At 72.6% G+C, this 56,266-nt stretch carries 49 protein-coding genes and 1 pseudogene (1 of these 50 only partly in view); 25 read left to right on the plus strand and 25 right to left on the minus strand.

Annotated elements, in window-relative coordinates; genetic code table 11:
- Positions 1-36 precede the first annotated feature (36 nt).
- From C7C46_RS25940 to C7C46_RS25955, 4 genes are all read right to left on the minus strand, one after another.
- Entirely contained in the window at positions 37-639 is a 603-nt protein-coding gene (locus tag C7C46_RS25940) for a malonic semialdehyde reductase (protein WP_110672338.1), read from the minus strand.
- Positions 640-778: 139 nt separating this feature from the next.
- Positions 779-1,021 (minus strand): exodeoxyribonuclease VII small subunit, encoded by a 243-nt coding sequence (locus C7C46_RS25945; RefSeq protein ID WP_110672339.1) that lies wholly within the window; start codon positions 1,019-1,021, stop codon positions 779-781.
- A 39-nt stretch (positions 1,022-1,060) separates the two neighbouring features.
- A complete protein-coding gene (gene xseA / locus C7C46_RS25950; protein ID WP_110672340.1) occupies positions 1,061-2,284 on the minus strand; it encodes an exodeoxyribonuclease VII large subunit in 1,224 nt (407 codons plus the stop codon).
- A 10-nt stretch (positions 2,285-2,294) separates the two neighbouring features.
- Entirely contained in the window at positions 2,295-3,674 is a 1,380-nt protein-coding gene (locus tag C7C46_RS25955) for an APC family permease (protein ID WP_245984931.1), read from the minus strand.
- A gap of 97 nt (positions 3,675-3,771) precedes the next feature.
- On the opposite strand from C7C46_RS25955, the gene C7C46_RS25960 reads away from it, so the two are divergent.
- Positions 3,772-4,746, plus strand: coding sequence for a 4-hydroxy-3-methylbut-2-enyl diphosphate reductase (locus C7C46_RS25960; RefSeq protein WP_110672341.1), 975 nt, complete (start codon positions 3,772-3,774; stop codon positions 4,744-4,746).
- 149 nt (positions 4,747-4,895) lie between these two features.
- The gene (ppgK, locus tag C7C46_RS25965; protein WP_110672342.1) at positions 4,896-5,639 is read left to right on the plus strand and encodes a polyphosphate--glucose phosphotransferase; all 744 of its coding nucleotides are present in this window, start codon (positions 4,896-4,898) and stop codon (positions 5,637-5,639) included.
- Between the two features lie 41 nt (positions 5,640-5,680).
- Here ppgK and C7C46_RS25970 read toward each other — a convergent pair whose 3' ends face one another.
- Positions 5,681-6,268, minus strand: coding sequence for a DUF6542 domain-containing protein (locus C7C46_RS25970; protein WP_110672343.1), 588 nt, complete (start codon positions 6,266-6,268; stop codon positions 5,681-5,683).
- A 238-nt stretch (positions 6,269-6,506) separates the two neighbouring features.
- Between C7C46_RS25970 and C7C46_RS25980 the strand changes: the two genes are divergently transcribed.
- From C7C46_RS25980 to C7C46_RS36780, 3 genes and pseudogenes are all read left to right on the plus strand, one after another.
- Positions 6,507-8,138, plus strand: coding sequence for a DUF4153 domain-containing protein (locus C7C46_RS25980; RefSeq protein ID WP_181442521.1), 1,632 nt, complete (start codon positions 6,507-6,509; stop codon positions 8,136-8,138).
- A gap of 74 nt (positions 8,139-8,212) precedes the next feature.
- Positions 8,213-9,286 carry a redox-regulated ATPase YchF gene (ychF, locus tag C7C46_RS25985; protein ID WP_110672345.1) on the plus strand — a complete coding sequence of 358 codons (1,074 nt, stop codon included), beginning with the start codon at positions 8,213-8,215 and terminating at the stop codon, positions 9,284-9,286.
- Between the two features lie 198 nt (positions 9,287-9,484).
- Positions 9,485-9,642 (plus strand): annotated as a pseudogene (locus C7C46_RS36780) (Txe/YoeB family addiction module toxin); the annotation flags it as partial.
- 43 nt (positions 9,643-9,685) lie between these two features.
- Here C7C46_RS36780 and C7C46_RS25995 read toward each other — a convergent pair.
- The 5 genes from C7C46_RS25995 to C7C46_RS26015 are packed head-to-tail and all read right to left on the minus strand — an operon-like array spanning position 9,686 to position 12,474.
- Entirely contained in the window at positions 9,686-10,045 is a 360-nt protein-coding gene (locus tag C7C46_RS25995; RefSeq protein WP_110672346.1) for a DUF488 domain-containing protein, read from the minus strand.
- Positions 10,046-10,060: 15 nt separating this feature from the next.
- Entirely contained in the window at positions 10,061-10,714 is a 654-nt protein-coding gene (locus C7C46_RS26000; RefSeq protein ID WP_110672347.1) for an HAD-IA family hydrolase, read from the minus strand.
- A gap of 35 nt (positions 10,715-10,749) precedes the next feature.
- Positions 10,750-11,205 (minus strand): cytidine/deoxycytidylate deaminase family protein, encoded by a 456-nt coding sequence (locus tag C7C46_RS37585; protein ID WP_110672348.1) that lies wholly within the window; start codon positions 11,203-11,205, stop codon positions 10,750-10,752.
- Positions 11,202-11,882, minus strand: coding sequence for a RibD family protein (locus tag C7C46_RS37590; RefSeq protein WP_110672349.1), 681 nt, complete (start codon positions 11,880-11,882; stop codon positions 11,202-11,204). The genes C7C46_RS37585 and C7C46_RS37590 overlap by 4 nt, the downstream gene beginning before the upstream one ends.
- Before the next feature lie 10 nt (positions 11,883-11,892).
- Positions 11,893-12,474 (minus strand): pyridoxamine 5'-phosphate oxidase family protein, encoded by a 582-nt coding sequence (locus tag C7C46_RS26015; RefSeq protein WP_110672350.1) that lies wholly within the window; start codon positions 12,472-12,474, stop codon positions 11,893-11,895.
- A 74-nt stretch (positions 12,475-12,548) separates the two neighbouring features.
- On the opposite strand from C7C46_RS26015, the gene C7C46_RS26020 reads away from it, so the two are divergent.
- From C7C46_RS26020 to C7C46_RS26045, 6 genes are all read left to right on the plus strand, one after another.
- Positions 12,549-13,370, plus strand: a complete 822-nt coding sequence (locus C7C46_RS26020; protein ID WP_110672351.1) for a class I SAM-dependent methyltransferase — start codon at positions 12,549-12,551, stop codon at positions 13,368-13,370.
- A gap of 108 nt (positions 13,371-13,478) precedes the next feature.
- Entirely contained in the window at positions 13,479-14,750 is a 1,272-nt protein-coding gene (locus tag C7C46_RS26025) for a DUF4190 domain-containing protein (protein ID WP_110672352.1), read from the plus strand.
- Between the two features lie 455 nt (positions 14,751-15,205).
- Positions 15,206-15,403 (plus strand): hypothetical protein, encoded by a 198-nt coding sequence (locus C7C46_RS26030; protein ID WP_110672353.1) that lies wholly within the window; start codon positions 15,206-15,208, stop codon positions 15,401-15,403.
- Between the two features lie 23 nt (positions 15,404-15,426).
- Positions 15,427-15,831: a (deoxy)nucleoside triphosphate pyrophosphohydrolase gene (locus tag C7C46_RS26035; protein WP_110672354.1), complete on the plus strand. Its 405-nt coding sequence runs from the start codon at positions 15,427-15,429 to the stop codon at positions 15,829-15,831.
- 132 nt (positions 15,832-15,963) lie between these two features.
- Positions 15,964-18,648, plus strand: coding sequence for a SpoIIE family protein phosphatase (locus tag C7C46_RS26040; protein WP_245984933.1), 2,685 nt, complete (start codon positions 15,964-15,966; stop codon positions 18,646-18,648).
- Between the two features lie 270 nt (positions 18,649-18,918).
- Complete coding sequence (locus tag C7C46_RS26045) at positions 18,919-21,522, plus strand: SpoIIE family protein phosphatase (RefSeq protein WP_110672355.1); 2,604 nt, start codon at positions 18,919-18,921, stop codon at positions 21,520-21,522.
- 29 nt (positions 21,523-21,551) lie between these two features.
- Here the strand turns inward: C7C46_RS26045 and C7C46_RS26050 are convergent, their stop codons facing one another.
- The 3 genes from C7C46_RS26050 to C7C46_RS26060 are packed head-to-tail and all read right to left on the minus strand — an operon-like array spanning position 21,552 to position 25,003.
- Positions 21,552-22,331: a succinate dehydrogenase/fumarate reductase iron-sulfur subunit gene (locus C7C46_RS26050; RefSeq protein ID WP_110672356.1), complete on the minus strand. Its 780-nt coding sequence runs from the start codon at positions 22,329-22,331 to the stop codon at positions 21,552-21,554.
- Entirely contained in the window at positions 22,315-24,201 is a 1,887-nt protein-coding gene (locus C7C46_RS26055) for a fumarate reductase/succinate dehydrogenase flavoprotein subunit (RefSeq protein WP_110672357.1), read from the minus strand. Before C7C46_RS26055 ends, C7C46_RS26050 begins: the two co-directional genes overlap by 17 nt.
- Before the next feature lie 16 nt (positions 24,202-24,217).
- Positions 24,218-25,003, minus strand: a complete 786-nt coding sequence (locus tag C7C46_RS26060) for a hypothetical protein (protein WP_110672358.1) — start codon at positions 25,001-25,003, stop codon at positions 24,218-24,220.
- A 124-nt stretch (positions 25,004-25,127) separates the two neighbouring features.
- Between C7C46_RS26060 and C7C46_RS26065 the strand changes: the two genes are divergently transcribed.
- The 7 genes from C7C46_RS26065 to C7C46_RS26095 all read left to right on the plus strand — a co-directional run bounded on the left by C7C46_RS26065 (position 25,128) and on the right by C7C46_RS26095 (position 34,866).
- A complete protein-coding gene (locus C7C46_RS26065) occupies positions 25,128-26,708 on the plus strand; it encodes an ABC transporter substrate-binding protein (protein ID WP_110672359.1) in 1,581 nt (526 codons plus the stop codon).
- A gap of 134 nt (positions 26,709-26,842) precedes the next feature.
- A complete protein-coding gene (gene typA, locus C7C46_RS26070) occupies positions 26,843-28,747 on the plus strand; it encodes a translational GTPase TypA (RefSeq protein WP_110672360.1) in 1,905 nt (634 codons plus the stop codon).
- 224 nt (positions 28,748-28,971) lie between these two features.
- Positions 28,972-30,588 (plus strand): peptide ABC transporter substrate-binding protein, encoded by a 1,617-nt coding sequence (locus C7C46_RS26075; protein WP_110672361.1) that lies wholly within the window; start codon positions 28,972-28,974, stop codon positions 30,586-30,588.
- A 91-nt stretch (positions 30,589-30,679) separates the two neighbouring features.
- Complete coding sequence (locus C7C46_RS26080) at positions 30,680-31,606, plus strand: ABC transporter permease (RefSeq protein WP_110672362.1); 927 nt, start codon at positions 30,680-30,682, stop codon at positions 31,604-31,606.
- Positions 31,607-31,682: 76 nt separating this feature from the next.
- Positions 31,683-32,597, plus strand: a complete 915-nt coding sequence (locus tag C7C46_RS26085) for an ABC transporter permease (protein ID WP_110672410.1) — start codon at positions 31,683-31,685, stop codon at positions 32,595-32,597.
- A gap of 15 nt (positions 32,598-32,612) precedes the next feature.
- Entirely contained in the window at positions 32,613-33,632 is a 1,020-nt protein-coding gene (locus C7C46_RS26090) for an ABC transporter ATP-binding protein (RefSeq protein WP_110672363.1), read from the plus strand.
- Positions 33,622-34,866 (plus strand): ABC transporter ATP-binding protein, encoded by a 1,245-nt coding sequence (locus C7C46_RS26095; protein WP_181442522.1) that lies wholly within the window; start codon positions 33,622-33,624, stop codon positions 34,864-34,866. Before C7C46_RS26090 ends, C7C46_RS26095 begins: the two co-directional genes overlap by 11 nt.
- A gap of 68 nt (positions 34,867-34,934) precedes the next feature.
- Here the strand turns inward: C7C46_RS26095 and C7C46_RS26100 are convergent, their stop codons facing one another.
- The 9 genes from C7C46_RS26100 to C7C46_RS26145 all read right to left on the minus strand — a co-directional run bounded on the left by C7C46_RS26100 (position 34,935) and on the right by C7C46_RS26145 (position 45,836).
- Positions 34,935-36,035, minus strand: coding sequence for an ABC transporter ATP-binding protein (locus tag C7C46_RS26100; protein ID WP_110672365.1), 1,101 nt, complete (start codon positions 36,033-36,035; stop codon positions 34,935-34,937).
- A gap of 28 nt (positions 36,036-36,063) precedes the next feature.
- Positions 36,064-37,134 carry an ABC transporter ATP-binding protein gene (locus tag C7C46_RS26105; RefSeq protein WP_110672366.1) on the minus strand — a complete coding sequence of 357 codons (1,071 nt, stop codon included), beginning with the start codon at positions 37,132-37,134 and terminating at the stop codon, positions 36,064-36,066.
- A 55-nt stretch (positions 37,135-37,189) separates the two neighbouring features.
- On the minus strand, positions 37,190-38,170 hold the full coding sequence (locus C7C46_RS26110) for an ABC transporter permease (RefSeq protein ID WP_110672367.1): 981 nt from the start codon (positions 38,168-38,170) through the stop codon (positions 37,190-37,192).
- Positions 38,171-38,335: 165 nt separating this feature from the next.
- Entirely contained in the window at positions 38,336-40,105 is a 1,770-nt protein-coding gene (locus C7C46_RS26115; RefSeq protein WP_110672368.1) for an ABC transporter substrate-binding protein, read from the minus strand.
- Positions 40,106-40,227: 122 nt separating this feature from the next.
- Positions 40,228-41,253: an ABC transporter permease gene (locus tag C7C46_RS26120; RefSeq protein WP_110672369.1), complete on the minus strand. Its 1,026-nt coding sequence runs from the start codon at positions 41,251-41,253 to the stop codon at positions 40,228-40,230.
- Between the two features lie 552 nt (positions 41,254-41,805).
- The gene (locus C7C46_RS26125) at positions 41,806-44,142 is read right to left on the minus strand and encodes a peptidoglycan binding domain-containing protein (RefSeq protein WP_181442523.1); all 2,337 of its coding nucleotides are present in this window, start codon (positions 44,140-44,142) and stop codon (positions 41,806-41,808) included.
- Between the two features lie 139 nt (positions 44,143-44,281).
- Positions 44,282-44,710, minus strand: a complete 429-nt coding sequence (locus tag C7C46_RS26135) for a DUF6113 family protein (protein WP_110672371.1) — start codon at positions 44,708-44,710, stop codon at positions 44,282-44,284.
- Positions 44,707-45,582, minus strand: a complete 876-nt coding sequence (gene mshB, locus C7C46_RS26140) for an N-acetyl-1-D-myo-inositol-2-amino-2-deoxy-alpha-D-glucopyranoside deacetylase (protein WP_110672372.1) — start codon at positions 45,580-45,582, stop codon at positions 44,707-44,709. The genes C7C46_RS26135 and mshB overlap by 4 nt, the downstream gene beginning before the upstream one ends.
- A 59-nt stretch (positions 45,583-45,641) precedes the next feature.
- Positions 45,642-45,836, minus strand: a complete 195-nt coding sequence (locus tag C7C46_RS26145; RefSeq protein WP_110672373.1) for a DUF2304 domain-containing protein — start codon at positions 45,834-45,836, stop codon at positions 45,642-45,644.
- Between the two features lie 257 nt (positions 45,837-46,093).
- On the opposite strand from C7C46_RS26145, the gene C7C46_RS26150 reads away from it, so the two are divergent.
- The 5 genes from C7C46_RS26150 (at position 46,094) to C7C46_RS26170 (ending at position 51,924) form a co-directional block, all read left to right on the plus strand.
- Complete coding sequence (locus C7C46_RS26150; RefSeq protein WP_110672374.1) at positions 46,094-48,226, plus strand: S9 family peptidase; 2,133 nt, start codon at positions 46,094-46,096, stop codon at positions 48,224-48,226.
- Between the two features lie 135 nt (positions 48,227-48,361).
- Positions 48,362-49,309, plus strand: coding sequence for an ABC transporter ATP-binding protein (locus C7C46_RS26155; protein WP_110672375.1), 948 nt, complete (start codon positions 48,362-48,364; stop codon positions 49,307-49,309).
- A complete protein-coding gene (locus C7C46_RS26160) occupies positions 49,306-50,022 on the plus strand; it encodes an ABC transporter permease (RefSeq protein WP_110672376.1) in 717 nt (238 codons plus the stop codon). The genes C7C46_RS26155 and C7C46_RS26160 overlap by 4 nt, the downstream gene beginning before the upstream one ends.
- A gap of 8 nt (positions 50,023-50,030) precedes the next feature.
- Positions 50,031-51,296, plus strand: coding sequence for a sensor histidine kinase (locus C7C46_RS26165; protein ID WP_245984936.1), 1,266 nt, complete (start codon positions 50,031-50,033; stop codon positions 51,294-51,296).
- 10 nt (positions 51,297-51,306) lie between these two features.
- Positions 51,307-51,924: a response regulator transcription factor gene (locus C7C46_RS26170; RefSeq protein ID WP_110672377.1), complete on the plus strand. Its 618-nt coding sequence runs from the start codon at positions 51,307-51,309 to the stop codon at positions 51,922-51,924.
- A 13-nt stretch (positions 51,925-51,937) separates the two neighbouring features.
- Here C7C46_RS26170 and C7C46_RS26175 read toward each other — a convergent pair whose 3' ends face one another.
- The gene (locus C7C46_RS26175; RefSeq protein ID WP_110672378.1) at positions 51,938-52,807 is read right to left on the minus strand and encodes a transglutaminase family protein; all 870 of its coding nucleotides are present in this window, start codon (positions 52,805-52,807) and stop codon (positions 51,938-51,940) included.
- Between the two features lie 59 nt (positions 52,808-52,866).
- Positions 52,867-53,901 (minus strand): GNAT family N-acetyltransferase, encoded by a 1,035-nt coding sequence (locus C7C46_RS26180; protein WP_110672379.1) that lies wholly within the window; start codon positions 53,899-53,901, stop codon positions 52,867-52,869.
- A gap of 126 nt (positions 53,902-54,027) precedes the next feature.
- On the opposite strand from C7C46_RS26180, the gene fdxA reads away from it, so the two are divergent.
- Together fdxA and dapC are read left to right on the plus strand one after the other, a co-directional pair.
- Positions 54,028-54,357: a ferredoxin gene (gene fdxA / locus C7C46_RS26185; RefSeq protein ID WP_110672380.1), complete on the plus strand. Its 330-nt coding sequence runs from the start codon at positions 54,028-54,030 to the stop codon at positions 54,355-54,357.
- Between the two features lie 85 nt (positions 54,358-54,442).
- The gene (gene dapC, locus C7C46_RS26190; protein WP_181442530.1) at positions 54,443-55,522 is read left to right on the plus strand and encodes a succinyldiaminopimelate transaminase; all 1,080 of its coding nucleotides are present in this window, start codon (positions 54,443-54,445) and stop codon (positions 55,520-55,522) included.
- Between the two features lie 102 nt (positions 55,523-55,624).
- Here dapC and C7C46_RS26195 read toward each other — a convergent pair whose 3' ends face one another.
- On the minus strand, positions 55,625-56,266 hold the 3' portion of the coding sequence (locus tag C7C46_RS26195) for a hypothetical protein (protein WP_110672382.1). 288 nt of this gene lie beyond the right edge of the window; the window shows 642 of its 930 coding nt (coding positions 289-930); its start codon lies beyond the right edge, outside the window; its stop codon occupies positions 55,625-55,627.

Raw genomic sequence — 56,266 nt, forward strand, 5'->3', positions numbered from 1 at the left:
GGGGCCGGGCCCTCACGCGTGTGCGGGCGGCGCAGGTCAGACGGTGGTGACGACCTCGTCGTAGGCCAGGCGCGGGCCGCGCGGGTACCAGGCGTCCGCGCCCGGCTTGCCGATGTTGACCACGGCCAGCACCGAGTGCTCGCCGTCGCTGAAGAACTCCTTGTTGATGCCCTCGGCGTCGAAGCCGGTCATCGGGCCGGCGGCCAGGCCGGCGGCCCGCACGCCGATCACGAAGTAGCCGACCTGGATCGCGCCGTTGAGCCGGGCCGAGCCCTCGCGGGCCGCACGCTCGCTGAAGAACACGTCCTTGGCCTGCGGGAACGCCGGGAACTGGGCCGGCAGCTCGCGGTGGAACTCGTTGTCGGCGGCCAGCACGGCCACCAGCGGGGCGGCCAGGGTCTTGGCCTTGTTGCCGTCGGCCATGTGCGCCACCAGGCGCTCGCGGGCCTCGGCGGAGCGGACCAGGACGACGCGCAGCGCCTGCTGGTTGAACGCGGTCGGGGCGTACTTGACCAGCTCGTAGATCGCCTGGATCTGCTCGTCGGTGACCGGCTCGTCGGTGAAGGTGTTGGCGGTCCGGGCCTCGCGGAAGAGCAGGTCCTGGGCGGCGGAGTCGAGCACGAGCGCGGTGTCGGTCATGGTGGGCACCTCAAGGGGAGTCGGTAGCGGTGTGCGGCCGGGCGCCGCCCACCTGATGCTCCAACTTGAGTGAAGTTTCAACCATTCCCGGGCTTGGTGTGATGATAGTCACACTTAGTGCTGCGTCGGCTGCGCGGGATCACTGCGTCGGCTCCGGGCCGCCCTCCTGCTCGGCCGCCAGCGCCGCGTCCAGCCGGGCCCGGGCGCCGTCCAGCCAGCGCTGGCAGACCTTGGCCAGCCGCTCGCCGCGCTCCCAGAGCGCCAGCGACTCCTCCAGTGAGGTGCCGCCGGTCTCCAGCTGGCGGACCACCTCCATCAGCGCGTCCCGGGCCTGCTCGTAGCCCAGCTCGGTCTCGGCGCTCGCGTTCTCCTGGTCAGCCATGCGCCCAGGGTAGGGGCTGGCCCCGACAGAACCCGGTGTTCACTCCTGCGGTCGGGCCGGCAGCCGGTCGACCCGCAACTCGAAGCCGCCGCCGGCCACCCGGGCGTGCAGCGCGGCACCCTCGGCGAGCTGCGCCGGATCGGTCACCACCTGCCCGTCGGGCTGCTGCAGCACCGCGTACCCGCGCTCCAGGGTGGCCGCCGGGGAGAGCGCCACCACCCGGGCCAGCGTGTGCCCCAGGTCCGACTCGGCCCGGTCCAGCCGGTGCCCCAGGGTGCGCCGGGCCCGGTCCCGCAGCCCGTCCAGCTCCTGCTCGCGCTCGCCCAGCAGCCGGTGCGGGGCGGCCAGCACCGGGCGGCTGCGCACCCCCGCCAGCCCCGCCTGCTCGCGCCGCACCAGGTCGGCGACCAGCCGGCGGGCCGCGTCGCGCAGCTGGCGGACCCGGGCCTGCTCCTCGCCGACCTCCGGCACCACCCGCTTGGCGGCGTCGGTCGGTGTGGCGGCCCGCAGGTCGGCCACCCAGTCCAGCAGCGGCTGGTCCGGCTCGTGGCCGATCGCGCTGACCACCGGGGTGCGGGCGGCGAAGACGGTGCGGCACAGCTCCTCGTCGGAGAACGGCAGCAGGTCCTCGACCGAGCCGCCGCCGCGGGCCACCACGATCACGTCCACCTCGGGGTGCTGGTCCAGCTCGCGCACCGCCCGGGCCACCTGGCCGGCCGCCTGCGGGCCCTGCACCAGCACGTTGCGCACCTCGAAGCGGACCTGCGGCCAGCGCCGCCGGGCCACCTCCAGCACGTCCCGCTCGGCGGCCGAGGCCCGGCCGGTGACCAGGCCCACGCAGTGCGGCAGGAACGGCAGCGGCTTCTTGTGGTCGGCGGAGAACAGCCCCTCGCCGCCGAGCCGCCGCTTGAGCTGCTCCAGCCGGGCCAGCAGCTCGCCCAGGCCCACCAACCGGATCTCGGTGGCCCGCAGCGACAGGGTGCCGCGGGCGGCGTACCACTCCGGCTTGGCGTGCACCAGCACCCGGGAGCCCTCGTGCAGGGTGTCGCCCAGCGACTCGACCACCGAGCGGAAGCAGGTGACGCCCAGTGAGACGTCCTGCTCCACGTCACGCAGCGTCAGGAACTGCATCCCGGGCCGGCGGCTGAGCTGGGTGATCTGGCCCTCCACCCAGACCGCGCCCAGCCGGTCCACCCACCCGCCGATCAGCTGGGAGACCTTGCCGACCGGGAGCGGGGCTTCGGGGGAGCTGGGATTGGCCATGGCTACGAGGCTAACGCTGCTCGCCGACACCGGTGGGCCGCTGAAGCAGCAGCACTCCGAGTCCGAGCAGCAGCCAGCAGGCACCGACCAGCTGCGCGGTGTGCGAGGCCCGGTAGACGACCGCGACGATCACCGCGATGCCCAGCAGCGGGACCAGCAGGTGCCGCACCCGGTCCCGGGAGCCGTTCCTGACGGTGTACCAGCCGATCACCGAGGCGTGCAGCAGCAGGAAGGCGGTCAGCGCGCCGATGTCCACCACCGAGGTGAGCTTGTCCAGCCCGTCGTCGCGGGTGGCCGCCCAGACCGCGGCGGCCAGCGTGACCACGGCCGACACCAGCACCGCGCGCCGCGGCACGCCGGAGTCCGGGTCGACCCGGCCGAGCCCGCGCGGCAGCCGGCCCGCGCGGCCCATCGCGTAGAGCAGCCGCCCGGCCGCCGCCTGCCCGGCCAGCGCCGCGAAGGCGGCTCCGATCGCCTTGCCGGCCGCCACCAGGGTGTGCAGCCAGTGCCCGATCCCGCTCTCCACCGTGTCGTAGAAGGCCGAGCCCTGGGCGGCCGGCTGCTCGGCCAGCTGCTCGGGGGTGAGCGGTTCGAGCAGCGCGGCCAGGTAGGTCTGGGCCATGAAGAGCGCGCCGGCCAGCAGCAGGCAGAGCAGCACCGCGCGGGCCACCGCGCGTGAGGCGCCGACCGCCTCCTCGACGAACGAGGCGATCGCGTCGAAGCCCAGGTAGGACAGGACCGCCACGCTCACCGCGCTCAGCACGGCGCCCAGATCACCCGCTCCACCCCCGCCGGCGCCGACCCCGGTCAGCGGCGAGAGCACCGGGCGGACCGCGCCGTCCCGGGCCAGCACCACCACGGCCGCGACCAGGAAGACCGCCAGCACCGCGAGCTCCAGCGCCAGCACCGCGAAGCCGACCACCGCCGCGGTGCGCACCCCGGCCAGGTTGAGCGCGGTGGTGACCAGCACCGCCAGCACCGTGAAGGACCAGCGGGAGACCTGCGGCACCAGCGCGTGCAGCGCGATGCCGGAGAACAGGTAGGCCACCGCGGGGATCAGCAGGTAGTCCAGCATCGCCATCCAGCCGGCCACGAAGCCGGCCCGCTCGCCCAGCCCGGCCCGCGCGTAGGCGAAGACCGAGCCGGTGAGCGGCACCGCGCGCACCATCTGGGCGTAGGAGAAGGCGGTGAAGCCCATCGCCACGGTGGCGGCCAGGTAGACCGCGGCCACCGCGCCGTGGCTCTTGGCGTCCAGCACCCCGAAGATCCCGACCGGGGCCATCGGGGCGATGAAGAGCAGGCCGTAGACCACCAGGTCGCGCAGGCTCAGGGTGCGGTGCAGCGCGGTGTACGGCGGGGTGGCGGGGGCCGGGGCGGGTCGATCGCTCACGGGTCAGATTTGACCATCCGGGTGCCGGTTCCCACCGGAAGTGACGCGGTTGCGGCGCGGCTGCCGACGCCGGTCGGGCCGCCCGTACGATGGGGGCATGTCGACCACCGCTCAGCGCCGCGTCCTGCTCGCCGCCCCCCGGGGCTACTGCGCGGGAGTCGACCGCGCCGTCATCGCCGTGGAGAAGGCCCTGGAGCAGTACGGGGCGCCGATCTACGTCCGCAAGGAGATCGTGCACAACAAGTACGTCGTGCAGACCCTGGAGAAGCAGGGCGCGATCTTCGTCGAGGAGACGGAGGAGGTGCCCGAGGGCTCGATCGTGGTCTTCTCGGCGCACGGCGTGGCCCCCTCGGTGCACGACGAGGCGAATGCCGGCAAGCTCGCCACCATCGACGCCACCTGCCCGCTGGTCACCAAGGTGCACAAGGAAGCGGTCCGGTTCGCGGACGAGGACTACGACATCCTGCTGGTGGGCCACGAGGGCCACGAGGAAGTGATCGGCACCATGGGCGAGGCCCCGGAGCGGATCCACCTGGTCGACGGCGCCGAGGACGTGGCCAACGTCCAGGTGCGCGACGAGTCCAAGGTCGTCTGGCTCTCCCAGACCACCCTCTCGGTGGACGAGACCATGGCCACCGTCGGCGAGCTGAAGAAGCGCTTCCCGCTGCTGGTCTCGCCGCCCAGCGACGACATCTGCTACGCCACCCAGAACCGCCAGGTGGTGGTCAAGCAGATCGCCCCCGAGGCCGATCTGCTGATCGTGGTGGGCTCGAAGAACTCGTCCAACTCGGTCCGCCTGGTCGAGGTCGGCCTGGAGTACGGCGCCAAGGCCGCGCACCTGGTGGACTTCGCCGAGGAGCTGGAGGAGGCCTGGCTGGACGGGGTCACCACGGTCGCCCTGACCAGCGGCGCCTCGGTGCCGGAGATCCTGGTCCAGGGCGTGCTGGCCTGGCTGGCCGAGCGCGGCTTCGGCGATGTCGAGGTGGTCCGCACCGCCGAGGAGACGCTCACCTTCTCGCTGCCCAAGGAGCTGCGCCGCGACCTGCGGGCCGAGGCGGCCGGCAAGGTCTGACCCGGACCCCGATCCGATCCCGGCTCCCAAGCCCTGACGAGCGCTCCCGACCTGACGTCCCGTCGGCGGCCCGACTTCTCCTCGGCGTTCGAGCTGCCCGCAGCCCGCGGCTCGCCTACGGTGGAAGCCGGGACTCGAGGAGGAGTGACGTGACCGCGGTTTTCGGCGTGGACATCGGCGGATCGGGCATCAAGGGTGCCCCGGTGGACCTGGCGGTGGGTGCGCTGGCGCAGCCCCGCCACAAGGTGCTCACCCCGCACCCCGCGGCACCGGAGGCGGTGATCGCCACGGTCCGCGAGGTGGTGGACCACTTCGACTACCGGGGGCCGGTCGGGCTGACCTACCCGGGTGTGGTGCTGGACGGGCACACCCGCACCGCCGCCAACGTGGACCAGGGCTGGCTCGGCCTGGACGCCGAGCGGCGGTTCAGCCAGGCGCTCGGGCAGCCGTGCGTGCTGCTCAACGACGCGGACGCGGCCGGGCTGGCCGAGGTCCGGTTCGGCGCCGGGCGGGACCAGGACGGGGTGGTGCTGGTGCTCACCTTCGGCACCGGGATCGGCAGCGCGCTCTTCGCGGACGGCACCCTGGTGCCCAACACCGAGCTGGGGCACCTGGAGCTGCGCGGCAAGGACGCGGAGCGGCGGGCCTCCTCCGCGGCCCGGGAGCGGCACCAGCTGACCTGGGAGGAGTGGGCCGAGCGGCTGGACGAGTACCTGGACCTGGTGGAGCGGCTGTTCTGGCCGAAGCTGGTCGTGGTCGGCGGCGGGGTCAGCCGCAAGCACGAGAAGTTCCTGCCGCTGCTCAAGGAGCGGGCGGCCAGGGTGGTGCCGGCCGAGCTGCGCAACGACGCGGGGATCGTGGGCGCGGCGATGGCGGCGGCGCTGCTGGTCTGAGGCGGGCGGGGCCGGGCCGGGACTGACGCCTGCCCACCCGCTCAGCGGGCGCGGCGGATCCGGCGCTGGGCGACGAACCGGGCCCCCACGATGGCCGCGGCCAGCGCGGTACCGGCGAACAGCCAGCCGGCCCGCAGCGCCAGCCCGCTGCACAGCGCCAGCAGGTGGCCGACCAGCCCGCCCATCGCGACCGGGCTGAGCAGCGCCAGCGCGAGCGCGAAGGAGAGCGGCCCGGCGATCGGGGCGGCCGGCAGGTCGGCCAGCCGCACCCGCACCGCCGTCTGGAAGCAGACCAGGAGGAAGCCCAGGCCGAACAGCACCCCGAGGCCGCCGAACAGCACCCGGTCCAGCAGCGCGAAGCCGAGGGTGCCGACCACCGAGACCACCCCGGTGCCCACCCCGGTCAGCCGGGTCGGCGGCCCGGAGCGCTTGGCCCCGGCCCGGCCGAGCCGCCGGCGCAGGCGGGTGGCCAGCGCGGCCGGCCCCGCGGCGGGGCGCGGGCCGGGCGGCCGGGCGGCGGTGGCGTCGCGGGGGCCGGCGGGCCCCGGTACGGCGGCCTCGCGCCCCGGGCCGCCGGCCGGCGGTCGGGGGCGGGGTCCGGGCGGCTGGGTACGGATGCTCTGCTCCACGCACTCAACGTACGGTCGGATTAACCTCACCTTGGGTAATGAAGCGTCAAGAGCTTTACGTGTCCCGGCTCCGGGTCCGGCGGTCGTCTGTCACAGCCGTGTGACAGATGGCCCCGATGGTGTTTTTGAACCTGTTCAAGATGACGCTAGGGTTCCTATCGTGTGGGCGGGCCCGCGCACCTGTGGTGCGGACGACGGCCCGTCACTTCCCTTTTCCCGCGCCGCCTGGGGGACCGCCATGCCCGAAACCACGCCGACCGACCAGGTGCCGCCCCCGGAGCCGGCCGGCCGGGCTCCGTCCCCGGTGCCCGGCCAGGTCCCGCCCTCCGTCTGGGATGCGCCCCTCAACGGGTACCGCCCGCCGCTGCACCCGGTGAAGCCGCCGCAGCCGGGCTGGGTGGTGGCGATCCGGGCCCGCCCCGCGCCCGCGCCCGGCCCCCGGGTGCTGCTCGCCGCCCTGGTGGTGGGCCTGCTCAGCGCCGTGCTGCTGAACGGCGCCGTCGCCGCCAACCTGCTGCTGGTCGCGGTGGCCGCCGCGGTGCCCGCCGCCCTCTCCGCCCGGGCCGCCGGGCGACGGGTACGGCCGTGGACGGCGCTCTGGGCGCTGGGCGCGCTGGCGCTGCTGGCGGTGCCGCTGCTCAGCGACGCCGGCTGGCCCAGCCTGCTGGCGGTGACCGCCGCGCTCGCGCTGGCCTCGCTCGGCCTGCACGGCGGGCGGACCTGGGCCGGGGTGCTGCTCGGCGGGATCGGCACCTGCTGGCAGGTGCTGCCCTCGCTGCCGGCGGCGGCTGCGGCGGTGCGCTCCGTCGCGATGCCGGACCGTGCCAGGTGGCTGCCCGCCGTCCGGGCAGTACTGGCGACCGCGATCCTGCTGGCCGTCTTCGGCTCGCTGTTCGCCGCGGCCGACCCGGCCTTCGGCGACCTGTTCGCCGGGCTCAGCCCGCAGTTGCCGTTCGGCTGGGACCTGATCGGGCGGGTGCTGGTCTTCCTCGGCGGTACGGCCGTCGCGCTCGGCGCGGCCCGTACCGCCGCCGCCCCGGTCCGCTACGACCGGCTGCCGGTCAGGCCGGCCACCCCGCGCCGGCTGCTGGAGTGGGCGGTGCCGCTGGCCGTGCTCGACCTGCTGTTCGCCACCTTCATCGGGCTGCAGCTGGCGGTGCTCTTCGGCGGCTACCGGCGGCTGATCAAGGAGACCGGGCTGACCTACGCCGAGTACGCCCGCCAGGGCTTCTGGCAGCTGCTCTGGGTCACCCTGCTGACCCTGGTGGTGGTCGCGGTGGCGCACCGCTGGGCGCCGCGGGCCACCGGGCGCGACCGGGCCGCGGTGCGGGTGCTGCTCGGGCTGCTCTGCGCGCTGTCGCTGGGCGTGGTCGGGGCGGGGCTGCTGCGGATGCGGCACTACGTGGACGCCTACGGGCTGACCCAGCTGCGGGTCTGGGTGACCGGGGTGGAACTCTGGCTGGCGCTGCTCTTCGTGCTGCTGCTGGTGGCCGTGCTGACCCGGCGGACCGGCTGGCTGCCGCGCGCGGTGGCGGCGAGCGCGGCGCTGGCCGCCCTGGTCTACGGGCTGGTCTCGCCGGACGCGCTGGTGGCCCAGCAGAACGTGGACCGCTACCGCGCGAGCGGCCGGATCGACCTCGCCTACCTGCGCACCCTCTCCGCGGACGCCGTCCCCGCCCTGGACCAGCTGCCCGAGGCGGAGCGCAACTGCGCGCTGCACCGGATCAGCGAACGGGTCGGCGAGTCCGTCCCCTGGTACGCGACCAGCCTGAGCACCGCCGAGGCCCGCCGGATCCTGGCCGCCCGCCCGCTCACCGACGACCTGACCGGCTGCCCGGCCGACGACGAGCCGGGCGACGCCGCCCCGTAGTCGCGGCCCGTAGAATCGGCAGTCGGCCCGTACGGTGCCGCTCCACGACCTCCAAGCCCACGGGATCTCGCTTCATGTCGCTCACGATCGGAATCGTCGGCCTGCCGAACGTCGGCAAGTCGACCCTGTTCAACGCCCTGACCAAGAACGACGTCCTGGCGGCCAACTACCCGTTCGCCACCATCGAGCCGAACGTCGGCGTGGTCGGCGTCCCGGACCCGCGCCTGGCGGTGCTGGCCAAGATCTTCAAGTCGGAGCGGATCCTGCCCGCCACCGTGGACTTCGTGGACATCGCCGGCATCGTCCGCGGCGCCTCGGAGGGCGAGGGCCTGGGCAACAAGTTCCTCGCCAACATCCGCGAGTCGGACGCGATCTGCCAGGTCATCCGGGCCTTCCACGACCCGGACGTGGTCCACGTGGACGGCAAGGTGTCGCCCAAGGACGACATCGAGACGATCAACACCGAGCTGATCCTGGCCGACCTGCAGACCATCGAGAAGGTCCTGCCGCGGCTGCAGAAGGAGGCCCGGCTGAAGAAGGAGTCGGAGGCCGCCCTGGTCGCGGTCGAGGCCGCGCAGAAGGTGCTGGAGTCCGGCAAGACCCTCTTCGAGACCGGCTTCGACGCGGCCCCGCTGCGCGAGCTGCACCTGCTCACCACCAAGCCGTTCCTCTACGTCTTCAACGTCGACGAGGACGAGCTGACCGACGACGCCTTCAAGGACACGCTGCGCGGGCTGGTCGCCCCGGCCGAGGCGATCTTCCTGAACGCGAAGATCGAGTCCGAGCTGATCGGCATGGACGACGACGAGGCGCTCGAACTCCTCCAGTCCATGGGCCAGGAGGAGCCCGGCATGGCCACCCTGGGCCGGGTCGGCTTCGCCACCCTGGGCCTGCAGACCTACCTCACCGCCGGTCCCAAGGAAGTCCGCGCCTGGACCATCAAGAAGGGCGCCACCGCCCCCGAGGCGGCCGGCGTCATCCACACCGACTTCCAGCGCGGCTTCATCAAGGCCGAGATCGTCTCCTACGCCGACCTGGTCGAGTGCGGCTCCATCCCCGAGGCCCGCAGCAAGGGCAAGACCCGCATCGAGGGCAAGGACTACGTCATGCAGGACGGCGACGTGGTGGAGTTCCGCTTCAACGTGTAGCCGTTCGCTTACTGCATGTTAGGCGTTGAGTCAAACGTGCGCGTCAGAAGGGGTCGGGCTCTGTCGAGCCCGACCCCTTCGTCGTCCCCGTGCCGGATGGGTGCTGGATGTTCTGACGCATGGTCAGCGGTGGTCAGGTGTCGTAAACGGTGGACCGGTGCCCCCGTTGGAGTCGGCCCCTTCGTGGTGACGGTGCTGGACGTGATGCGCGATCCGTTTACCGGGATCGGCAAGCCCGAGCCCCTGGAGTACCGCCTGCCGGGGCCTGGTCAGGGCGGATCGATGACGAGCACCGGCTCGTCCATCTGGACACCGACCGGGACGTCATCGTCCTCGCTGCCCGCTACCACTACTGATCCCCGGTCCTGCCGTCACGGTGCTGATGCCAGGTCGGGCTCGCTACCCCTCGTCCCCCGTCAGCAGCTCCGTCAGCACCGCCACGTGGTGGGCGTGCGGGTTCTTGGTGGCCGTCAGGAGGGTGAGGACGGGGTGGGTGCGCAGGGCGGTGAGGTGGGTGCGGGCCTCGGGGGTGGCGAGTTCGGCGCGGTAGCGGGCGGCGAACTCGGCGGCGTGGGCCTCGGGGTCGGCGTGCAGGAAGTGGCGCAGCTCGGTGGAGGGGGCAAGGTCCTTGGCCCACTCGCCGAGGGCGGCGTCCTCCTTGCCGAGGCCGCGCGGCCAGAGCCGGTCGACCAGGACGCGGTGGCCGTCGGCCGGCTCGGGCGGATCGTAGGCGCGGCGGGTGCGGACCAGCGGTGGCATGCGGTCCAGTGTGGGTCAGAGGGTGAGCTGCAGGGTGCCGTCCACGCCGGAGGTGATCCGGATGGCGGTCAGGTCGGCCACGTGGGCGGTGGGGGCGTGCGCGGCGGCCCGCGGGCCGACCCCGACCACCCGCATGCCGGCGGCCCGGCCCGCCGCGATGCCGGCCTCGGAGTCCTCGAAGACCAGGCAGTCGGCCGGGTCGACGCCCAGCGCGGCGGCGGCCTTGAGGAAGCCCTCCGGGTCGGGCTTGCTGGCGCCCACCTGCTCCGCGGTGACGGCCAGCGCCGGGAAGGGCAGGCCGGCCGCGTCCATTCGGACCCGGGCCAGCCGCTCGTCGGCGGAGGTGACCAGGGCGTGCGGGTGGCCGGCGAGGGCGGCCAGGAAGGCGGCCGCGCCGGGGACCTCGACGACGCCCTCGACGTCCGCGGTCTCCTCGGCCAGCATCGCCCGGTTCTCCGCCAGGTTCTGCTCCATCGGGCGGTCCGGCAGGAGCAGCGCCATCGACAGGTGGCCCTGGCGCCCGTGCACCACGCGCATCACCGCGTCGCCGTCCAGGCCTTGGCGGTCGGCCCAGCGGCGCCAGCAGCGTTCGACCACCGCGTCGGAGTTGACCAGGGTCCCGTCCATGTCGAGCAGCAGGGCGCGGGCGGGGAGCACGGTGGTGGGCATGCGGGGACTCCAGGGGTGCGGCCAGTTATGTTCCCTCAGAATACAAAAAGGTGCCGGTTGACTTCACGCGCCGCTGCCGCGAGCTCCGGCAGCTCCACCACCTCGACCCCGGCCTGCCGCAGCAGGTCGATCCCCTCGCAGCCGGTGACGAACAGGTCCGGCTCGCGCCAGGCCACCACCACCCGCGGGATCCCCGCCGCCAGCACCAGCTGCGCGCACGGGTGCGGCCGCGAGGCCCGCCGGCTGCACGGCTCCAGCGAGCTGTACAGGGTGGCGGTGCGCAGCCGCGGGTCCTCGGCCGGCAGCTTGGCCAGCGCCGACTCCTCGGCGTGCACCACCGGGTCGCCCTCCCGGCTGTAGCCCTCGGCCAGCACCGCGCCGTCCGCGCCGACCAGCACCGCGCCGACCGAGAAGGCGCCGGTGGCGGGCGGGCAGTGGGTGGAGAGCTCGATCGCGCGGGTCAGGAAGGCCAGGTCGGTTTCCCGGGTCATGCGGACTCCTTGGGGGCGTAGCGGAGCAGGACGACGTCCGCCCCGACGGTACGGGCCTCCAGCAGCCGCAGCCGCCGGGTGCTGCCGCCCGGGAAGGCGGCCGGGTTGACGAACCGGGGCGCGCCGGCCTCGCCGACCAGCAGCGGGGCCACCGCCAGCTGGAGCTCGTCGGCCAGCCCCTCGGCCAGGAACTGGGTGTGCACCGAGCCGCCGCCCTCCACCATCAGCCGCCGCACTCCGCGCCGGCCCAGGTCGTCCAGCAGCGGCCCGAGCCCGCCGCCGAGGTCCACCGCGACCACCTCGGCCAGCCCGCCGAGCGCGGCCCGCAGCCCGAGGGCGGCGGCCGCGCCGGTGTACACCAGCTTCGCCTCCCCGGTGTGCCAGAACCGCAGCTCGGGGCCGAGTTCGCCGCTCGCGCTGAGCGTCACCTTCAGCGGGTACGCCGGCCGCCCGGCGGCCTGGCGGGCGGCCCGCCGCGCCGGGTCGTTCACCAGCAGCCGCGGGTTGTCCCGGCGCAGGGTGGTGGAGCCGACCAGGATCGCGTCGCAGTCGGCCCGCAGCTCGTCCACCCGGTCGAAGTCGGCCGGGTTGGAGAGCAGCAGGCGCTCGGGCGAGGCGTCGTCCAGGTAGCCGTCGATCGACATCGCGGCACTGAGCAGCACGTGGGGGCGGGTCACCCGGTCAAGGCTACGGCCGGGGCGGAAGCGGCAGCGGCAGGGCCGGCAGGCCGTCCACGCTGGCGGCGTTGTAGGGCTTGCTCGCGCAGTACTCGGCGAACTCCGCCTCGCTCTTGCGGCCGAAGTAGTCGGCGTGCAGCGCGCGGTCCTCGCGGTAGTCCATGAACGGGACGGCGAAGCCGCAGGAGTCGCTGACCCGCTCGGCGTGCACCAGCACCACGCAGCGCAGCCCGGCCCCGTCCGCCCCGGCGGGGAAGCGGGCGACCAGCTCGGCGAACCGCGCGTCGTCGCGCAGCACCGCCTCCCCGCGCCCGTGCACCCGCACCACGGTGGGCGGACCGGTGAAGGCGCACCACATCAGCGTGATCCGGCCGTTCTCCCGCAGGTGGGCGATGGTCTCGGCGGTGCTGCCGCCGAAGTCGAGGTAGGCCAGGGTCAGTTCGTCCAGCACCACGAGGGTGCCGGCCCGGCCCTTGGGCGACACGTTCACGTGGCCGTCGCCGGCCAGCGGGGCGGAGGCGGTGAAGAAGAGCGGCTGGGCCTCGATGAACGCGCGCAGCCGGCCGTCGATCCGTTCATAGGTCTTTCCCATGCCGCCATCCTAACTATGTCTCACTGATCAAGACAGATCTTCTTGACTGGTGAGACAGTGGCTAGGCTCCCGCCATGACGAACCCTCAGCACCCCCAGGCCGTCTACACCCACGGCCACACCGCGGCCGTGCTGCGCTCGCACCGCAGCCGCACCGCCGCCAACTCCGCCGGCTACCTGCTGCCCGAGCTGACGCCTGGTCAGCGGGTACTGGACATCGGCTGCGGCCCGGGCACCATCACCGCGGACCTGGCCGAACTGGTCGGGCCGGCCGGCGCAGTGGTCGCCGTGGACAGCTCGCCCGAGGTGGTGGCGCAGGCCGAGCAGCACGCGGCCGACCGCGGGCTGACCGGCATCGAGTTCGCGGTCGGCGACGTGTACGCGCTGCCGTACGCCACCGGCGAGTTCGACGTGGTGCACGCCCACCAACTGCTGCAGCACCTGGCCGACCCGGTGGCCGCGCTGCGCGAGCTGCGCCGGGTCCTGGCACCGGGCGGCGTGCTGGCGGCCCGGGATGCCGACTACCAGGCGATGACCTGGTACCCCGAACTGCCGGAGCTGACCGACTGGCTGGCCCTGTACCGCGGCTGCGCCAGGGCCAACGGCGGCGAGCCGGACGCCGGGCGGCGGCTGGCCGCCTGGGCCCGGGCGGCCGGTTTCACCGAGGTCACCGCCTCCAGCTCCAGCTGGACCTTCGCGACCCCCGGCGAGCGCCTGTGGTGGGGCGAGTCCTGGGCCGACCGGACCACCTCCTCGGGGCTGGCCGGCACCGCGCTGGCGGCGGGGCTGGCCACCGAGGCGCAGCTGGCCGCGATCGCACAGGGCTGGCGGCGCTGGACGGTCGAGCCGGACGGCTGGTTCGCGGTGCTGCACGGCGAGGTGCTGGCCCGGGGGTAGCAGCGGCGCCGGCCGCAGGGCCGGTCAGCATCGGGGGCGCAGGCCGGGCGGGGTGTCCGGTGGGCTAGAGTCCGCGCCAGCCATCGAACTGGAGCGCGGGGGAGTCTGATGACGGCAGAGCAGGAGCGGGCGGCCGACGGACCGCAGGACGCGGTGCCCGCGGACTGCGCACCGCCGGCCCCGCAGCCGTACCCCGCCGGGCCGCCGCAGGTGCAGCCGTACCCGGTACCGCCCCAGGTGCAGCCGTACCCGGTGCCGCCGCAGGCCGCCTACCCGCCGTACCAGGGACAGGGCCCCGGCCCGTACCCGCCCGCCCCCGGCTATCCGGTCTACGGCGGCTACCCCGGCGGCTACCCCGGCTGGGGCACGCCGCCCCCGCCGCCCGGTACCAACGGCCTGGCCATCGGCGCCCTGGTCACCGCGCTCACCTGCTTCCTGTGGCCGGTGGGCCTGGGCCTGTCGATCGGCGCGCTGAACCAGATCCGCAAGCGGGGCGGCCAACGCGGCACCGGCCTGGCGGTGGCCGCCCTGATCCTCTCGGTCCTCGGCGCCTTCACCACCCTGGGCTCGCTGGCCGGCAAGAACAGCGGCCACAACGACTTCTCGCTCGGCGGTGGCTCCGGCACCGTCGCGGCCCGCGACCTGTCCACCGGCGACTGCTTCGACCGGGCCGGCAGCCTGGTGCGCAAGGTGCCGTGCAGCACCGCGCACGACGGCGAGGTGGTCGGCTCGCTGCAGCTGACCGGCAGCGGCTTCCCGGACGAGGCGGAGCGCCGCCGCCAGGCCGGGCCGGGCTGCCAGCGGTTCTCCCTGGACTACTCGATGGACGACTGGGCGTTCCCGGACGGCATGGTGGTCCACTACTTCTACCCGGAGCAGGGCAGTTGGGACACCGGCGACCGGACCGCGACCTGCTTCCTGACCGACCCGGACAAGAAGCACACCGGCACGATGCGGCTGGACGCGAGCACCGCCACCAGCGCGCAGTACCGCTACCTCAAGGCGATGGACGCGATCGACACGGTCGGCAGCCGGCGCCCGAGCGGCTCGGTGGCCGACGACCCGGCGGGCTACCGCGAGTGGGCCGCCGACATGGCCAAGGTGCTGCAGGAGCAGACGGCCGCGCTGCAGGGCGGTTGGGACCCGGCGGTGGGCCCGGCGGTGGACGCCCAGACGGCCGAGCTGAAGCTGCGGATCCCGGGACTCCAGCGGGCCGCCCGGCCCACCGGGCCGGACGACCTGGCCCGGGCGCTGGCCGAGGCGGACCAGCACCGCGGCTACGACCAGCAGAAGGCGGTGCGCAAGCTGCTCAAGCTGAGCACCGACGACTCCTGGCAGAACCAGCCCGCGGGCAGCGACGGGGCCCCGAAGAGCGTCTGACCCGCCGTCGGTCCCGGGCGCACCTGCCACAGTGCCGCCGCATCGGTGCGGAAGGACCCCGCAGGCACCTTGCGCGGCGGCGGGCGCGGGTCCACCCTTGCGGTAGTCGTCCGTGAGGTGTTCGCACCGGGAGCACCCGTTCGGTCGCGGTGCCCGGGGCGCCGTGTGCCGGGGTCCGGTGGACCGCCTCGCCCGGCGACCGTAACGGGGACGGGGGCTCGGTGTGCGCATCTTCTCAGGGGAACTCTCTCTTCCAGCTGACTCTCTTCGCCTTCGACGGGTCGTCAGGCCGCTGCTGTCGACCGGGCCGCCGCCCCGTTGACGTCTGCGAAACCTCGCCCGTACCTCCCGGTAGCGGGTCGTCCCTAGGCTCTGGGGACGGCCACACCCTGCGGACCCGACTCGACCCCCACCGAGCCGGGCCCGCAGGGCGGTCCGTGCCCTACCCTTCGGCCATGACCACCGGACCCGAGGCCACCGGACCCGACACCGCCGGAGCCGAAGCCGCCGCCTGGCGGGTGATGCGGCAGGACGACAACGGCAACCGCTTCCTGGTGGCCCGTGGCCTCGGCCGGGCCGAGGCCGCGGCCCTGGCCCAGGAGTTCGAGGCCCGCGGCCACAAGCAGCTCTACTGGACGGAGCGGGAGGCCTGAGCGGCTCCCGTAGGCTGCCCGGCATGGAGAACCGGATCGTGGTCGGCGGCGCGCTGGTCCACCAGGGGCGGGTCCTGGCCGCGCGGCGGTCGGCGCCGGCCGAGGTGGCCGGGCGGTGGGAGTTCCCGGGCGGCAAGGCCGAGCCGGGCGAGACCCCGCAGCAGGCCCTGGAGCGCGAGCTGCACGAGGAACTCGGGGTCCGCGCGCGGGCGCTGGCCCCGCTGCCCGGCGAGTGGCTGGTCCGCCCCGGGCTGGTGCTGCGGATCTGGGCCGCCGAGCTGCTGGCCGGCGAGCCGCATCCGCTCCAGGACCACGACGAGCTGCGTTGGCTCGGCCCCGCGGAGCTGGCGGAGGTGGACTGGCTGGAGCACGACCGCGAGGTGCTGCCGGCGGTCGCCGCACTGCTTGCTGACGTCCCGACGGGCTGACTCCCGGTGCGCCGGTCGGAAAAGATGACCCGAACGCCGAGATAGGTCCGGTTTGGTCTGGGTATGTCACAGTTCGACATAAACCGTCACGCTTGGTAGGTGGCGGTCGGTTGGACACGGGAGGCCCAGTCGGTGGCGAGCACGGGCAGTGGCGGCAGCGCGCGGCGCCAGGGTGTCCGCGCGGGCGGCGCCGCGGCCCGCGCGCGGCTGCGGGTCCGGGCCGCAGGGCGCCCGGCCGGCCCGTCCGCCCCCGCCCTGCCGCCGGTCGGCGCGGGTGCGGTGCGGGCAAGCGGGCGCGGCGCCCCGGCCGAGGCGTTCCCCGGCGGCGAAGGGGAGAGGGCGGCCCCGCTCGGCGAGCATGCCCAGGGCAGCCTGTTCGACGTGGTCAAGGTGGCCATCGCGATGCTCGACACGTCCGGCCGGGTGGTGCTGTGGAGCCCGGCCGCCGAGGAGCTGCTCGGCTGGCCCAGCGAGGTGCTGGTGGGCCGGCGGATCGAGGAGCTGATGGTCGATCAGCAGCGGGTGGCCGCCACCCGGGAGGCGTTCCGGACCGCGCTGCGCACCGGCGGCTGGAAGGGGCTGGCCGAGCTGCACCACCGGGACGGGCCGAGGGTTCCGGTGGAGGCCCGGATCTCGCTGCTGGTGGACGGCGACGGCATCCCGTTTCTGCTGGTCGCGCTGGCCGAGGCGCGCACCCTGCAGGCCGTCGAGCGCGACCTGGCGGTGCGCGACGCGCTCTTCGAGCAGTCCCCGCTGGGCATCGCGGTGCTGGACACCGAGCTGCGCTACACCGCCGTCAACCGGACCCTGGCCGAGATGAACGGGGTGGGCCCCGAGGAGCACGTCGGCCGCACCACCGGTGAGACCCTGCCCGACCGGGCCGCCGACGAGATCACCGTGATCCAGCGCCAGGTGCTGGCCACCGGCGAGCCGGTGATCGACGTGACCCTGGCCTCGCCGCTGACCGCGCGCTCCGGCTACCGCTCGATCTCCTACAGCCGGCTCACCGACCGGGCCGGCCGGGTGCTGGGCATCTCCGGCACCGTGATGGACGTGACCGAGCGGTACCGGGCGGTGGCCAAGGTGGAGCACGCCCGCCGCCGGCTCGCACTGCTCAACGAGTTCGGCTCCCGGATCGGCGATCTGCTGGACGCCTCCCGGATCGCCCAGGAACTGGCCAGCGCGGTGGTGCCCCGGCTCGCCGACTTCGCCGCCGCGGTGCTGCTGCAGGCGGTGGCGCACGGCGACGACCTGCCCCGGCACGCGCACGACCGGCGCACCTCGCTGCTCCAGCTGGGCGTGGCGGCGGTGCAGGACGGCGACGAGGTGGAGACGATGCTGCGCCGCGGCGCCCGGATCAGCTTCGCCGAGGACTCCTGCTACGGCCGGGTGCTCCGCAGCGGGGTTCCCGAACTGCTCTCCGGCGCAGAGGAGTTGGAGGAGGCCACCTATCCCGGCGACCCCAAGGTGCGGGCCGCGCTGGCACTCGGTGCGCACTCGATGCTGGTGGTCCCGCTGCGGGCCCGCGGGATCGTGATCGGGCTGCTGGTGCTCAGCCGGGCCGGGCAGCGGGAGGCCTTCGACCGCGACGACCTGGCCTTCTCGGTCGAGCTGGCCGACCGGGCCGGCAGCTCGCTGGACAACGCCCGGCTCTACGTGCGCGAGCGCACCGCCGCGCTCACCCTGCAGCGCACCCTGCTCCCGCAGCAGGTGCCGCAGCCCACCGGGGTCGAGGTGGCCTACCGCTACGTGCCCGGCAGCATCGGCACCGAGGTCGGCGGCGACTGGTTCGACGTGATCCCGCTGCCCGGCGACCGGACCGCGCTGGTGGTCGGCGACGTGATGGGCCACGGCCTGCGGGCGGCCGCCACGATGGGCCGGCTGCGCACCGCGGTGCGGGTACTGGCCGCCCTCGACCTGCCGCCCGGGGTGCTGCTGCGGCACGTCCACGAGCTGGCCGACGACCTGGCCCAGGGGCCGGACGAGGCGCTCTTCGCGACCTGCGTCTACGCCGTCTACGACCCGGCCACCGCCCGGCTGACGGTGGCCAAGGCGGGCCACATCCCGCCGGTCCTGGTGCACCCGCCGACCCCGGGGCCGGCCAGGACCGGCAGCGCGCTGCCCGGCGGCGAGGGCCAGGTGCTGGAGCTGCCCTCGGGGGCGCCGCTCGGGGTGGGCGGGGTGCCGTTCGAGGCGGTGGAGCTGGACATCCCGGAGGGCAGCGTGCTGGCACTGTGCACCGACGGGCTGGTGGAGTCCCGGGACAAGGACCTGGACGTGGGGCTGGGCCGGCTGCAGGCGGTGCTGGAGAAGCCGTACCTGTCCATCCAGCACGCCTGCGAGGCGGTGCTGGACACCCTGGAGCAGGGCCGCGAGCCGGACGACGTGGCGCTGCTGCTGGCCCGGCTGGGCCGGGGCGAGGAGGGTGCCCGCACGGTGGGCTGGACGCTGCCGGCCGAGCCGACCGCGGTCTCCCGGGCCCGCCGGCTGGTGCGCGGCGCGCTCGCCGAGTGGCAGCTGGAGGAGCTGAGCGACACCGCCGAGCTGCTGGTGAGCGAACTGGTGACCAACTCGGTGCGGTACGCGAGCGCCCCGATCGGGGTCCGGCTGACCCTCGGCGAGACGCTGCTGGTGGAGATCTCCGACCCGCTGCCGGACCCGCCCCGGGAGCGGCACGCGGCCGCGGCGGACGAGGGCGGCCGGGGGCTGGAGCTGGTGCGCCGACTGGCACTGCGCTGGGGGGCGCGTGCCGAGGGAATGGGCAAGGTGGTCTGGTTCGAGCAGGAATTGCCGGGGAAGGAAGCGAATCGGGAATGAACCGGGCCAAAAGATCGAGCGAGCCGTCGATTCTTTGCGCTGTGCTCACCACCGGTCATGTCTGCTCCATGACAATGCCTCGATCAGGCGCACGGGAGTGGACCAGGGGCGCGAGCGTGGCAGGCAGGTAGCGCGAGGTCGGGAACAAAAACCTTCGCTCGATTTGATGTTGTGACGTCAGGGGCGTGTGCGGGTGCCCCTGGATGATGAATACTCGGTCTTCTCGACATCCGGATGGTCGCGGGTTGGAGGGGTCGGTCCTTGAACAGCATGCCGGCGCGGGAAGCGCTGACTGGCAGCGGTCACGCCGCCGTGCCCGGGCAGCCCGGTCGGCCTGCCCCCGTGCGGGAGAGCCAGCCGCCGTCCGCCCCCGCGCCCCGGCGCGCCCGCTGGGGCGACGCCGACCCCGGCTCGATCTACGCCTTCATCCGGGTGGCCACCTTCGCCATCGGGGCGGACGGGCGGATCAGCCAGTGGAGCGACCGGGCCGCCGACTTCTTCGCGCTGCCCGCCGCCGAGGCGGTCGGCGCCGACCCGGTGACCACCTTCGTGCCGCGCGAGCACTGGCAGCGCGGCCGGGCCCGCCTGGAGCGCACACTGGCCGGCGAGGAGTGGGTGGGCACCGCCCCCTACCGCGACCGCACCGGCACCGAGGGCCTGGCCGAGGTCTACCTGATGCCCGCCACCGGCCTGGCCGACGGCGCGGGCGAGGCCGCCCCGGGCGCCCTGTGCCTGGCGGTCGACCTGGGCAAGCTGCGCCGGATCGAGACCGACCTGGCCGCCTCCGAGGCGGTGTTCGGCCAGACCCCCAGCGGCTTCTTCCTGTTCGACCCGCAGCTGCGGCTGCAGCGGGTCAACCAGGCCTTCGCCGAGGCGGTCGGCCTGCCCCAGCCCGAACTGATCGGGGCCGGCCCGGTCGACCTGTTCGCCCCCGCCGAGGCCGAGCGGCTGCAGGCCGCGCTGCGCCAGGTGCTGTCCAGCGGCGACCCGGTGGTGGACCTGCGGTTCAACAGCGCGCTGCCCGGCCGGACCGGCGAGCGCCGCTGGGCCATCTCGCTGTACCGGCTGACCGGCCCGGGCGAGCGCCCGATCGGCGTGGCCGGCCAGGTCAACGACGTGACCAGCCGGCACGTGGCCGAGCGCGAGGCGGCCGGGGTGCGCCGCAACCTCGCCCTGGTCAACGAGGCCAGCGCGCACATCGGCTCCACCCTGGACCTGGAGACCACCGCCAAGGAGCTGCTGGACGTGGTGGTCCCGCAGTTCTGCGACCTGGCGACGGTCGACCTCTACTCCGCGCTGCTCTCCGGCGAGAGCGGCCCCTCCCTGGCCGGCACCGCCTACGACGGCAGCGGCGAGCTGCGCCGGGTCGCGGTCTCCAGCGTGGTCGGCGGCGCCGCCTCGGTGCTCGGCGGCGACGGCGGGCCCGGCGAGCAGGCCTACGGCTCGCACCTGGCCGCCGCCGAGGCCGGCGGCACCCTGTGCTACCCGCCGCGCTCCCCGCACGCACGGGCGCTGCGCACCGGGCGCAGCGCGATCCCCGACCCCGGTCCGGACCCGCTGCTGCGCTCCACCCTGGTGGTGCCGCTGGTGGCCCGGGACACCGTGCTCGGCCTGGTCCAGCTCTCCCGGGCGATCGGCAGCGAGCCGTTCGACGCCCGGGACGTGGCGATCGCCGAGGAGATCGCCGCCCGGGCCGCGGTCTGCGTGGACAACGCCCGGCTCTACCGGCGCGAGCACGAGCGCGCGCTGATCCTGCAGCGCAGCCTGCTGCCCCCGGGCAACCCGGAGGCCAGCGGGCTGGAGATCGCCTGCCGGTACCGCCCGAGCAGCAACAACACCGAGGTCGGCGGCGACTGGTTCGACGTGATCCCGCTGCCCGGCCACCGCACCGCGCTGGTGATCGGCGACGTGATGGGCCGCGGCCTGCGCGCCGCGGTGGCGATGGGCCAGCTGCGCACCGCCGTGCGGACCCTGGCGATGCTGGACCTGGAGCCGGCCGAGGTGCTCGGCGCGCTGGACGACATCGCGCGCGGCCTGGGCGACCCCGGCCACGGGTCGGCCTCCGGCTACGGCTCCCGGGCCCACGCGGTGGACGAGGAGGCGGCCGAGGTCTACCTGGCCACCTGCGTCTACGCGGTCTACGACGCGGTCACCCGCCGCTGCATCTTCGCCAACGCCGGCCACCTGCCGCCGGTGCTGCTCAGCCCGGGCGAGCCCGCCCGGATGCTGGACGTGCCGCCGGGCCTGCCGCTGGGCGTGGGCGGCGAGCCGTTCGAGGAGGTCGAGCTGGCCCTGCCGGACGGTGCCCTGCTGGGCCTGTACACCGACGGCCTGGTGGAGTCCCGCAAGCACCAGTTGGACGAGGGCCTGCTGGCCTTCCGCACCGCGCTGCAGAACGGTGGTTCGGTGTTGGAGACGCTCTGCGACCAGGTGCTCAACGAGCTGGACCCGCACCACGGCGAGGACGACATCGCGCTGCTGATGGCCCGGGTGCGCGCCTTCCCGGAGGACGCGGTGGGCGACTGGCGGCTGCCCGCCGAGCCGACCTCGGTGGCCAAGGCCCGCGAGCTGGCCTGCGGCTGGCTGCTGGTCCGCGGTCTGGAGGAACTGGTGGACACCACCGAGCTGCTGGTCAGCGAGCTGGTGACGAACGCGCTGCGGCACGGCAAGGGCGAGATCCGGCTGCGCCTGCTGCGCGATACCACGGTGGTCTGCGAGGTCTGGGACGACGGGTACGCCCAGCCCCGCCAGCGGCGGGCCCAGGAGACCGACGAGGGCGGCCGCGGCCTCCAACTCGTCTCGCTGCTGGCCGAGCGCTGGGGGAGCAGGCGCACCCCGCACGGCAAGATCGTCTGGTTCGAGCTGACCGTCTAGGCGCACTGACCCGCAGGGTCGGACGCCTCCTACGGGGTGGTCTTCCCCGACCGCAGGCCGATCTTGGCGCCGAGCCAGACCAGCGGGTCGTACTTGCGGTCGGCGGCCCGCTCCTTGAGCGGGATGAGCGCGTTGTCGGTGATCCGGATGTGCTCGGGACAGACCTCGGTGCAGCACTTGGTGATGTTGCAGTAGCCCAGCCCGTGCACCTCCTGGGCGGACCGGGCCCGGTCCAGGCCGGTCTCGGCGGCCGCGTCCAGCGGGTGCAGGTCCAGCTCGGCGACCCGCATCAGGAACCTGGGCCCGGCGAAGGCGGCCAGGTTCTCCTCGTGGTCGCGGACCGCGTGACAGGTGTCCTGGCACAGGAAGCACTCGATGCACTTGCGGAACTCCTGCGAGCGCGCCACGTCCTCCTGCTGCATCCGGTACTCGCCCGGGGCCAGCCCCGGCGGCGGCACGAAGGCCGGCACCTCGCGCGCCTTGGCGTAGTTGAAGCCGACGTCGGTGACCAGGTCGCGGACCGAGGGAAAGGCCCGCAGCGGGGTCAGCACCACCGGCTGGTCGGGGGGCAGCGCGGACAGCCGGGTCATGCAGAGCAGCCGGGGCCGCCCGTTCACCTCCGCGCTGCACGAACCGCACTTGCCCGCCTTGCAGTTCCACCGCACCGCCAGGTCCGGCGCCTGGGTGGCCTGCAGCCGGTGCACCAGGTCCAGCACCACCTCGCCGTCCTCGGCCTCGACCAGGTACGAGGCGAACGCGCCCTCGCCGCCCTCGCCGCGCCAGATCCGCAGTTCACGCCGCTCCGTCATCGCCGGCCAACTCCTCGGGGGTGAAGTACTTCGCCAACTCGGTCCGGTCGAACAGGGCCAGCAGGTCGGCCCGGACCGGTTCGCCGGCCTGCCGCTGGACCGAGACCGCCGGGCCGTCCAGCGCGCAGACCAGGTTGGTCCGCCGCCAGTCCCGGTCCATGGCCGGCCAGTCCTCCCGGGTGTGCCCCCCGCGGCTCTCCCGGCGCAGCAGCGCGGCCCGGGCCACGCACTCCGAGACCAGCAGCATGTTGCGCAGGTCCAGGGCCAGGTGCCAGCCGGGGTTGAACTGGCGGTGGCCGGCCACCGCCAGGGTGTCGGCCCGGCTGCGCAGCACCGCCAGCCGGTCCAGCGCCTGCTTCATCTCGCCGGCCCGCCGGATGATGCCGACCAGGTCGTTCATGGTCTGCTGCAGCTCCTGGTGCAGCGCGTACGGGTGTTCGCCGGTGCCCGCGAAGGGGGCCAGCGCCTCGGCGGCGGCCGCGGTCTCCTGGGCCTGGTCCACCACCGGACGCGCGGTCAGGCCGGCCGCGTACTCGGCCGCGTACTGCCCGGCCCGGCGGCCGAAGACGAGCAGGTCGGAGAGCGAGTTGCCGCCCAGCCGGTTGGAGCCGTGCATGCCGCCGGCCACCTCGCCGGCCGCGAACAGGCCGGGCACCAGGGGGCAGGCGGCGGTGTCCGGGTCCACCTCGATGCCGCCCATCACGTAGTGGCAGGTCGGGCCGACCTCCATGGGCTCGCGGGTGATGTCCACGTCCGCGAGCTCCTTGAACTGGTGGTACATCGAGGGCAGCCGGCGGACGATCTGCTCGGCCGGCAGCCGGGTCGAGACGTCCAGGTGGACCCCGCCGTGCGCGGTGCCGCGGCCGGCCTTGACCTCGGCGTTGATCGCCCGGGCCACCTCGTCGCGCGGGAGCAGCTCGGGCGGGCGGCGGTTGGCCTCGGGGTCGGTGTACCAGCCGTCGGCCTCCGCCTCGGTCTCGGCGTACTGGCCGCGGAACACCTCGGGCACGTAGTCGAACATGAACCGGCGGCCCTCGCTGTTGCGCAGCACCCCGCCGTCGCCGCGCACCGACTCGGTGACCAGGATCCCCTTCACCGAGGGCGGCCAGACCATGCCGGTCGGGTGGAACTGGACGAACTCCATGTTGAGCAGCCGGGCGCCGGCCAGCAGCGCCAGCGCGTGGCCGTCGCCGGTGTACTCCCAGGAGTTGGAGGTCACCTTGAAGCTCTTGCCGATACCGCCGGTGGCCAGCACCACGGCGGGCGCGGCGATGCTGAAGAACTGGCCGGACTCGCGCACGTAGCCGAAGATTCCGGCGACGCGTTCACCCTCCTTCAATATCCGGGTCACCGTGTATTCCTGAAATATTTTCAAGCCGGACTCGTAATCGCCGGTCCGGCGGAAATCCTCCTGCTGCAGCGCCACCACCCGCTGCTGCAGGGTGCGAATCAGCTCCAGGCCGGTGCGGTCGCCCACGTGGGCCAACCGCGGGTACTGGTGGCCGCCGAAGTTGCGCTGGGAGATCCGGCCGTCCGCGGTGCGGTCGAACAGCGCCCCCCAGGACTCCAGTTCCCAGACCCGTTCCGGCGCCTCCTTGGCGTGCAGTTCCGCCATTCGCCAGTGGTTGAGGAACTTCCCGCCGCGCATGGTGTCGCGGAAGTGCACCTGCCAGTTGTCGCCGCTGTTCACATTGCCCATCGAGGCCGCGATGCCGCCCTCGGCCATCACGGTGTGCGCCTTGCCGAACAGCGACTTGCAGATCACCGCGACCCGCTGCCCGCGCTCGCGCGCCTCGATCGCGGCCCGCAGCCCGGCCCCGCCGGCGCCGACCACCACGACGTCGTACTCGTCCACGCGATCGCCTTTCATGGTGAGGTGCCTCCTGTCAGAAGAACTTCGGGTCGGCGAAGGCACCCGACGCGACCAGGTAGACGTACAGGTCGGCCAGTCCCACCGAGAGCAGCGAGGCCCAGGCCAGCTGCATGTGGCGGGCGTTCAGCCGGCCGACCAGCAGCCAGCCCCGGTAGCGCACCGGGTGCTTGGAGAAGTGCCGCAGCCGCCCGCCCAGCACGTGCCGGCAGGAGTGGCAGGACAGCGTGTAGGCCCAGATCAGCACCACGTTGGCGAGCAGCACCAGGGTGCCCAGGCCGGCGTGCCCCCAGTGCCCGGCGCCGTCGCGAAAGCCCAGCGCGGCGTCGTAGCTGAGCACCGCGGCGACCGGTACGGCCAGGTAGAAGAAGTAGCGGTGCAGGTTCTGCAGCACCAGCGGGAACCGGGTCTCACCGGTGTACCTGGCGTGCGGCTCGGCCACCGCGCAGCCGGGCGGCGAGGCCCAGAACGAGCGGTAGTAGGCCTTGCGGTAGTAGTAGCAGGTCAGCCGGAACCCGAGCGGGAAGACCAGCACCAGCAGGGCGGGCGAGAGCCGCCACCAGTCGCCGACCAGCGCCCAGTCGGCGCCGCCGCGCATCGGCACGCAGCTCGCGGCCAGGCACGGCGAGTAGAACGGCGAGACGTAGGGCGCGGCGTAGTAGTGGGCGCCCTCGAAGGCGCGCCAGGTGGAGTAGCCGATGAAGAGCAGCAGGCCGACCGCGGTGCCGAGCTGGGGCAGCCACCAGCGGTCGGTGCGCAGGGTGCGGTCGGGGATCGCAGCGCGCTTGGTCGTTGTGGCCATCCCGAAAGTGTGACGTTGATCACATCCACTGGGAAGGGTTCTGACCGGACCGCGTTGCGCCGATGGAGTGTCCGCCTGTCGTGCCGTCAGCTCTTCGGTCCGGACGCGGAGTTGAGTGGGACTCATGAAGCGACTGCTCGCCGCCGTGCTGCTGGCCTCCGCGCTCTCGGCCTGCTCCGACGGGCCGGCCCCCTCGCAGCCCAGCAGCCGGGCCGCCTCCGACCTGACCCGCGTCGACCGTGCCGCCCTGCGCGAGGGCGGCACGCTGCGCTGGGCGGTGGACCAGGTGCCGGCCGCGCTGGACGTCTACGCGGCCGACGCCACCGCGGACACCGCGCTGCTGGCGCATGCGGTGCTGCCCAGCCTGTACCGGCTGGACGAGCACGCCAGGCCGGTCGCCGACCCGGACTTCCTGGCGGGGGCCGAGGCGGCGGACCGCACGGTGACCTACCGGCTGAACCCCAAGGCGCGGTGGAGCGACGGCACCCCGCTGTCCGCGGCCGACTTCACCGCGCAGTGGAGGGCGCTGTGCGCGGTCCAGCCCGGCTACGGAGCGATCGAGTCGGTGGCCCAGGGGGCGGACCCGCAGCAGGTGAAGGTGGTGTTCCGGCAGGCGTACCCGCAGTGGCAGGAGCTGTTCTCCCCGCTCTACCCGGCCGCGGGGGCGCCGGGCCTGCTCACCGGGCTCAGCGCGGGCCCGCTGGCGGTGAAGAGCCTGGACAGCAAGGCCGGGCGGGCCTCCCTGGTGCGCAATCCGCACTGGTGGGGCGATGCACCGAAAGTCGACGGGATCGACTTCCTGACCACCCCCGACCGACTGGACGCCCTGGAGCACGGCCAGCTGGACGTGGCCGCGCTGGAGGGCACGGTGGACCACCCGCCGCTGGCCAAGTCCGCCGACGCGCTGGACTCCTCGGTCCAGACCCTCAAGCGGGCCGAGGCGCTGCCCGGCATCACCCTGCACCGGGCCGCCGCCCCCGCCTTCACCCAGCTGACCCTGAACGGCGCCCGCGGCCCGCTGGCCGACGCCGCGGTGCGCCGCGCGGTGGCCGCCGCGGTGGACCGCGGCAAGCTGGCCGCCGCCGCCCTGACCCCGCTCGGCCTGCCCGCCGCCCCGCTCGGCAACCACCTGCTGATGGCCGACCAGGACGGCTACCGGGACAACAGCGCCGCCCTCGCCGGCACCGCCCGGGAGCTGCACCTGGACCTGTCGCTGGTCTACCCGGACGACTCCGCCACCGCCCGGCGCACCGCCGAGGCGCTCACCGCCCAGCTGGCCGGGCGCGGCGTCACCGTCAAGGCGCAGGCGGTGCCGGCGGCCGGCTTCGTCCACGACCACCTGGCGGTCGGCGACTGGGACCTGGCGCTCTTCTCCTGGCCGGCCACCGCCTTCCCCGCGGTGGACGAGCGCCCGCTGTACGCCAAGCCGCGCCCGGAGGCGGACGGCAAACCGGTGGCGGGGCTCAACTACGCGGGCAGCGGGACGGACGAGATCGACCAGCTCTTCGACCGGGCCGCCGCCGAGGCTGACCCGGCCCGGCGGACCGCGCTGCTCCAGCAGGCCGACAGCCGGTTGTGGGAGCTGGGACACTCGGTGCCGCTCTTCCAGCGGCCCGATCTGGTGGCGGTGCGGACCGGCGTGGAGGGGGCCGGCGCCTACGGTTTCGGCTGGCCGCGCTACCAGGACCTGGGCTTCGAGCGCTGAGCCCGGTCAGTCCGCCGAGCGGTCCGCCCCGGCGGCCACGTACCATAGGACAAGCCGTGGCATGGTAAGCCCGGCGGGTGGACCGGGACAGGCCGGGGCGCCGCAACTCACGACTCCGGGAGACTCCGCTCCGCATGTCCACGCGCACTGACATCCGCAATGTCGCCATCGTCGCCCACGTCGACCACGGCAAGACGACCCTGGTCGACGCGATGCTCAAGCAGGCTGGTGCCTTCGCGGCTCACCAGCAGCTCGACGACCGCATGATGGACTCGAACGACCTGGAGCGCGAGAAGGGCATCACCATTCTCGCGAAGAACACCGCGGTCAAGTACCACCCCAAGGATGGTGGCGAGCCGATCACCATCAACATCATCGACACCCCCGGCCACGCCGACTTCGGTGGCGAGGTCGAGCGCGGCCTGTCCATGGTCGACGCGGTCGTGCTGCTGGTCGACGCCTCCGAGGGCCCGCTGCCGCAGACCCGCTTCGTGCTGCGCAAGGCGCTCACCGCCAAGCTCCCGGTCATCCTGTGCATCAACAAGACCGACCGCCCGGACGCCCGGATCGACGAGGTCATCAACGAGACCTACGACCTGTTCCTGGACCTGGACGCGGACGAGGACCAGATCGAGTTCCCCATCGTCTACGCGTGCGCCCGGGACGGCGTCGCCTCGCTGACCAAGCCGGAGAACGGCACCGTGCCGGCCGACAGCGAGAACCTGGAGCCGTTCTTCTCCACCATCCTGGAGCACGTCCCGGCCCCCGAGTTCGACGAGGCCGCCCCGCTGCAGGCGCACGTCACCAACCTGGACGCGGACAACTTCCTCGGCCGCATCGCGCTGCTGCGGGTCGAGCAGGGCGAGCTGCGCAAGGGCCAGACGGTGGCCTGGATCAAGCGCGACGGCTCGATCCAGAGCGTGCGGATCAGCGAGCTGCTGATGACCGAGGCGCTCACCCGCAAGCCGGCCGAGGTGGCCGGCCCGGGCGACATCTGCGCCGTCGCCGGCATCTCCGACATCATGATCGGCGAGACCCTGGCCGACCCGGAGAACCCGATCGCGCTGCCGCTGATCACGGTGGACGAGCCGGCCATCTCGATGACCATCGGCACCAACACCTCGCCGCTGGTCGGCAAGGGCGGCTCCGGCAAGGGCGCGGACGCCAAGTCCGCTGGCAAGGTGGACCGCAAGGTGACGGCCCGCCAGGTGAAGGACCGCCTGGACCGCGAGCTGGTCGGCAACGTGTCGCTGCGCGTGCTGGAAACCGAGCGCCCGGACACCTGGGAGGTGCAGGGCCGCGGTGAGCTGGCGCTGGCCATCCTGATCGAGACCATGCGCCGCGAGGGCTTCGAGCTGACCGTCGGCAAGCCGCAGGTGGTCACCAAGGAGGTCAACGGCAAGATCCACGAGCCGGTCGAGCGCCTCACGGTGGACGTGCCCGAGGAGCACATGGGCGCCGTCACCCAGCTGATGGGCGTGCGCAAGGGCCGGATGGACAACATGTCCAACCACGGTTCGGGCTGGGTCCGGATGGAGTTCGTGGTGCCGTCCCGCGGCCTGATCGGGTTCCGCACCGAGTTCCTCACCAGCACCCGCGGCACCGGCATCGCGCACTCGATCCACGAGGGCCACGAGCCGTGGTTCGGCAACCTGGTGACCCGCAACAACGGCTCGCTGGTGGCCGACCGCGCCGGTGTGGTGACCGCCTTCGCGATGACCAACCTGCAGGAGCGCGGCGTCCTGTTCACCGACCCGGGCACCGAGGTCTACGAGGGCATGATCGTCGGCGAGAACTCGCGCGCCGACGACATGGACGTCAACATCACGAAGGAGAAGAAGCTCACCAACATGCGCTCCTCCAACGCGGACGTGACCGAGTCCATCGTGCCGCCGCGCAAGCTCTCGCTGGAGCAGTCGCTGGAGTTCTGCCGCGAGGACGAGTGCATCGAGGTGACCCCGGAGACCGTGCGCATCCGCAAGGTGGTGCTGGACCAGAAGGACCGCGGCCGCACCGCCTCCCGGTCCAAGAAGGCCTGATCCGCCCCGGCGCTGTCCCACCGTCAGCCGGCTCCCCCGCAGCGGGGGAGTCGGCTGACGGCTTTTCCGCTGACGGTCCGTCGGGCGCTCGGCCGGGCAGGTGAGCGCGGCCACCCGTTCGGCGGCACCGCGTGCCCGAGTGGCCCTGCTACGGGTGCGCCGCCGTGGCAGCTCCCTTCGAATGGGGTGTGATGCGACACACACCCCCTTGAGGAGGGACCTCCATGCCTGGAGCCACTCGCGTTCGTTGGGTCCTGGTCAGCGCGACGGCAGTCGCCCTGGTGGCCAGCGGTTGCAGCAGTAGCAGCAGCGGCAGCAGCAGTTCCAACGCCAACGCGACCTTCACCTACCAGAGCGGCGAGCCGCAGAACCCGTTGCAGCCGGCCAACGCCAACGAGGTGAACGGCGGCCGGGTGATCCAGAACCTGTTCCGCGGGCTGGTCGACTACGACCCCAGCAACAGCCAGATCCGGATGCAGGTGGCCGAGAAGATCGACACCAGCGACTCGCAGACCTTCACCGTCACGCTGAAGTCCGGTTGGACCTTCCACGACGGTACCCCGGTCAAGGCCAAGAACTTCGTCGACGCCTGGAACTGGGGCGCCAACGTCAAGAACAACCAGATCAACTCCGACTGGTTCAGCGACATCCAGGGCTACGCCGACGTCCACCCGAAGTCCGGCAACCCGGCCACGGGCCAGATGTCCGGTCTGACGGTGCAGGACGACACGCACTTCACCATCAAGCTGGCCAACAAGGTCTCGTACTTCGAGTACAAGCTCGGCTACCCGGCCTTCTCGCCGCTGCCGGACGGGTTCTTCAACGACCCGGCCGGGTACGGGCAGAAGCCGATCGGCAACGGTCCCTACCAGTTCGTCAGCTGGGACCACAACTCGCAGATCGTCACCAAGGCATACCCGAACTACCAGGGCGTGGACAAGCCGAAGAACGGCGGCGTGGTCTTCAAGGCGTACACCACCTCCGAGGCCGCCTACGCCGACCTGCAGTCCAACAACCTCGACGTGATGGACCAGGTGCCGCCGTCCGCGCTGGCCAGCTACAAGACCGACCTGGGCTCGCGGGCGATCGACTCCCCGCAGGGCGCGATCCAGTCGATCGGCTTCACGCTCTACCAGCCGGACTGGTCGGGCGCGAACCTGAACAAGGTCCGCCAGGCGCTCTCGATGGCGATCGACCGCGACACCATCACCAAGACGGTGCTGCAGGGCTCGCGCAAGTCCGCCACCGCCTTCGTGGCCGAGGGCGTGGCCGGCTACAAGTCCGGCACCTGCACCGCCTGCAAGCTGGACGTGGCCCAGGCCAAGACGCTGCTCCAGGAGGGCGGCGGGGTCCCCGGCAACTCGCTGAAGATCACTTACAACGCGGACGGCGGCCACAAGGAGTGGGTCGACGCGGTCTGCAACAACATCCGGCAGAACCTCGGGGTGAACTGCGTCGGCGACCCCAAGCCGGACTTCAAGACCGCCCGGGCGGCGATCACCGGCCACCAGATCGACGGCGCGTTCCGCACCGGCTGGGTGCAGGACTACCCGCTGAACGCCAACTTCCTGGCCCAGGTCTACCGCACCGGTGCCTCCTCCAACGACACCGGCTACAGCAGCCCGCAGTTCGACCAACTCGCCAAGCAGGCGGACGAGGCGGCCACCGTCCAGGACTCGGAGACCGGCTACCAGCAGGCCGAGGGCGTGCTGGCGCAGGACATGCCGCAGATCCCGCTCTGGTACTACCGGACCAACTCGGGCTTCTCGACCAAGGTGCAGAACGTGTCCTTCGACTCGTTCGGCAACCCGGTGTGGACCGCCGTCCAGGTCAAGGGCTGAGCCCACGCCAGCCGGCCCCGCCCTCCCGAGCGGAGGGCGGGGCCCCGCCACTGGACCTCGTCCAGCCCGAACCCGTTAGGACGGAGGAGCGATGGGCACCTACGTGCTCCGGCGGATCCTGCAGATGATCCCGGTCTTCATCGGGGCCACCCTGCTGATCTTCCTGATGGTCTACACCCTGCCGGGGGACCCGATCGCCGCGCTCTTCGGCGACAAGGCCGCGGACCCGGCTCAGGTGGCCCAGCTGCGGCACCTGTACTACCTCGACCAGCCGCTGTGGAAGCAGTACCTGCACTACATGTGGAACCTGCTGCAGGGCAACTTCGGCACCAGCTTCACCGGGCGTTCGGTCGCCGCCCTGATGGGCGATGCCTTCCCGGTGACGATCCGGCTGGCCCTGGTGGCCTTCGCCTTCGAGATCTTCGTCGGGATCCCGCTCGGCCTGCTCTCCGGCCTCAAGCGGGGCAGCCTGCTGGACACCCTGGTGCTGATCGGCACCCTGATCGTGATCTCGATCCCGGTCTTCGTGCTGGCCAACGTGGCCCAGCAGGTCGTCGGCGTCAACCTGGGCTGGGTGACACCCACCGTCCAGAACTCCAACGACATCAGCCAACTGATCCTGCCGGGACTGGTGCTCGGCTCGCTCTCACTGGCCTTCGTGACCCGGCTGACCCGGACCTCGATCGGCGAGAACCGGCGCGCGGACTACATGCGCACCGCGGTCGCCAAGGGGCTGCCGCAGCGCACCGTGATCTCCCGTCACCTGCTGCGCAACTCGCTGATCCCGGTCGTCACCTTCCTCGGCACCGACCTCGGCGCCCTGATGGGCGGGGCGATCGTCACGGAGGGCATCTTCAACGTGAAGGGGGTCGGCAACTTGCTCTACCAGGCGATCCGCCACAAGGAGGGACCGACCGTGGTCGGCGTGGTCACCGTGCTGGTGATCGTCTACCTGGTCGCCTCCCTCGTCGTCGACCTGCTCTACGCGGTCCTGGACCCGAGGATCCGGTATGCCTGATCCCTTCGACCCGGAGAATCCGACCCACACCCGGTTGCCGGACACGCACGCGCTGGACTACGCCGGCAACCAGGGCATGGCGGTCGAGCAGGACCAGCTGCTGGAGACCAGGCCGGAGAAGCGGGAAGAGGCCCGCAGTCTGTGGCAGGACGCCTGGCGGGATCTGCGGCGGCGGCCGATCTTCCTCGTCTCGGCGGTGCTGATCGTGCTGCTGGTGATCATCGCGATCTTCCCCGGCCTGTTCACCGACGCCGATCCGCGCCACGCCGACCTGGTCAACAACTACCTGAAGAAGCCGAACTGGACCGACTTCTTCGGGGCGGGCTGGTTCGGCTACGACGGCCAGGGCCGCTCGATCTACGCCCGGGTGCTGTACGGGGCCCGGGCCTCCATCACCGTCGGCATCTGCGTCACGCTGGCGGTGGCGATCACCGGCGGGCTGGCCGGCATGGTGGCCGGCTACTTCGGCGGCTGGGTGGACGCGCTCATCTCCCGGCTGGTGGACATCTTCTTCGGCATCCCGCTGCTGCTGGGCGCCCTGGTGATCCTCAACGCCTTCACCCACCGCACCGTCTGGAGCGTGGTCTTCGCGCTGGCCTTCCTCGGCTGGACCCAGATCGCCCGCGTGATGCGCGGCGCGGTGCTGACGGTGAAGCAGGCCGACTACGTGACCGCGGCCAGGGCGCTGGGCGCCGGCACCCGGCGGATCATGTTCCGGCACATCCTGCCCAACGCGGTGGCACCGGTGATCGTGGTCGCCACCATCGCGCTCGGCGGGTACATCGCGGCCGAGGCCACCCTGAGCTACCTGGGCATCGGCCTGCAGGACCCGACCATCTCCTGGGGGATCGACATCTCCTCGGCCCAGAACGTGATCCGGACCGCGCCGTACGCGCTGTTCTTCCCGGCCGCCGCGCTGTCGATCACGGTGCTGGCGTTCATCATGCTCGGCGACGCGGTGCGCGACGCCCTCGATCCGAAGCTGCGCTGAGAGGGGCCGCGCGTCATGACCACCATCGTCGGCATGCCCTTGCTGGACGTCCGCGACCTGCACGTGGAGTTCGTCACCCGGGACGGGGTCGCCAAGGCCGTCAACGGGGTCAACTACCGCGTCAGCGCGGGGGAGACGCTCGCCGTCCTGGGCGAGTCCGGATCCGGCAAGTCCGTCACCGCCCAGGCGATCATGGGCATCCTGGACATGCCCCCGGCCCGGATCCCCAAGGGGCAGATCCTGTTCAAGGGTGAGGACATGCTCACCATGGGCAAGGACGCCCGCCGGAAGATCCGCGGCCAGAAGATCGCGATGATCTTCCAGGACGCGCTCTCCTCGCTCAACCCGGTGCTCAGCGTGGGCTACCAGCTGGGCGAGATGTTCCGGGCGCACCGCGGCGCCTCGCACAAGGACGCCAAGGCCAAGGCGGTCGAGCTGATGGACCGGGTGCGGATCCCGGCCGCCGCACAGCGGGTGAACGACTACCCGCACCAGTTCTCCGGCGGCATGCGCCAGCGCATCATGATCGCCATGGCGCTGGCGCTCGAGCCCGACCTGATCATCGCGGACGAGCCCACCACCGCGCTGGACGTCACCGTGCAGGCCCAGGTGATGGACCTGCTGGCGGAGCTGCAGGCCGAGTACCACATGGGCCTGATCCTGATCACCCACGACCTCGGCGTGGTGGCCGACGTGGCCGACAAGATCGCGGTGATGTACGCCGGCCAGATCGTCGAGACCGCGCCGGTGCACGACCTGTACGCGGCGCCCGCGCACCCGTACACCCGCGGCCTGCTGGACTCGATCCCGCGGCTGGACCAGAAGGGCCAGGAGCTCTTCGCGATCAAGGGGCTGCCGCCCAACCTGCTGCGGATCCCGCCGGGCTGCCCGTTCAACCCGCGCTGCCCCCGGGCGCAGGACATCTGCCGGCGGACCGACCCGCCGCTGACCCAGGTGGTCGCCGACGACGGCGAGCCGGTCCTGGGTCGGGCCAGTGCCTGCCACTTCTGGAAGGAGACGCTCCGTGACGACTGACGGCGCGACCGCGCTCGGTGCCGCTCAGCCGGAGGAGGCGGCCTTCGCCCAGCCGGTGTCCTGCGGCGAGCCGATCCTCCAGGTGCGGGACCTGGTCAAGCACTTCCCGCTGACCAGGGGCGTGCTCTTCAAGCGGCAGGTCGGCGCGGTCAAGGCGGTGGACGGGGTCTCCTTCGACCTGGTGAAGGGGGAGACCCTGGGCATCGTCGGCGAGTCGGGCTGCGGCAAGTCCACGCTGGCCAAGGTGCTGATGAACCTGGAGCCGGCCACCGCCGGCTCGGTGAAGTACAAGGGGGAGGAGATCTCCGGGCTGCGCGGCTCGGCGCTCAAGGCGGTGCGGCGCAACATCCAGATGGTCTTCCAGGACCCGTACACCTCGCTCAACCCGCGGATGACGGTCGGTGACATCATCGGCGAGCCCTACGAGATCCACCCCGAGGTGGCCCCCAAGGGGCAGCGGAAGACGGCGGTGCAGGACCTGCTGGACGTGGTCGGGCTCAACCCCGAGTACATCAACCGCTACCCGCACCAGTTCTCCGGCGGCCAGCGCCAGCGGATCGGCATCGCCCGCGGGCTCGCGCTCAAGCCCGAGGTGATCATCTGCGACGAGCCGGTCTCCGCGCTGGACGTCTCGGTGCAGGCCCAGGTGATCAACCTGCTGGAGCAGTTGCAGGGCGAGTTCGACCTGTCCTACATGTTCATCGCGCACGACCTGTCGATCGTGCGGCACATCTCCGACCGGGTCGGGGTGATGTACCTGGGCAAGATGGTCGAGCTGGGCAGCGACGCGGAGATCTACGACCACGCGACCCACCCGTACACCCAGGCGCTGCTCTCCGCCGTCCCGGTGCCCGACCCGACCGCGCGCGAGCGGCGGGACCGGATCGTGCTCACCGGCGACGTCCCCTCCCCGGCCAACCCGCCCTCCGGCTGCCGGTTCCGCACCCGCTGCTGGAAGGCCCAGGACCGCTGTGCCGTCGAGGAGCCGCTGCTGGCCCGCCCGGCCTGGCTGACCGGCCTGGCGGTGCACGACTCGGCTTGTCACTTCGCGGCGGAGCGCGAGATCGAACTCAGTGCGGCGGAGCGCGAGATCGAACTCAGTGCGGCGGAGCGCGAGATCGGACCCAGAGCCGCGGAGCGCGAGGTCGGCCCCAGCACGCCGGAGCGCGAGATCGGACCCAGCACCGCCGAGCGGCAGGAAAACGAGGGCGGCGAGACGGGGACCCCGCAGTAGCCGGCGGTGAAAGCGGTGTGGCCCCCCTCCCGAAGGAGGGGGGCCACACCGGTGGCGCGGACCAGGGCTCAGTCCTGGGCGTCGCGCGGCTCGGGCAGCGCGTCCGCCGCGGCCTTGCGGGCGGCGGGGGTGATGCCGTCCTCGGGGTAGTGGCAGGCCGTCAGGTGGCCCGGGGCGCTGCTGCTGAGCTGGATCAGCGGCGGCTCCTCGGTGGCGCACTTCTCGGTGGCCTTCCAGCAGCGGGTGCGGAACCGGCAGCCGGAGGGCGGGTTGAGCGGCGACGGGACGTCACCGGTGAGCCGGATCCGCTCCTGCGAGGCGTTGTCCGGGTCGGCGTCCGGCGCGGCCGAGAGCAGTGCGTGGGTGTACGGGTGGCGCGGGCGGTTGTAGAGCGAGTCGCGGTCGGCGATCTCGACGATCTTGCCCAGGTACATCACCGCGACGCGCTGCGAGAAGTGCCGCACGATCGACAGGTCGTGCGCGATGAAGACGAAGGCGATGCCCATCTCCCGCTGCAGCTCCTGCAGCAGGTTGACCACCTGGGCCTGGATCGACACGTCGAGCGCGGAGACCGGCTCGTCGGCCACGATCAGCTTCGGGTTGAGCGAGAGCGCGCGGGCGACACCGATGCGCTGCCGCTGACCGCCGGAGAACTCGTGCGGGAAGCGGTTGAAGTGCTCCGGGTTGAGGCCGACGATCTCCAGGAGCTCCTTGGCCCGGGCGTCGCGGCCGCCGGGCGGGTTGATCCCGTTGATCTCCATCGGGTTGGTGATGATGGTGCCGACGGTGTGCCGCGGGTTCAGCGAGGAGTACGGGTCCTGGAAGATCATCTGGATCTCGGACCGGATCGGCGCCAGTTCCTTGCGGCCGGCGTGCGAGATGTCCAGGCCGTTGTACCTGATCGAGCCTGCGGTGGGCTCGTACAGCCGGGTGACCAGGCGACCGGTGGTCGACTTGCCGCAGCCCGACTCGCCCACCAGGCCCAGGCTCTCGCCCGCGGACACGGTGAAGCTGACGTTGTCCACCGCCTGGACCGCGCCGACCTGGCGCTTGAACGGGAAGCCGCCCATCACCGGGAAGTGCTTGGTGAGGCCGTCGACCTCCAGCAGGACCTGGCCCGGGGTGGTGGCGGGGCCCTGCGACTTGCTCAGCGTCTGCTCTGCGCTCATGGGATTTCCTTGGCTCCTTAACCGAGGCTCAGCTGCTCAGCCGGGGCAGGATCTGCTCGGTGAGGATGGACTGCTTCTGCGCGGGGGTGAGGTGACAGGCCGACAGGTGGCCGTTGGCCATCGCCAGCGGCGGGCGCTCGGTGGTGCAGCGGTCGCCGGTCACCAGCTCCTTGTACGCGCAGCGGGGGTTGAACGCGCAGCCGGCCGGCGGGTTCAGCAGGGACGGCGGGGTGCCCGGGATGGGCTCCAGCGGCACGTCCACCGAGGCGTTGATCCGCGGGATCGAGCTGAGCAGGCCCCAGCCGTACGGGTGCTGGGAGCGCTTCAGCACCTCGCGCATGGTGCCGCGCTCGACCGCCCGGCCGGCGTACATCACCAGCACGTCGTCGGCGATCTCGCGGATCACCCCGAGGTCGTGGGTGATGAAGATGATCGAGGTGCCGGACTCCTGCTGGAGGTCCTTGAGCAGGTCGACGATCTGCGCCTGCACCGTCACGTCCAGCGCGGTGGTCGGCTCGTCGGCGATCAGCAGGTCGGGGTCGCAGACCAGGGCCATGGCGATCATGGCGCGCTGGCGCATACCGCCGGAGAACTGGTGCGGGAAGTCGTCGACCCGGGTCTGCGGCTGCGGGATGCCCACCCGGCGCAGCATCTCGATCGCCCGGGCGCGGGCCTCGCGCTTGCTGGCGCCGGTGTGCTTCATGAACGGCTCGGCGATCTGTCGGCCGATCGTGTAGTACGGCGACAGCGCGGCCAGCGCGTCCTGGAAGATCATCGCCATCTTGTTGCCGCGCAGCTTCTCCATGTCCTTCTGGGAAGCCGCGAGCAGGTCCTGGCCGTCCAGGTTGATGGAGCCCTCGATGGTGGTGTTGCGCGGGTTGTGCAGCCCCATCACCGCGAGGTTGGACACCGACTTGCCGGAGCCCGACTCGCCGACGATCCCGAGGGTCTTGCCCTTCTCGAGGTCGAAGGTGAGGTTGTTGACGGCCTTGACGATGCCGTCCTCGGTGCGGAAGCGGACCTGCAGGTCGCGGACCGAGAGGAAGGCGGCGCCGGCCTGGGGTGCGGTCGCGGACTCGGACTGGGTCAGGGTGCTCACGGTCGGATCTCCTCGGGAGCGGGGCGGAGCGGGGCGGTCACGGATGCGAAGGTGCTCATCCCAGCCGGACCCGGGGGTCGAGGAGGGCGTAGGCGGCGTCGACGATGATGTTGAAGAGCAGGATCGCGGCGGAGCTGAAGAGCAGCACGCCCAGCTCCAGGTAGAGGTCGGCCTGGTTGACCGACTTGACGGCCAGGAAGCCGAGGCCGTGGATGGAGAAGGTCACCTCGGTGATGATCGCGCCGGAGAAGACGGCGCCCAGGTCGATACCGAAGATGGTGATGATCGGGGCCATCGCGCCGCGCAGCGCGTAGCGCCACCAGACGTAGCGGTTCGACATGCCCTTGGCCCGGGCCGCCCGGATGTGGTCCTCGGAGAGCTGCTCCAGCATCAGCGAGCGGACCTGGCGGGTGTAGTTGGACCAGAAGATGACCGACATGACCAGCCACGGGAGGATCATGCCCATGAAGCAGCCCCAGGGGTCCTGGGTGATCGGCACGTACTCGGGGCGGTCCAGCCACTTGAGGTTGTAGACGAAGAGCGCCATGGCCAGCGGGCCGATGAAGAAGATCTGCGTCGACTGGCCGACCAGCGAGATGGAACTGGAGACCCGGTCGAGGAGCGAGCCCTGCTTCCACGCCGAGATCATGCCCAGGCCCACGCCGATGCTCAGGAAGCAGATCGCGCCACCGACGGCCAGCACGAAGGTGGCGGGGTAGTTGGCCGCGATGCGGTCCCACACGAACGCCTGGCCGGCGTAGGAGTAGCCCAGGCACGGGGCGGCGCAGTGGCCGACGGTGCCCATGTCCTGACCGACGAACAGGCCCGTGATGTAGTCCCAGAACTGCTGGCCGAGGGACCGGTCCAGGTGCATGTTGTGCGTGATCTGGGCCAGCAGCTGCGGGGTGCAGCCCTTGGGGCAGTTCATTTGTGCCGGGTTGTTTCCGCTGCTGTGGAACGCGAAGAAGGTCAGCGCAACCAGCAGGAAGATGATGACGAACGCGCCGAGCGCCCGGCGGATGAGAAATCGGAGCATGGGATGGGCTCTTCCGAGTGAGGGCGCCAGCGGCGGCCACGTCGTGGAGAGTGCGACCCCTTGGATTGCAAGGGGGTCGGCACGTGGCCCGGGCAGGGCCACCCAGCAGCTGCTGGGTGGCCCCGCCCGGGGGAGTCGGCCGGAGGCCGACTCCGGTTCCGGTGCTTACTTGATGTAGACGCTCGACACGTCGATGCTGCCGAGGACCTGGTTGTAGGCCACACCGCCGAGGCCGGCGCCGTAGACCTGGAAGAACTTGTCGTACGTGGCCGGGATCTTCGGCACGTCGGTCGCCAGGATCTTGTCGGCGAGCTTCATCCACTCGTCAGCGGCCTGGGCCTGGTCCTGGATCTTGGCGATCCGGTCCATCTCGGCGTCCATGGCCGGGTTCTTGTAGTGCGAGTAGTTGGTGCCACCGTTGACGACCTGGTTGGAGCCCAGGGTCGGCGGGAGGACCGAGTCGCCGGACGGCCAGTCAGCGCCCCAGCCGGTGCGGTACAGGTCGAAGCCGTTGTCGACCTTGCCGATCTGGGTGTAGTAGGAGGTCGGGTCGATCTCCTTGCGGCTGGCCTGGAAACCGGCCTGGTTCAGCGCGTCCACGACGGTGGCCGAGACCTTCTGCCAGCGCGGGGTGTTGGCGTAGGCCAGGACGATCGGGTAGTTCAGCTTGTTCGCGTCCGTCAGGATCTTCTTGGCCGCGGTCGGGTCACCGTTCGGGTTGGCCTTGAGGCCCAGCGGGTCGCTGTCCTTCCAGCCCGCGATGGTCGGGCTGACCAGGTTGCCCGCGATGTCGCCGGTGGTGGCGCCACCCAGCTGCTTCTGCACGGCGGCGGCCGGGAAGGCCTTGGCCAGCGCCTTGCGGACGTTGAGGTCCGTCACGCGGGTGTTGTTGATGTCGAAGGTGTCGACGAACGGCTGGAACTGGCTGATGGTCCGCGAGGCCATCGACGGGTCGTCCTGGATCGTCTTGATCAGGGACGCGTCCGCGTTGGTCACCAGGGTGAGCGCGTTCTTGTCGTCACCCGCGCCACCGACCAGGCGCTGGGTCAGCTGCGGGTTCTGGACACCCAGCTCGAAGTCCCACTCGTCCACGTACTGGTGGCGGATCGCGTCGCTCTTCGGGTCCCAGTTCTCGTTCTTGACGAGGACGAGGGACTTGTCCGGCTCGTACGACTTGATCTTGTAGGGGCCGATCGAGACCGGGTGGTTGTTGTACTTGTCCTTGTCGTCCTTCGACTTCTCGATCGCGGTGATGTCGGGCATCGCCGCGGCGTACGGGGCGTCCGTGTGGACGTCCTTGAAGTGGAAGACGATGGTCTTGTCGTCCGGGGTGCCGATGACGTCGTCACCGAGGTCGCCGGCGTCCGGGCCCTTGTAGACCTTGCGGTAGTCGTCGCCCGACAGCCAGATCGGGAAGTAGGTGGCGCCCTGGGTCTGGTAGTCGGCGTAGAGGCGCTCGACCGCGTACTTGACGTCCTTCGAGGTGATCGGCGTGCCGTCCTCGAACTTCAGGCCGTCCTTGAGGGTCCAGGTCCAGGTCTTGCCGCCATCGGTGGTGTTACCGGTGTCGGTCGCCAGGTCGCCGACCAGGATGGTCTTGCCGCTGACCGGGTCGGTCTTGTAGTTCGTCAGCTGGCGGCTGTAGAGCATGCCGACGGCCTGGTACTGGTTGACGTACTGCTGGCTCGGGTCCAGGTAGTCGAAGCCGCTGGCCTCGATGTCGTGGGCGACACCGCCGGACTTGGCACCCGGAACGTCCTTGGCCGGCCCGGTCGAGTCGGCCTTGGTGCCGATGCCGAAGTTGGCGACCGCCGAGGAGGCGCCACTCTTCTTGCTGTTGTCGGTCGAGGCCTTGCCGCCCCCACCGCAAGCGGTCAGCGAGAGGGCGCTGACCGCCACGAGCGCCGGCACGAGTGCTGCCTTGCGAAGTCTCATTGGTTCCTACCTGTCACTGGTCATGTTCTGTCTGGCCAGCTGCGGACCGGCGGGGCTGCACTGCCCCGGGGTGGCCGGTGCTGGGGGGAGCTGTACTACGGGTGGAACAGCAGGTGGGGCGACTAGCGGATGGTCTTCGGGTCCAGTGCGTCACGCACCGAGTCGCCGAACAGGTTGAACGCGATAGCGAAGATCATCAGCGAGATACCGGGGACCATCAGGTAGGTCAGGTCGTCCCGGTAGTAGGAGGACGCGTCCAGGAACATCAGGCCCCAGTCCGGCGTGGGCGAGACCATGCCGACGCCGAGGAAGGACAGGCCTGCCTCCGCGGTGACCATGGCCGGCAGCATCAGGGTGACCTGGACCAGGATCGTGGTCGCGAGGTTGGGCATCAGCTCCTTGAAGATGATGCGCCAGGAGGAGGCACCGGAGATCTTGGCGGCCTCGACGTACTCACGCTCGCGCAGGCTCAGCGACAGGCCGCGCAGCAGGCGCGCGGTGCCCATCCAGCCGAGGAAGGTCTGCACCAGCACGATGGCGATGACCCGCATGTAGACCGGGGTCTCACGGTCGATCGGGACGAACCAGATCAGCACGATCGGGGTGAACGCGATGAAGAAGAGCTGGGTCGGCAGACCGAGCAGCAGGTCGGAGAAGCGACCCACCAGGTAGTCGAACCGGCCGCCGAGGTAGCCCTGGGCGACACCGATCACGATCCCGAAGATGCTCGAGAAGATGGTGATCAGCAGGCCGATGCCGAGCGAGGTGCGGATGCCGTAGATCAGCTGGGCGAAGACGTCGAACCCGTTGGAGGGGGTGAGCCCCAGCCAGTGGGCCGCGCTCATGCCGCCGTTGGGGCCGATCGGCAGGCCGCTGTCGTCCAGCAGGCTCAGGTCGCGGGTGCCGTACGGGATGTACGGGGACTGGCCCTGGAGGCCCGTGATCACCGGCGCGAGGATGGCGACCAGGATGTAGAGGAGCACGATGCCCGCGCAGAACACGCCGGCGCGATTGCGCTTGAAGCGGCTCCAGGCGATCTGGCCCGGGGTGCGCCCGAGGAGAGCGGCGGGCTTGTCAGCCCCGTCTCCCGTCGCGGACGCAACGACGACCTGTTCGGTCGTGGTCGTGTCCTCAGTTGGCGTCGTCATGGTGCGAAAGCTCCCGCCGGTGGTCTGTGCAGCAGCAACGTGGAAGAAGTTGGTCGAACGGACTCTCGCAACTCGTTTATCGAACGTCAAGAGTTTCTCTGTGGCTGGACTGTGGGTTTTGGCATCGTTCTGGAATGTCCACCAGGTTGTAGCTTCCAACCTCTTGACAACCTCATGGCGAGACTGGGTAAAACGGACATAATGGGGCGTATCGCGTTCATAAGTTCGTAACGAGCGCTTGGCGACACCGATATGTGAACGCGATGATCCTGCGACAGCGTTATCAACACGCGTAGACTGCCCTGTCCGTTTTGCACCATGCTGACCGGATTACCTGTCGGTTTTTTGCGTCCGGATACCGGACGGATTTGGCGGGATGCCGCCGGTGGCGACTATTCGTCAGCCATTAACCGGGCCCTCGCAAATCCGTCGGGAGACTTGCTGCCCACGCTCGGTGACAGTTACACGCCACTGGCGGGATGTCGCCGGGAAAAGCCGGGAGTCCCGGAACTCACGTGTTCCGGGACTCCTGGCCGAGCTAAATTGACATGCTCACATGCGGAATTTGAAGGTGCGGTCCGCCGTGCCGTTCTTGTCGTAGACCGAGGCGATGGCGTCGGCAACGTCCTGCGGCGTGATCGGTGCTGAAGTTCCATCAGATTTGCGGAACTTCAGCTTGTCGAAAGTCGTTCCAAGCTGACTGCCCAACTGGTCCAGATCCCACTTGGCGCCGATGGTGCCGCCGGCGTCCGGGGCCAGGGTGAGCGCCTTGGCGGCCGTCACCTTGGTGAAGGTGAACCTGTGGGTGCCGGCCCAGACGATGACAGGGGCGCTGGTGATCTGCTTGCCCAGCGTGTCGGCCGCCTGCTGCAGCGCCTGGGTGGAGACCTTGGGCGCGGCATTGGTGGTGGCCAGGGTGACCGGCTGGTCCGGCTTGCCGGCCGCCCGGTCCTGGTAGGCCTGGACCACCTGGTCGGCGGCGTTCGCGCTGTCCAGGGTCTGGCCGCTCTGGCCGGGCACCACGGTCGCGTTGCCGCTGTCGTCGAACTGGACGAAGCCCTCCTTGAGCCCGTGCGCGGCGCCCGAGGCCAGCGAGTCGAGCGCCGCCTTGAGCTTGGCCCGGTCGATCCGCACCGCCGGCGGGACCGCCTTGGTGCCACCGGTGAGCGAGGAGAACACGTCGGCCGGGGCGTAGCTGTGCTTGGTCAGCCCGTCCACGGTGCCCGTGGTGTCGAAGCTGAGCCCGGCGGTGGTCGGGTCCAGCGGCAGGGTCTGGTCGCCGAGCTTCAGCTGGATCGGTCGCTGGCCGGCCTTGCCGACGGTGCCGTCGAGCTGGTGCACCGCCTGGTCGCGGCTGTCGCCGCCGATGTCGGTACCGAGCACGGTGGTGCCGCGCGGCACGTCGGACTGATTGAGCATCAGGCCGGTGCCGTAGACCGCGGCGCCCAGGAAGACCACGCCACCGGTGCCGGTGACCAGCAGTTTCTTCGCCTTGGAGCGCTTCTTGGCGGCGGGGGCGGCCGGCTTGGGCGCCGGGGCCGGGGTGGTGGCCGGGGCGGTGGCCCCGGCCGGGAGCGGCCCGGGGGGAGTGGCTCCGGTGGGCCCCGTGGGGGCGGAGCCGTAGCCGCCGGTCGCGGGCAGGCCCGGTATGGCCTGGTGCGGCGGCAGGTCGGCGGTGATCGGGGCGAAGCCGTCGACCTGGGTGTCCTCGCCCTCGTCCGGCAGCGCCAGGCCCTGGGCGGGGCCGGACGGGAAGCCGCCGGCCGGCGGCTGGTTGATGGGAGGCTGCGGGCGGGCGAACCGGCCGGGGGCGCCCGGGGTCCCGGTCGGGCGCGGAGCCGTGGCCGGGGCGGCGGCGAACGGGTCGGCCCCGGTGGGCGCGAAGGGGTCCGCGCCGGTGGGAGCGGCGGCGAACGGGTCGGCGCCGCTCGGCGTGGGCGCGTACGGCGAGGCGTTGTTCTGCGCCTGGTACGGGCCGGTCTGGCCCGGGCCGCCGGGCACGGGGGTGCCGTGCGGCGGGGTGGCGGCCGGTCGCGGGGTGCCGTGCGCCGGGGTGCCCGGCAGCTGCGTGCCGTGCGGCGGCGTGGCCGGGTGCCCCTGCGGCGACCGCGGCCCGCCCGCGTACGGGTCGGCCGGGTACCCCTGCGGTGCGCCGAACGGCGGGCCGGCGTTGCCGCCCTGCTGGGGCGGCGGAGTCTGCTGGGTGCTGTCGGCGGCGTACCGCGGCGCGGCCGACCGGCGGACTCCGGGTTCGGCGGTCCGCTGGTACGGCGTGCCACCCGCCGGCCCGGCGGGCGCGCCCGGGGCCGCAGCGGGTGCGGGTGCGGGCGCCTGAGCCGCCGTCGGACGCGGCGCCCGGGCGGCGGCGGGGGCAGCCGGGCTGGCCACCGGCTCCGGCCGGCCCTTCTGCCGCGGCCGGAACCACTCGCCGGTGGACTCCGAGTCCTCGCGGGCGCCGGACGGCGCCGGGGTGCGCCACTCGGGCGGCAGGTCCGGCGGCGGCGCGGTGCGCCCGCCCTGGTCCATCACGCCGAGCACCGGCGAGGCCGACGGCGCCGAACGGTGCCGCGGGCCGGTCGGCGCCGGCGCCGGGGCGGGCGGCTCCGGCTCGGCCCCGCCCTCCTCCGGCTTGACCGCGCTGCGCACCACCACCGGCGGGATCGGCCGCGAACCAGGGATGTTGATCGAGATCCTGGTGGTCAGCGTGGTCTCGGTGGTCTTGGGCTCGGGTTCGGCCTCCACGGGCTGTGGGGCGAACGGGTCGTCGGCTCCGAAGCCGTTGCCCAGGCCGGGGATTCCGTACGGCGGGGTGCCCGACGGGTAGGCGTCGGGCCCGCCGGGTCCCCGGCGGGAGGACGGGGAGGCGCTGTCAGATTCGCGGCTGCTCAATGCTGCTCTGCTCCGGGTTCGCGGCCGGACGGCTCGTCCGACGATGCTGCGGCACCACCATACTGGGAACGCCTGTGAGGCGAACTGCTTCCTATAGAACCCGATACGTCCGGATCCGTACCGCCGAGCCTACGGGCAGTCAGTCCCGTTGGCGCGGGATGCCGAAGGCGTACGGCGACCGGGTGGGCAGGCTCGCGCAGACCACGCCGAGGGTCAGCCCGCCGATCAGGTAGAGGTACGAAGCAGCCTGCGAGGAGAGCACGAAGTCGCCCTCCGGGCGGGGCGCGGCCAGCACGATGGTGGTCACGAACCAGCCGATCAGACCGGCCCCGGCACCGAGCTTGGTGCCGGCCGCGCGCAGCCCGCCGTAGAACACGGCCGCGCAGCCGGCCAGCGCGAGCAGCAGCCCGAACGGGTCCCACAGGGCCTGCACGAAAGATCCGCAGACCCCGGCCAGCAGGCCGAGGACCAGGAAGACCAGGTACCAGACGCCGCGGGTGCGGCGCGGCGGCAGCGGTTCGGCCAGGCGCTGGGCGCGGGTGCCGAGCAGCAGGTGCAGCGGGTTCACCGGGCCTCGACCCCCGCGAACAGGTCGCTCTCCGGCCGCTCGGCACCCGGGGTGCCGAGGGCCAGCTGGTAGTACTCGTCGCTGATCAGCGGCTGCCACTGGTCGTTGCTGAGGGCGAAGTCCGGGCCGTCGACCACGATCTGGGTGGCGTGCGCGCGCATCGCGGCGGCCTTGCGGTCGGCGTACTTCGTGCCGTCCAGCACGGCGTCGACCAGCTCGTCGTCGACCACGCCCGGCACCGACTCGGGTGCCGCCACCGCCTGGTGCGCGGCAGCGGTGCCGGCCAGGCGGGCCAGCAGCACCGAGCGCGGCATCCGGTTCCAGTACACCTTGACGACCTGCCAGGTCGGCCCGAGCTCGGGCCGGAAGGCGGGGTCGGCGGCCAACTCGACCGCGCGCATGGCCACCCGGTGGGCCTGGATGTGGTCCGGGTGGCCGTAGCCGCCCTGCTCGTCGTAGGTGACCAGCACCTGCGGGCGGACCTCGCGGACCACGGCCACCAGGTAGCCCGCCGCCTCGTCCAGGTCGGCCTGCCAGAAGCAGTCGGGGCGGTCGTTGTCCGGCACACCCATCATCCCGGAGTCGCGGTAGCGGCCCGGGCCGCCCAGGAAGCGGACGTCGGTCACGCCGACCTCGGCCGTCGCGGCGGTCAGTTCGCCGATCCGGTGGGCGCCGAGGGCGTCCTGCCGGTCGGCGGCGAGGTGGGCCAGCTGCGGCGGGATCACCTCGCCGCCCTCGCCGAGGGTGCAGGTCACCAGGGTCACCTGGGCACCCTCGGCGGCGTAGCGGGCCATGGTCGCGCCGTTGCCGATCGACTCGTCGTCGGGGTGGGCGTGCACCAGCAACAGGCGTCGGTCGGCGAGGGTGGTCATGGAGGCCACCCTAGGCCCTTGCCCGGTTCGGCCCGGCGGCCCACCCCGGTCGCGCGCAGCTACAGTTTGAGCCCGTTGATCATCCCCGCGAGGTTGCTGGTCACCTGCTGGATCGACGGTGCGATCGAGGTCGAGGCCAGGTAGAAGCCCAGCAGGGCGCAGACCACTGCGTGGGCGAGCTTGAGGCCGGAGCGGCGGATCAGGACCACCACGATCACCAGCATCAGCATGACGGCGGAGACGGACAGAGCCATGTCGGTTCACACCCCTTCTCGGGTGCGCCGCCCGGTCGGGCGGCGGTGAAGTTCGCTGAACAAAGGAATACCCGATCAGTGAGCTCTGCATTACTTTCCGTGAGTCCGCGTGGCGTGCCCGGTCAGGGCCGCGGAGCCGTGACAGCCCCGGTCAGCGGCGGTGCGGGGGGCTCGGCGGAGCAATTGCGCACGCTGCGCCGAACGAGTGATCAGCAAACGATCGATCACGAATGGTGCGACACCGTAGGGTGCGCCCCATGACCAATGACGCACCCTCATCCGCCGCCGGGGACAGCTTTCCCCGCCAGCACGCGCGCACCCAGCGCTACACCGTCGGTCAGCCGCGCTCCTACGCGGTGCCCCCCGACGGCTCCGCGGTGCTCTTCCTGCGCTCCCGCGGTGGGGCGGAGCGGGCCAACCTGCTGTGGCGCCTGGACACGGGGACCGGGGCGGAGACCGTGCTGGCCGACCCGGCCGCGCTGCTCGACGGCGGCACCGAGGACCTGTCGGCGGCCGAGCGGGCCCGCCGTGAGCGCAGCCGGGAGAGCTCGGCCGGAATCGTCGGCTACGCCCTGGACGCAGCTGGCGCACTCGCCGTCTTCCCGCTCTCCGGACGCCTGTTCGCAGCCGGGCCGGGCACCGGCCAGGTGCGCGAGCTGCCCGTGTCGGGCTCGGTGCTGGACCCGCGCCCGGCGCCGGACGGCCGCTGGGTGGCGGCCCCGACCACGGACGGCGCGCTGCGCCTGGTGGCCGCCGACGGCAGCGGGCAGCGGGTGCTGGCCGAGCCCGAACGGCCCGGGGTCAGCTGGGGCCAGGCCGAGTTCATCGCCCAGGAGGAGATGGACCGGGACCGCGGCTACTGGTGGTCCCCGCAGAGCGACCGGCTGCTGGTGGCCCGGGTGGACGACGCCCCGGTACAGCGCTGGTGGATCGCCGACCCGGCCAACCCCGCGGCCGACCCGGTCGAGGTCGCCTACCCGGCCACCGGCACCCCCAACGCCGAGGTCACGCTCTGGCTGGTGGACCTGGCGGGCGGGCGCACCGAGGTGGTCTGGGACCGGCAGGCGTACCCGTACCTGGCCCGGGTGCACTGGTCGGGCGGCGGCCCGGCGCTGCTCCTGGTGCAGGCCCGCGACCAGCGCAGCCAGCTGCTGCTCACCGTGGACCCCGAGACCGGCGCCACCAGCACGCTGCGCACCGAGCAGGACCCGGTCTGGCTGGAGCTGTTCCCCGGCGTGCCCGCCTGGACGCCCGGTGGCGCGCTGCTGCAGATCAGCGACGAGCCCGGCCACCGCGCCCTGCTCGCCGACGACCGCGCGCTCACCGGGGCCGAATGGCACCTGCGCGCGGTGCTCGCGGTCGGCCGGACCGAGGCGCTGGTGCTGGCCAGCGCCGGCGAGGCGGCCGAGGACTGGACGCCCGGCCTGGTCAGCCTGCTGGAAGTGCCGCTGGACGGCTCCGGCCCGCGGATGCTGCGCACCGGCGCGGCGCTGGACGCGGTGCGCGGCGGCGACACCACGGTGCTGTCGCAGTCCTCGCTGGACTACCCCGGCCGGCGGGCCGAGGTGCTGCGGGCCGGCGAGCAGGTGGCCGTGGTCGCCAACCACGCCGAGCGCCCGGTGCTGACGGCCCGTCCGGTCTTCCGGCTGGCCGGCCGGCGGCGGATCCCGGCCGCGGTGCTGCTGCCCACCGGCTACGACCGGGCGCGCGACGGCCTGCTGCCGGTGCTGATGGACCCCTACGGCGGCCCGCACGGCCAGATGGTGGTCCAGGCGCACAACGCCAACCTCGCCTCGCAGTGGGTCGCCGACCAGGGCTTCGCCGTGGTGGTGGCGGACGGTCGCGGCACCCCCGGGCGCAGCCCCGGCTGGGAGAAGGCGGTCGCCTTCGACCTGGCCGAGGTCACCTTGGCCGACCAGGTCGAGGCGCTGCAGGCGCTGGCCGAGGAGTTCCCGCTCGACCTGGGCAAGGTGGCGATCCGCGGCTGGTCCTACGGCGGCTACCTGGCGGCCCTGGCGGTGCTGCGCCGCCCGGACGTGTTCCACGCGGCGGTGGCCGGCGCCCCGGTGACCGACTTCGCGCTGTACGACACCCACTACACCGAGCGCTACCTGGGCACCCCGCAGGAGCGCCCGGAGGTGTACCGGGCGCACTCGCTGATCGAGGACGCGGCCAAGCTGGAGCGGCCGCTGATGATCATCCACGGCCTGGCCGACGACAACGTGGTGGCCGCGCACACCCTGCGGCTCTCCTCGGCGCTGCTGGCCGCCGGGCGCCCGCACACCGTGCTGCCGCTGTCCGGGGTCACCCACATGACCCCGCAGGAGCAGGTGGCCGAGAATCTGCAGCTGCTCCAGGTCGCCTTCCTGAAGCAGGCCCTGGGGATGTGACCTGCCGCGTCCTCGGCATGACATCTGTCATGCCGAGGACGCGACGGTGCACACTGCCCGCCACCCCGTCCGGCGCGGCACGGTGGATCCCGTCGCAAGAACGCAGGAACTGACGAAGCGAGAGGACGGGGACCGATGACCGCGCCAGTGGCCGCCTTCAGGGGCGTGAGCAAGAGCTACGGGAAGGTCAGGGCCGTGAACGGCCTGGACCTGACCCTGCACCCGGGGGAGACGGTGGCACTGCTCGGCCCGAACGGGGCCGGCAAGTCCAGCAGCCTGGACCTGCTGCTGGGCCTGCGCGAGCCGGACCAGGGCGAGGTCACCCTGTTCGGCGGCTCCCCGCGGGCCGCGATCCAGGCCGGCCGGGTCGGCGCGATGCTGCAGAGCGGCGGCCTGATGACCGACGTCACGGTGGCCGAGCTGGTCAGGCTGGCCTGCGCCGTGCACCCGCGGGCCCACCGCCCGGAGCAGGTGCTGAAGGACGCCGGGATCGAGGAGATCGCCGGCCGCCGGGTCGACAAGCTCTCCGGCGGCCAGGAGCAGCGGGTCCGGTTCGCGCTGGCCGTGGCCGGCGACCACGAGCTGATCGTGCTGGACGAGCCGACCACCGGCATGGACGTGTCGGTCCGTCAGCAGTTCTGGGCCGCGATGCGCCGTCAGGCTGAGCAGGGCCGCACGGTGTTGTTCGCGACCCATTACCTGGAGGAGGCCGACTCGATCGCCGACCGGGTGCTGGTGCTGCACCGCGGCCGGCTGATCGCCGACGGCTCCTCGGCCGACATCAAGGCCCGGGCCGGTGCCCGCCGGATCAGCTTCGAGCTGCACGCGGCCGACGGCCACGTCGAGGAGGGCGCGCTGCGGGCGCTGCCCGGCCTGGCCGCCCTGGAGCTGAGCGGTTCGGCGCACGGGGTGCGCACGGTGCGGATCCGGGCCGCCGACGCCGACGCGGTGGTCGCCGGGCTGTACCGCGCCGGGTGCTACCCGCGCGGCCTGGAGGTCACCAGCCTGGGCCTGGAGCAGGCCTTCCTGACCATCACCGAGGCCGCCGAGGCGACCGAGCAGAGCCTGGAGGACGCGCGATGAGGACCCTGGTCAAGCTGGAGATCCTGCGGACCCTGCGGAACAAGCGGTACGCCTTCTTCACCGTGCTCTACCCGGCGCTGCTCTACTTCTTCTTCATCAACATCAACCACTCGATGCCCGACGGGCTCGATGCCAAGACCTATTTCATGGTCTCGATGGCCACCTTCGGCGCGGTCGGCGCGGTGCTCACCGGCAGCGCGCAGCGGATCTCGCTGGAGCGCAAGAGCGGCTGGACCCGCCAGCTGCGGCTGACCGCGCTGCCCGGGCGGGCGTACGCCACCGCCAAGATCTGCGCCAGCGCGGTCACCACGCTGCCGTCCATCCTGGTGCTGTTCGCGCTCGGTGCGGCCGAGGGCGTGCAGCTGGACGCCGGTCAGTGGCTGGGCCTGGTCCTGGTGCTCTGGGCGGGCAGCTTCGTGTTCGCCGCGCTCGGTGTGGCGCTGGGCTACGCGGCCGAGCCGAACGCGGTCCAGCCGATCGTGATGATCATCTACATGGTGCTCTCGGTGCTCGGCGGCACCTGGTACCCGATCACCGGCGGGCTGAAGTCCATCGCCCGGTTCGACCCCGTCTACCTGTACAACCGCCTCGCCGTCTTCGTGCACCCCGGTGCCTCGTTCGACACCGCGGCGGCCGCCGGGCTGGCCGGCTTCCTGGCGGTCTTCGTGGCCGCGGCGGCCTTCCTGTACCGCCGGGACACCCAGCAGGCATGATGACGGACATGCAGCAGCACACGCCCCTGGAGCCGAGCCCCGCCACGTCGCAGGGCCGGAGCCGGGGGTCCGGTGCGTTCACCCCCGAGTCGGACCCCGTCTCGATGTCCGGCGTGCCCGGCGCCCCGCTGGAGAACCGGCGGCAGCTCCTCGTCAAGCTCTGCTGGATGGCGCTGTGGATGGTCTACCTGCTCTACCCGGTGCAGGACCTGGCCAGGGGGCACTACTCCACCACCGCCGTGGTGGTCGGCAGCCTGGCCCTGGCGGCGTTCGTCGGCTGCTACCTGGGCCTGGTGGCCTTCCGCTCCTGGCACGGGACCTGGTGGCGCGGCAGCTACCCGGTGCTAGCCGTGATGCTGGCGCTGGCGATCGCCACCCCCTTCGGCTACGGCGAGGCCTGGCTCGGCCTGTTCACCTACGTCTCGGTGGCCCTCGGCGCAGTGCTGCCGCCGCGGTACTCGCTCTGGGGCGTGGGCGCCAACACCGTGCTGTTCGTGGCGGTCGCCCTGGCCGTGCACGCGCAGGGCGACACGCTGGGCGGCCTGCTGCTGCCGACCTTCCTCAGCGGCGCCGCGATGACCGGCGTGCAGCGGCTGATCACCACCATGCGCGAACTGCGCGAGGCTCGGCTGGTGGCGGCCCACCTGGCGGCCTCCGAGGAGCGGCTGCGGCTGGCCCGGGACATGCACGACCTGCTCGGCCACTCGCTCTCGCTGATCACCCTGAAGAGCGAGCTGGCCCGGCGGTTCATGGACGCCGGCAAGCAGGAGCAGGCCCGCGACCAGGTGACCGAGATCGAGCAGGTGGCCCGCCAGTCGCTGGCCGACGTGCGGGCCGCGATCAGCGGCTACCGCAAGCCCACCCTCTCGGTCGAACTCGCGGCCGCCCGCACCGCGCTGGCCACCACCGGGGTCACCCTGGAGGCGCCGTCCACGCTGCTGGAGGCGCAGTCGGGCCTGGGCGGGCCGGAGTCGGAGGCGCTGGCCTGGGCGCTGCGCGAGGCGGTCACCAACGTGGTCCGGCACGCCGCCGGGGCCACCCAGTGCACCGTCGCGCTGGACCAGACCTGGGACGCGGACGGCGCCCGGTACGCGGTGCTGGAGGTGGCCGACGACGGCCGCGGCCCCGGCAGGTCGGCGCCCGGCAACGGCCTGACCGGCCTGGACGAGCGGCTCGCCCTGGTCGGCGGCCGCCTGGAACGCGGCCCGGGCCCGCACGGCAAGGGCTTCGCGATCCGCGCCCTGGTTCCCCTGGGCGTCCGCGTCAGGCCCTAAGGTCGGGCCCATGAGTGAGGATCAGGTGCGGGTGCTGCTCGCCGAGGACCAGTCGATGGTTCGGGAGGCGCTGGCCGCGCTGCTCTCCCTGGAGGGGGACATCGAGGTGGTCGCCCAGGTCTCCCGGGGCGACCAGGTGGTGGACGCGGTGCTGGCGCACCAGGTGCAGGTGGCGGTGCTGGACATCGAGATGCCGGGGCTGACCGGGATCGAGGCCGCCGCCCTGGTCAAGCAGCGCAGCCCGCGGACCAAGGTGGTGATCGCCACCACCTTCGGCCGCCCCGGCTACCTGCGCCGGGCGATGGAGGCCGGGGCCGACGCCTTCCTGGTCAAGGACGCCCCCGCCAGCGAACTGGCCGAGGCGGTGCGCCGGGTACTGGGCGGCGAGCGGGTGATCGACCCCCAACTGGCCGCCGCCGCGCTGGCCGATGGCGCCAACCCGCTGACCGGCCGCGAGCTCGACGTGCTGGCCGCGGCCGCCGACGGCGCGGTCAACGCGGACATCGCCCGCACCCTGCACCTGTCCGAGGGCACGGTGCGCAACTACCTCTCGATGGCGATCCAGAAGACCGGCGCCCGCAACCGCGCCGAAGCCGTCCGGACGGCCAAGGAGAAGGGCTGGCTCTGATCCTGGCGGCGGCTCAGTTGAGCCGGTGCCGGGCGGCCCGGGCCTCCTGGCGGACCCGGGCGGCGGCGTCCGGGTCGAACGCGTCCAGGATCCGCGCGTACTCCTCCATCTCCGCCGCCCCGCCCAGGAAGTCGCCGGTGCGCACCAGTAGTTCGGCCCGCTCCAGGCGCAGCTGGGCCGGGTGCCGGGGCAGCAGCAGCGCCAGCTCGGTGGCCCACAGCTGGGTGCGGGCGTGCTCGGGGCGTTCGCCGGCCCAGCTGCGGATGTTGCCCAGCACCCGCAGCACCAGGTCCAGCGGCTGGGCGGGGGTGAGCAGTTCGGGGGTGAACCGGTGCCCGGCGGCGAGCGCCAGGTGGGCCGCGTCCTGCATGTCCAGCAGCCGCCCGCCGTGGAACGGGTCGGCCAGCACGTACTGTTCGTCCGGCACCGGCCCGCCCACCGCGACGATGAAGTGCCCCGGCAGCGCGATCCCGTGCACGGTCAGTCCGGCCCGGGCGGCCACCGCCGTCCAGACCAGCGAGAGCATGATCGGCAGCCCGCGCCGGCGCCGCAGCACCTCGGGCAGCAGCGAGGACTCCAGCCGCCGGTAGTCCGACTCCCGCCCGTGGAACCGCTCGCGCCCGCCCAGCACCGCCGCCAGCAGCGCCGCCACCTCCTCCGGCGAGCCCGGGCGGCGCTCGGCCACCGCCCGCCGCACCGCGGCCGCGTGCCGGTCCAGCGCGGCCAGGCAGCCGGTCACCAACTCCTCGAGGGTGGGCGGCGGTTCGCCGCCCGGTAGATCGGCAAGGTTGTGCTCGGCGGCGGCCAGCAGGCAGAGCAGCACCGGATCGGGCTGCTCGGACCTGGCCTCGGCGCGGAAGCGGGCTCTGCTCTGCTCGGTCACGGTGGCTGCGACGGCTTTCGGTCGTGACGGTCTGGCTGGTGGGAACCTACGGCGGAGCGCTACGCCTGGGGAAGCCGGGCGTAGTGATAACTGTGGCTGGTGGCGAACCCCAGCTTGTCGTAGAGCGCGAGCGCCCCGTCATTTCCCGTCTCGACCTGCAGCAGGGCGGCCTGCGCGCCCTCCTCGGCGGCGCGCGCGGCCAGCACCGCCATCAGCGCCGTGGCCAGGCCGGTGCGCCGGGCGGCGGGCTGCACCTCGATCGCCCCCAGGCAGGCCCACGGCCCGTCCACCGCGCACCGCCCGATCGCCAGCGGCGCCGAGCCCTCCGGTCCGGGCACGGTGGCGAACCAGACCGAAGGCCCGCCGTGCAGCACCGCGGACACCGCCTGGGCCGGGGCCCCGCCCGGCCGGCGGTAGACCGACTGCCAGGCCTCGTCGGCCCGCCGGGACAGCCGCACCCGGGCCACCCCCTCCTCGGTGATCCCGGGCGCCTTGGTCAGCGCGGTCAGCGCGGCGGTGCGCACCAGGGTCGCGGACTCGGCCACCGCGCCCAGCCGGTCCAGCTCCGCGGTCAGCTCCGGCGCGGAGCCGGGCAGCACCACCTCGACCACGGCCGGCAGCCCGCGCTCGGCGTACCACTGCCGCACCCGGTCCAGCGCCGCGCCCGGCGCGTGCCCCGGATCGCCGAGCGCCTGCACCGAATTGGCCCGCTTGGTGAAACCGGCGGCGGCGCGCAGCGTCCAGTCGCCGAGCGCCTGCTGCTCGACCGCCGGCCAGCTCCGGCCCGCGATCCGCTGCAGGGCCACCGGACCGGTCGCGGGTACCTCGGCGCGCCGCGCGGGGAACAGCGGGACCGCCTTCGCGGCCACCAGATCGGCCTCGGGGATCCGGACCTCGGTCAGTTCCCTGGTCAACACGGACAGTTCGGACCCGTCCCAGGATGTGAGCACCCCGATCGCATCACGGAACACCGGGCGCCCGGTGGCCGGGTCGCGGACCTGCTCCAGCCGCCGCACCGACACCCGTCGTCCCACGTCAGAGCGGTCTATCCGCACCTCGGGACGCGAGCTGCCCGGAATTCGGCTGGTGCTCATGGTGACCTCCGGTGCATGTGTAGTGTCTGACCCGCGATACTAGGGGCGGGCATCGACGACGCCGCGCTCACCCGCGCACGCAAGTACATAGTTTGGGCAGCCGCCCAACCGAGGAGGAACGACAGCGTGACCTACGTCATCGCGCAGCCTTGTGTCGACGTCAAGGACAAGGCCTGCATCGAAGAGTGCCCGGTCGACTGCATCTACGAGGGCCAGCGCTCCCTGTACATCCACCCGGACGAGTGCGTCGACTGCGGCGCCTGCGAGCCGGTCTGCCCGGTCGAGGCGATCTTCTACGAGGACGACACCCCGGAGGAGTGGAAGGACTACTACAAGGCCAACGTCGAGTTCTTCGACGACCTCGGTTCGCCGGGCGGGGCCTCCAAGCTGGGCCTGATCGAGCGCGACCACGCCTTCATCGCCGCGCTGGAGCCGCAGAACCAGGGCGAGCACTGACACCGTGGGCGACGCTGGACACACCCACAGCGGGCCGCGCGCGCCGTTCCCGGGCCACCCGGGAGCGGCGCGCCGCGTATCCGACCTGCTGCCGGTCTTCCCGTGGGACAAGCTCGAGCCGTACAAGGCCACCGCGCTGACGCACCCCGAGGGCCTGTGCGACTTCTCCGTCGGCACCCCGGTCGACCCGGTCCCCGAGCTGATCCAGAAAGCGCTGGCGGGCGCCGCCGACGCGCCCGGCTACCCGACCGTCTGGGGCCCGCTGGAGCTGCGGGCGGCCGTCGCCGGCTGGCTGCGCCGCCGGGTGGGCGCCGAGGTCGAGCCGGAGCAGGTGCTGCCGACCATCGGGTCCAAGGAGCTGGTGGCCTGGCTGCCCGGCCAGCTCGGGCTCGGCCCGGGCGACCAGGTGGCCTACCCCAGGCTCGCCTACCCGACCTACGAGGTCGGCGCCCGGCTCTGCGGCGCCGAGCCGGTCGAGTACGAGGACGTCGAGGAGCTGGACGGCACGGGCAGGGTTCGGCTGCTGTGGCTGAACTCGCCGTCCAACCCGACCGGGCGGGTGCTGACGGTCGATCAGCTGCGTCGCGCGGTGGCCTGGGCCCGGCAGCACCGGGTGCTGCTGGTCAGCGACGAGTGCTACCTGGAGCTGGGCTGGGAGGCCGAGCCCGCCTCGGTGCTGCACCCGCAGGTCTGCGGTGACTCGCACGAGGGCCTGCTGGCCGTCCACTCGCTCTCCAAGCGGTCCAACCTGGCCGGCTACCGCGCCTCGTTCGTCGCGGGGGACCCGGTGGTGGTGCGCGAGCTGCTGGAGGTCCGCAAGCACGGCGGCATGATCGTGCCGGCGCCGGTGCAGGCGGCCACCATCGCCGCGCTCGGCGACGACGCGCACGTGCAGGAGCAGCGGGCCAGGTACGCGGCCCGGCGCCGGGCGCTGCGCGGCGCGCTGGAGGCCGACGGGTTCCGGATCGAGCACTCCGAGGCGAGCCTGTACCTGTGGGCCACCCGGGACGAGCCGTGCTGGGACACCGTCGCCCACCTGGCCGAGCGGGGCATCCTGGTGGCGCCCGGCGACTTCTACGGCCCGGCCGGTGCCCGGCACGTGCGGGTGGCGTTCACCGCCACCGACGAGCGGGTGGCCTCGGCGGTGGCCCGGTTGACCGCCTGAGTCCGCGGACGGCGGAAGGGCGGCGCGGCCCGAGCCGCGCCCCCCTTCCGTTTCCCCGTCCGCAGGACGGGGCCTGGGCCTGCGAGCAGGCCTGAGGCCGGGTCAGCCCACCGAGGGCAGGTGGTTGAGGCCGCCGGCCGCGCCGGTCAGCTGGCCGAGCACGCCGCTCAGGTCCGGCAGCCCGCCGAGCCGGTGGGTGGCGCCCATCGCCTGGCCGTGCAGCTCGTCCAGGTGCGCGGCGTCGGCGGCCGCGGCCGGGTGGTCCAGGTCGGCGGCGGGCAGCGCGTGGCCCAGCTGGTCCAGGCCGGCCAGGTTGCCGGACAGGCCGTGGGTGGCGGGCAGCGCGTCGGCCAGCGGGGCGGTGGCGGGCACCTGGTCCAGCGAGTCCGCGGCCGGCACCGCGCCGAGCACCCGGTCCTGGCTGGGCAGCTGGCCGGACAGGCTGTTGGTGGCCGGGATCTGCTGGGTCAGTCGGCCGGTGGCGCCCAGCGGGTTGCCCAGGGTCTGCGGGTTGAGCACCTTGTCCAGGCCGGACACCGACGGCATCGCGGGGCCGGCCGGCAGCGCGCCGTGCTCCATCAGCGGCATCGCGCCCTGCGGCATCGCGCGCGGCGTGGCGCCCGGCAGCATCCCGCCCAGCGGGGTCAGGGTGGACAGCTTGGCCACGGTGTCGGCCAGCGGGCCGCCGCCGGCGGTGGTGGCACCGGCCGGGTCGGACAGGTTCGGCACCACCCGGTCGGTCTG

It is taken from the genome of Streptomyces tateyamensis, from assembly GCF_003205575.1.
Classification (GTDB): Bacteria; Actinomycetota; Actinomycetes; order Streptomycetales; family Streptomycetaceae; genus Kitasatospora; species Kitasatospora tateyamensis.

Excerpts from the sequence above, each read along its gene's own strand:
- C7C46_RS25940 (WP_110672338.1), bottom strand. The coding sequence starts at position 639 with ATGACCGACACCGCGCTCGTGCTCGACTCCGCCGCCCAGGACCTGCTC.
- C7C46_RS25945 (WP_110672339.1), bottom strand. The coding sequence starts at position 1,021 with ATGGCTGACCAGGAGAACGCGAGCGCCGAGACCGAGCTGGGCTACGAG.
- xseA (WP_110672340.1), bottom strand. The coding sequence starts at position 2,284 with ATGGCCAATCCCAGCTCCCCCGAAGCCCCGCTCCCGGTCGGCAAGGTC.
- C7C46_RS25960 (WP_110672341.1), top strand. The coding sequence starts at position 3,772 with ATGTCGACCACCGCTCAGCGCCGCGTCCTGCTCGCCGCCCCCCGGGGC.
- C7C46_RS25980 (WP_181442521.1), top strand. The coding sequence starts at position 6,507 with ATGCCCGAAACCACGCCGACCGACCAGGTGCCGCCCCCGGAGCCGGCC.
- ychF (WP_110672345.1), top strand. The coding sequence starts at position 8,213 with ATGTCGCTCACGATCGGAATCGTCGGCCTGCCGAACGTCGGCAAGTCG.
- C7C46_RS25995 (WP_110672346.1), bottom strand. The coding sequence starts at position 10,045 with ATGCCACCGCTGGTCCGCACCCGCCGCGCCTACGATCCGCCCGAGCCG.
- C7C46_RS26000 (WP_110672347.1), bottom strand. The coding sequence starts at position 10,714 with ATGCCCACCACCGTGCTCCCCGCCCGCGCCCTGCTGCTCGACATGGAC.
- C7C46_RS37585 (WP_110672348.1), bottom strand. The coding sequence starts at position 11,205 with ATGACCCGGGAAACCGACCTGGCCTTCCTGACCCGCGCGATCGAGCTC.
- C7C46_RS26015 (WP_110672350.1), bottom strand. The coding sequence starts at position 12,474 with ATGGGAAAGACCTATGAACGGATCGACGGCCGGCTGCGCGCGTTCATC.
- C7C46_RS26020 (WP_110672351.1), top strand. The coding sequence starts at position 12,549 with ATGACGAACCCTCAGCACCCCCAGGCCGTCTACACCCACGGCCACACC.
- C7C46_RS26025 (WP_110672352.1), top strand. The coding sequence starts at position 13,479 with ATGACGGCAGAGCAGGAGCGGGCGGCCGACGGACCGCAGGACGCGGTG.
- C7C46_RS26030 (WP_110672353.1), top strand. The coding sequence starts at position 15,206 with ATGACCACCGGACCCGAGGCCACCGGACCCGACACCGCCGGAGCCGAA.
- C7C46_RS26035 (WP_110672354.1), top strand. The coding sequence starts at position 15,427 with ATGGAGAACCGGATCGTGGTCGGCGGCGCGCTGGTCCACCAGGGGCGG.
- C7C46_RS26045 (WP_110672355.1), top strand. The coding sequence starts at position 18,919 with ATGCCGGCGCGGGAAGCGCTGACTGGCAGCGGTCACGCCGCCGTGCCC.
- C7C46_RS26050 (WP_110672356.1), bottom strand. The coding sequence starts at position 22,331 with ATGACGGAGCGGCGTGAACTGCGGATCTGGCGCGGCGAGGGCGGCGAG.
- C7C46_RS26055 (WP_110672357.1), bottom strand. The coding sequence starts at position 24,201 with ATGAAAGGCGATCGCGTGGACGAGTACGACGTCGTGGTGGTCGGCGCC.
- C7C46_RS26060 (WP_110672358.1), bottom strand. The coding sequence starts at position 25,003 with ATGGCCACAACGACCAAGCGCGCTGCGATCCCCGACCGCACCCTGCGC.
- C7C46_RS26065 (WP_110672359.1), top strand. The coding sequence starts at position 25,128 with ATGAAGCGACTGCTCGCCGCCGTGCTGCTGGCCTCCGCGCTCTCGGCC.
- typA (WP_110672360.1), top strand. The coding sequence starts at position 26,843 with ATGTCCACGCGCACTGACATCCGCAATGTCGCCATCGTCGCCCACGTC.
- C7C46_RS26075 (WP_110672361.1), top strand. The coding sequence starts at position 28,972 with ATGCCTGGAGCCACTCGCGTTCGTTGGGTCCTGGTCAGCGCGACGGCA.
- C7C46_RS26080 (WP_110672362.1), top strand. The coding sequence starts at position 30,680 with ATGGGCACCTACGTGCTCCGGCGGATCCTGCAGATGATCCCGGTCTTC.
- C7C46_RS26085 (WP_110672410.1), top strand. The coding sequence starts at position 31,683 with ATGGCGGTCGAGCAGGACCAGCTGCTGGAGACCAGGCCGGAGAAGCGG.
- C7C46_RS26090 (WP_110672363.1), top strand. The coding sequence starts at position 32,613 with ATGACCACCATCGTCGGCATGCCCTTGCTGGACGTCCGCGACCTGCAC.
- C7C46_RS26100 (WP_110672365.1), bottom strand. The coding sequence starts at position 36,035 with ATGAGCGCAGAGCAGACGCTGAGCAAGTCGCAGGGCCCCGCCACCACC.
- C7C46_RS26110 (WP_110672367.1), bottom strand. The coding sequence starts at position 38,170 with ATGCTCCGATTTCTCATCCGCCGGGCGCTCGGCGCGTTCGTCATCATC.
- C7C46_RS26115 (WP_110672368.1), bottom strand. The coding sequence starts at position 40,105 with ATGAGACTTCGCAAGGCAGCACTCGTGCCGGCGCTCGTGGCGGTCAGC.
- C7C46_RS26120 (WP_110672369.1), bottom strand. The coding sequence starts at position 41,253 with ATGACGACGCCAACTGAGGACACGACCACGACCGAACAGGTCGTCGTT.
- mshB (WP_110672372.1), bottom strand. The coding sequence starts at position 45,582 with ATGACCACCCTCGCCGACCGACGCCTGTTGCTGGTGCACGCCCACCCC.
- C7C46_RS26145 (WP_110672373.1), bottom strand. The coding sequence starts at position 45,836 with ATGGCTCTGTCCGTCTCCGCCGTCATGCTGATGCTGGTGATCGTGGTG.
- C7C46_RS26150 (WP_110672374.1), top strand. The coding sequence starts at position 46,094 with ATGACCAATGACGCACCCTCATCCGCCGCCGGGGACAGCTTTCCCCGC.
- C7C46_RS26155 (WP_110672375.1), top strand. The coding sequence starts at position 48,362 with ATGACCGCGCCAGTGGCCGCCTTCAGGGGCGTGAGCAAGAGCTACGGG.
- C7C46_RS26160 (WP_110672376.1), top strand. The coding sequence starts at position 49,306 with ATGAGGACCCTGGTCAAGCTGGAGATCCTGCGGACCCTGCGGAACAAG.
- C7C46_RS26165 (WP_245984936.1), top strand. The coding sequence starts at position 50,031 with ATGCAGCAGCACACGCCCCTGGAGCCGAGCCCCGCCACGTCGCAGGGC.
- C7C46_RS26170 (WP_110672377.1), top strand. The coding sequence starts at position 51,307 with ATGAGTGAGGATCAGGTGCGGGTGCTGCTCGCCGAGGACCAGTCGATG.
- C7C46_RS26180 (WP_110672379.1), bottom strand. The coding sequence starts at position 53,901 with ATGAGCACCAGCCGAATTCCGGGCAGCTCGCGTCCCGAGGTGCGGATA.